This is a genomic window from Streptomyces sp. NPDC097640 (genome assembly GCF_040302705.1).
Taxonomy (GTDB): Bacteria; Actinomycetota; Actinomycetes; order Streptomycetales; family Streptomycetaceae; genus Streptomyces.
The window spans coordinates 115,344-173,014 of the sequence record NZ_JBEOSB010000027.1 but is presented as its reverse complement, the minus strand read 5'-3'; the positions used below and the strand labels follow the sequence as shown (position 1 = coordinate 173,014).

General features: G+C 68.1%; 49 protein-coding genes, 1 tRNA gene and 3 pseudogenes (2 of these 53 cut by a window edge). 25 read left to right on the top strand and 28 right to left on the bottom strand.

Translation table 11 applies throughout. The annotated features are described in order from the left end of the window. Positions 1-138: the 5' portion of a YiaA/YiaB family inner membrane protein gene (locus tag ABTY62_RS34960; protein ID WP_352133427.1), read on the bottom strand. It extends 114 nt beyond the left edge of the window; the window shows 138 of its 252 coding nt (coding positions 1-138); the start codon lies at positions 136-138; its stop codon lies beyond the left edge, outside the window. Between the two features lie 122 nt (positions 139-260). Between ABTY62_RS34960 and ABTY62_RS34955 the strand changes: the two genes are divergently transcribed. After that, on the top strand, positions 261-941 hold the full coding sequence (locus ABTY62_RS34955; RefSeq protein WP_352133426.1) for a class I SAM-dependent methyltransferase: 681 nt from the start codon (positions 261-263) through the stop codon (positions 939-941). A 297-nt stretch (positions 942-1,238) separates the two neighbouring features. Here ABTY62_RS34955 and ABTY62_RS34950 read toward each other — a convergent pair whose 3' ends face one another. After that, the gene (locus ABTY62_RS34950; protein ID WP_352133425.1) at positions 1,239-2,324 is read right to left on the bottom strand and encodes a DUF1963 domain-containing protein; all 1,086 of its coding nucleotides are present in this window, start codon (positions 2,322-2,324) and stop codon (positions 1,239-1,241) included. A 6-nt stretch (positions 2,325-2,330) separates the two neighbouring features. On the opposite strand from ABTY62_RS34950, the gene ABTY62_RS34945 reads away from it, so the two are divergent. Together ABTY62_RS34945 and ABTY62_RS34940 are read left to right on the top strand one after the other, a co-directional pair. Continuing rightward, entirely contained in the window at positions 2,331-3,068 is a 738-nt protein-coding gene (locus ABTY62_RS34945) for an integrase core domain-containing protein (RefSeq protein WP_352133424.1), read from the top strand. Between the two features lie 129 nt (positions 3,069-3,197). Then, positions 3,198-4,097, top strand: a complete 900-nt coding sequence (locus tag ABTY62_RS34940) for an NADP-dependent oxidoreductase (RefSeq protein ID WP_352133423.1) — start codon at positions 3,198-3,200, stop codon at positions 4,095-4,097. An 82-nt stretch (positions 4,098-4,179) separates the two neighbouring features. Here ABTY62_RS34940 and ABTY62_RS34935 read toward each other — a convergent pair whose 3' ends face one another. Together ABTY62_RS34935 and ABTY62_RS34930 are read right to left on the bottom strand one after the other, a co-directional pair. Then, positions 4,180-5,652 (bottom strand): MFS transporter, encoded by a 1,473-nt coding sequence (locus tag ABTY62_RS34935; RefSeq protein WP_352133422.1) that lies wholly within the window; start codon positions 5,650-5,652, stop codon positions 4,180-4,182. Between the two features lie 72 nt (positions 5,653-5,724). Next, positions 5,725-6,786 carry an NAD(P)-dependent alcohol dehydrogenase gene (locus ABTY62_RS34930; RefSeq protein WP_352133421.1) on the bottom strand — a complete coding sequence of 354 codons (1,062 nt, stop codon included), beginning with the start codon at positions 6,784-6,786 and terminating at the stop codon, positions 5,725-5,727. A 303-nt stretch (positions 6,787-7,089) separates the two neighbouring features. Here ABTY62_RS34930 and ABTY62_RS34925 point away from each other — a divergent pair, with 303 nt between their 5' ends. From ABTY62_RS34925 to ABTY62_RS34915, 3 genes are all read left to right on the top strand, one after another. Beyond that, positions 7,090-7,977, top strand: coding sequence for a helix-turn-helix transcriptional regulator (locus ABTY62_RS34925; protein ID WP_352133420.1), 888 nt, complete (start codon positions 7,090-7,092; stop codon positions 7,975-7,977). Positions 7,978-8,292: 315 nt separating this feature from the next. Next, positions 8,293-10,200, top strand: a complete 1,908-nt coding sequence (locus tag ABTY62_RS34920; RefSeq protein WP_352133419.1) for a Na+/H+ antiporter — start codon at positions 8,293-8,295, stop codon at positions 10,198-10,200. 31 nt (positions 10,201-10,231) lie between these two features. Further along, positions 10,232-11,020: an SDR family oxidoreductase gene (locus tag ABTY62_RS34915; protein ID WP_352133418.1), complete on the top strand. Its 789-nt coding sequence runs from the start codon at positions 10,232-10,234 to the stop codon at positions 11,018-11,020. 119 nt (positions 11,021-11,139) lie between these two features. Here the strand turns inward: ABTY62_RS34915 and ABTY62_RS34910 are convergent. From ABTY62_RS34910 to ABTY62_RS34900, 3 genes and pseudogenes are all read right to left on the bottom strand, one after another. After that, a pseudogene (locus ABTY62_RS34910) lies at positions 11,140-11,462 on the bottom strand (transposase); the annotation flags it as partial. A gap of 156 nt (positions 11,463-11,618) precedes the next feature. Next, positions 11,619-11,867 (bottom strand): hypothetical protein, encoded by a 249-nt coding sequence (locus ABTY62_RS34905; protein ID WP_352133417.1) that lies wholly within the window; start codon positions 11,865-11,867, stop codon positions 11,619-11,621. Between the two features lie 119 nt (positions 11,868-11,986). Then, positions 11,987-12,313, bottom strand: coding sequence for an integrase core domain-containing protein (locus ABTY62_RS34900; protein WP_352133435.1), 327 nt, complete (start codon positions 12,311-12,313; stop codon positions 11,987-11,989). 175 nt (positions 12,314-12,488) lie between these two features. Here ABTY62_RS34900 and ABTY62_RS34895 point away from each other — a divergent pair. Next, positions 12,489-12,997: pseudogene (locus ABTY62_RS34895) on the top strand (integrase); the annotation flags it as partial. Between the two features lie 156 nt (positions 12,998-13,153). Here the strand turns inward: ABTY62_RS34895 and ABTY62_RS34890 are convergent. Both ABTY62_RS34890 and ABTY62_RS34885 read right to left on the bottom strand, forming a co-directional pair. Beyond that, positions 13,154-13,828 (bottom strand): lytic polysaccharide monooxygenase auxiliary activity family 9 protein, encoded by a 675-nt coding sequence (locus ABTY62_RS34890; protein WP_468022210.1) that lies wholly within the window; start codon positions 13,826-13,828, stop codon positions 13,154-13,156. A gap of 211 nt (positions 13,829-14,039) precedes the next feature. Then, positions 14,040-14,625 (bottom strand): annotated as a pseudogene (locus tag ABTY62_RS34885) (integrase core domain-containing protein); the annotation flags it as partial. A 104-nt stretch (positions 14,626-14,729) separates the two neighbouring features. Here ABTY62_RS34885 and ABTY62_RS34880 point away from each other — a divergent pair. Continuing rightward, on the top strand, positions 14,730-15,821 hold the full coding sequence (locus tag ABTY62_RS34880; protein ID WP_352133416.1) for an integrase core domain-containing protein: 1,092 nt from the start codon (positions 14,730-14,732) through the stop codon (positions 15,819-15,821). A 412-nt stretch (positions 15,822-16,233) separates the two neighbouring features. On the opposite strand, the gene ABTY62_RS34875 is transcribed toward ABTY62_RS34880, so the two are convergent. The 3 genes from ABTY62_RS34875 to ABTY62_RS34865 all read right to left on the bottom strand — a co-directional run bounded on the left by ABTY62_RS34875 (position 16,234) and on the right by ABTY62_RS34865 (position 20,924). Beyond that, entirely contained in the window at positions 16,234-19,812 is a 3,579-nt protein-coding gene (locus ABTY62_RS34875) for an nSTAND1 domain-containing NTPase (protein WP_352133415.1), read from the bottom strand. A gap of 78 nt (positions 19,813-19,890) precedes the next feature. Next, on the bottom strand, positions 19,891-20,211 hold the full coding sequence (locus tag ABTY62_RS34870) for a CU044_2847 family protein (protein WP_352133414.1): 321 nt from the start codon (positions 20,209-20,211) through the stop codon (positions 19,891-19,893). Positions 20,212-20,363: 152 nt separating this feature from the next. Next, on the bottom strand, positions 20,364-20,924 hold the full coding sequence (locus tag ABTY62_RS34865; RefSeq protein ID WP_352133413.1) for a hypothetical protein: 561 nt from the start codon (positions 20,922-20,924) through the stop codon (positions 20,364-20,366). Between the two features lie 157 nt (positions 20,925-21,081). Here ABTY62_RS34865 and ABTY62_RS34860 point away from each other — a divergent pair, with 157 nt between their 5' ends. From ABTY62_RS34860 to ABTY62_RS34815, 10 genes are all read left to right on the top strand, one after another. Beyond that, complete coding sequence (locus ABTY62_RS34860) at positions 21,082-22,167, top strand: integrase core domain-containing protein (protein ID WP_352133412.1); 1,086 nt, start codon at positions 21,082-21,084, stop codon at positions 22,165-22,167. 135 nt (positions 22,168-22,302) lie between these two features. Further along, complete coding sequence (locus ABTY62_RS34855) at positions 22,303-23,142, top strand: tyrosine-type recombinase/integrase (RefSeq protein WP_352133433.1); 840 nt, start codon at positions 22,303-22,305, stop codon at positions 23,140-23,142. A gap of 181 nt (positions 23,143-23,323) precedes the next feature. Beyond that, positions 23,324-24,439 carry an inosamine-phosphate amidinotransferase 1 gene (locus ABTY62_RS34850; RefSeq protein ID WP_352133411.1) on the top strand — a complete coding sequence of 372 codons (1,116 nt, stop codon included), beginning with the start codon at positions 23,324-23,326 and terminating at the stop codon, positions 24,437-24,439. A gap of 84 nt (positions 24,440-24,523) precedes the next feature. Beyond that, complete coding sequence (gene ectB / locus ABTY62_RS34845; RefSeq protein ID WP_352133410.1) at positions 24,524-25,792, top strand: diaminobutyrate--2-oxoglutarate transaminase; 1,269 nt, start codon at positions 24,524-24,526, stop codon at positions 25,790-25,792. A 70-nt stretch (positions 25,793-25,862) separates the two neighbouring features. Then, positions 25,863-26,510: a DUF6875 domain-containing protein gene (locus ABTY62_RS34840; protein WP_352133409.1), complete on the top strand. Its 648-nt coding sequence runs from the start codon at positions 25,863-25,865 to the stop codon at positions 26,508-26,510. Then, positions 26,507-27,409: a tryptophan 2,3-dioxygenase gene (locus ABTY62_RS34835; RefSeq protein WP_352133408.1), complete on the top strand. Its 903-nt coding sequence runs from the start codon at positions 26,507-26,509 to the stop codon at positions 27,407-27,409. The genes ABTY62_RS34840 and ABTY62_RS34835 overlap by 4 nt, the downstream gene beginning before the upstream one ends. Beyond that, complete coding sequence (locus ABTY62_RS34830; RefSeq protein WP_352133407.1) at positions 27,406-28,662, top strand: kynureninase; 1,257 nt, start codon at positions 27,406-27,408, stop codon at positions 28,660-28,662. Before ABTY62_RS34835 ends, ABTY62_RS34830 begins: the two co-directional genes overlap by 4 nt. Positions 28,663-28,691: 29 nt before the next feature. Further along, complete coding sequence (locus ABTY62_RS34825; RefSeq protein WP_352133406.1) at positions 28,692-29,948, top strand: ATP-grasp domain-containing protein; 1,257 nt, start codon at positions 28,692-28,694, stop codon at positions 29,946-29,948. Positions 29,949-29,978: 30 nt separating this feature from the next. Continuing rightward, positions 29,979-31,289, top strand: coding sequence for an MFS transporter (locus ABTY62_RS34820; protein ID WP_352133405.1), 1,311 nt, complete (start codon positions 29,979-29,981; stop codon positions 31,287-31,289). Then, on the top strand, positions 31,286-32,254 hold the full coding sequence (locus ABTY62_RS34815; RefSeq protein ID WP_352133404.1) for an amino acid ABC transporter substrate-binding protein: 969 nt from the start codon (positions 31,286-31,288) through the stop codon (positions 32,252-32,254). Before ABTY62_RS34820 ends, ABTY62_RS34815 begins: the two co-directional genes overlap by 4 nt. A gap of 226 nt (positions 32,255-32,480) precedes the next feature. Here the strand turns inward: ABTY62_RS34815 and ABTY62_RS34810 are convergent, their stop codons facing one another. Then, on the bottom strand, positions 32,481-32,864 hold the full coding sequence (locus ABTY62_RS34810; RefSeq protein WP_352133403.1) for a hypothetical protein: 384 nt from the start codon (positions 32,862-32,864) through the stop codon (positions 32,481-32,483). A 37-nt stretch (positions 32,865-32,901) separates the two neighbouring features. Then, positions 32,902-33,543: an integrase core domain-containing protein gene (locus ABTY62_RS34805; protein WP_352133402.1), complete on the bottom strand. Its 642-nt coding sequence runs from the start codon at positions 33,541-33,543 to the stop codon at positions 32,902-32,904. Between the two features lie 1,468 nt (positions 33,544-35,011). On the opposite strand from ABTY62_RS34805, the gene ABTY62_RS34800 reads away from it, so the two are divergent. The 4 genes from ABTY62_RS34800 to ABTY62_RS34785 all read left to right on the top strand — a co-directional run bounded on the left by ABTY62_RS34800 (position 35,012) and on the right by ABTY62_RS34785 (position 37,229). Next, the gene (locus ABTY62_RS34800) at positions 35,012-35,212 is read left to right on the top strand and encodes a hypothetical protein (RefSeq protein WP_352133401.1); all 201 of its coding nucleotides are present in this window, start codon (positions 35,012-35,014) and stop codon (positions 35,210-35,212) included. Then, entirely contained in the window at positions 35,209-35,634 is a 426-nt protein-coding gene (locus tag ABTY62_RS34795; RefSeq protein WP_352133400.1) for a PIN domain nuclease, read from the top strand. The genes ABTY62_RS34800 and ABTY62_RS34795 overlap by 4 nt, the downstream gene beginning before the upstream one ends. 17 nt (positions 35,635-35,651) lie before the next feature. Next, positions 35,652-35,957 (top strand): helix-turn-helix domain-containing protein, encoded by a 306-nt coding sequence (locus ABTY62_RS34790; protein ID WP_352133399.1) that lies wholly within the window; start codon positions 35,652-35,654, stop codon positions 35,955-35,957. Between the two features lie 174 nt (positions 35,958-36,131). Then, positions 36,132-37,229 carry an integrase core domain-containing protein gene (locus tag ABTY62_RS34785; RefSeq protein ID WP_352133398.1) on the top strand — a complete coding sequence of 366 codons (1,098 nt, stop codon included), beginning with the start codon at positions 36,132-36,134 and terminating at the stop codon, positions 37,227-37,229. A 361-nt stretch (positions 37,230-37,590) separates the two neighbouring features. Here ABTY62_RS34785 and ABTY62_RS34780 read toward each other — a convergent pair. After that, positions 37,591-37,667: transfer RNA gene (locus ABTY62_RS34780), tRNA-Pro, on the bottom strand. A gap of 225 nt (positions 37,668-37,892) precedes the next feature. Next, on the bottom strand, positions 37,893-38,834 hold the full coding sequence (locus ABTY62_RS34775; RefSeq protein WP_352133397.1) for an alpha/beta fold hydrolase: 942 nt from the start codon (positions 38,832-38,834) through the stop codon (positions 37,893-37,895). A 198-nt stretch (positions 38,835-39,032) separates the two neighbouring features. On the opposite strand from ABTY62_RS34775, the gene ABTY62_RS34770 reads away from it, so the two are divergent. Beyond that, a complete protein-coding gene (locus tag ABTY62_RS34770) occupies positions 39,033-42,230 on the top strand; it encodes an amidohydrolase family protein (RefSeq protein WP_352133396.1) in 3,198 nt (1,065 codons plus the stop codon). Positions 42,231-42,423: 193 nt separating this feature from the next. Here ABTY62_RS34770 and ABTY62_RS34765 read toward each other — a convergent pair whose 3' ends face one another. Both ABTY62_RS34765 and ABTY62_RS34760 read right to left on the bottom strand, forming a co-directional pair. Then, a complete protein-coding gene (locus ABTY62_RS34765) occupies positions 42,424-45,048 on the bottom strand; it encodes an ABC transporter permease/substrate binding protein (protein WP_352133395.1) in 2,625 nt (874 codons plus the stop codon). Next, a complete protein-coding gene (locus ABTY62_RS34760) occupies positions 45,041-46,240 on the bottom strand; it encodes a quaternary amine ABC transporter ATP-binding protein (RefSeq protein WP_352133394.1) in 1,200 nt (399 codons plus the stop codon). Before ABTY62_RS34760 ends, ABTY62_RS34765 begins: the two co-directional genes overlap by 8 nt. Before the next feature lie 232 nt (positions 46,241-46,472). Here ABTY62_RS34760 and ABTY62_RS34755 point away from each other — a divergent pair, with 232 nt between their 5' ends. Then, positions 46,473-47,384, top strand: a complete 912-nt coding sequence (locus ABTY62_RS34755) for a 5'-3' exonuclease (protein ID WP_352133432.1) — start codon at positions 46,473-46,475, stop codon at positions 47,382-47,384. Positions 47,385-47,433: 49 nt separating this feature from the next. Beyond that, positions 47,434-48,324, top strand: a complete 891-nt coding sequence (locus ABTY62_RS34750) for a siderophore-interacting protein (protein ID WP_352133393.1) — start codon at positions 47,434-47,436, stop codon at positions 48,322-48,324. A gap of 106 nt (positions 48,325-48,430) precedes the next feature. On the opposite strand, the gene ABTY62_RS34745 is transcribed toward ABTY62_RS34750, so the two are convergent. The 10 genes from ABTY62_RS34745 to ABTY62_RS34700 form a co-directional block, all read right to left on the bottom strand. After that, positions 48,431-49,207 (bottom strand): ABC transporter permease, encoded by a 777-nt coding sequence (locus ABTY62_RS34745; RefSeq protein ID WP_352133392.1) that lies wholly within the window; start codon positions 49,205-49,207, stop codon positions 48,431-48,433. Beyond that, positions 49,204-50,259 (bottom strand): ATP-binding cassette domain-containing protein, encoded by a 1,056-nt coding sequence (locus tag ABTY62_RS34740; protein WP_352133391.1) that lies wholly within the window; start codon positions 50,257-50,259, stop codon positions 49,204-49,206. The genes ABTY62_RS34745 and ABTY62_RS34740 overlap by 4 nt, the downstream gene beginning before the upstream one ends. 212 nt (positions 50,260-50,471) lie before the next feature. Then, entirely contained in the window at positions 50,472-51,128 is a 657-nt protein-coding gene (locus tag ABTY62_RS34735) for a PadR family transcriptional regulator (protein WP_352133390.1), read from the bottom strand. Between the two features lie 221 nt (positions 51,129-51,349). Continuing rightward, the gene (locus ABTY62_RS34730; protein ID WP_352133389.1) at positions 51,350-54,178 is read right to left on the bottom strand and encodes a DEAD/DEAH box helicase; all 2,829 of its coding nucleotides are present in this window, start codon (positions 54,176-54,178) and stop codon (positions 51,350-51,352) included. Between the two features lie 85 nt (positions 54,179-54,263). Then, the gene (locus tag ABTY62_RS34725) at positions 54,264-55,175 is read right to left on the bottom strand and encodes a diacylglycerol kinase (RefSeq protein ID WP_352133388.1); all 912 of its coding nucleotides are present in this window, start codon (positions 55,173-55,175) and stop codon (positions 54,264-54,266) included. 53 nt (positions 55,176-55,228) lie between these two features. Then, on the bottom strand, positions 55,229-56,170 hold the full coding sequence (gene tatC, locus ABTY62_RS34720) for a twin-arginine translocase subunit TatC (RefSeq protein ID WP_352133387.1): 942 nt from the start codon (positions 56,168-56,170) through the stop codon (positions 55,229-55,231). A 77-nt stretch (positions 56,171-56,247) separates the two neighbouring features. Next, positions 56,248-56,550: a Sec-independent protein translocase subunit TatA gene (tatA, locus tag ABTY62_RS34715; protein WP_352133386.1), complete on the bottom strand. Its 303-nt coding sequence runs from the start codon at positions 56,548-56,550 to the stop codon at positions 56,248-56,250. Between the two features lie 205 nt (positions 56,551-56,755). Next, entirely contained in the window at positions 56,756-56,995 is a 240-nt protein-coding gene (locus tag ABTY62_RS34710; RefSeq protein ID WP_352133385.1) for a hypothetical protein, read from the bottom strand. Between the two features lie 89 nt (positions 56,996-57,084). Then, positions 57,085-57,351 carry a hypothetical protein gene (locus ABTY62_RS34705; protein WP_311725308.1) on the bottom strand — a complete coding sequence of 89 codons (267 nt, stop codon included), beginning with the start codon at positions 57,349-57,351 and terminating at the stop codon, positions 57,085-57,087. Next, positions 57,341-57,671, bottom strand: the 3' portion of a protein-coding gene (locus ABTY62_RS34700) for a helix-turn-helix transcriptional regulator (RefSeq protein WP_311725307.1). It continues 629 nt past the right edge of the window; only the last 331 of its 960 coding nucleotides appear in the window; its start codon lies off the right edge, out of view; it ends in the stop codon at positions 57,341-57,343. The genes ABTY62_RS34705 and ABTY62_RS34700 overlap by 11 nt, the downstream gene beginning before the upstream one ends.

Below are 57,671 nucleotides of genomic sequence, written 5' to 3'. Positions count from 1 at the left end.
AAAAGCGGAGGTCACCAGATAGAGGACGGCAATGGCCAGGAAGCCGCGTACCCAGGCGTCGGCGTTCAGCCGGAAAATGCCGATAGCGGTGGGCGGGTCGACGTCGCCCTGCTGCCCGAACTGCTGGAGACGCCGCACACCGAGTGAGCGTGGCGGCCGACCGGTCGGCTTAACGATGTGTTCTTCGCCCCTTGGACCCCGTTTTGCCGGATCGGCAACAGTAGTAGCGTGCCCAGGACACGATGGGCGACGGTGGGTCCGTGACCGACAACATCACAGCAGGATCGCCCGCGTCCGGCATCCCCTCGCCTGCCGACGGCTACGTCGGAGACCCCGCGGTGCGTGCGGAGTGGGACAACCGGTACGCCGACCGACAACAACTGTGGAGCGGCCAACCCAACGGTGCGCTCGTGGCCGAGGTCGCCGGGCTCACACCCGGGCGGGTGCTCGATGTCGGCTGTGGCGAGGGCGCGGACGCCGTGTGGCTCGCGCGCGGCGGCTGGGACGTGACCGCGCTCGAGGTCTCGGGCGTGGCGCTGGAGCGGGCGGCCGGGCACGCACGGGACGCAGGCCTCGCCGTTCGCTGGGTACACGCCGCCCTGACGGAGGCGGCGCTCCCGCCAGCCTCCTTTGACCTGGTCTCCGCGCAGTACCCAGCCCTGCTGCGCACCCCCCACGCCGCAGCCGAGCGAGCGCTGCTCGCGGCCGTCGCGCCCGGCGGCGTGCTGCTGCTCGTACACCACGCGGGGATGGACAACCAGCAGGCGCACGACAGCGGCTTCGACCCGGCTGACTACGTCTGGCCCTCGATGGTCGCCGCTCTGCTCAGCGACGACTGGGAAGTGGAGGTGGACGAGCAGCGGCCACGCGTGGCACCCGACGGCGGCGCTGGCGCGCACCATACCGACGACCTGGTGCTGCGCGCACGCCGACTGCGCTGAGCTTGTCCTACCTTCCAAGCGTCGGTCTGAGCTGGTCATTCGTAAGATCGATGGACTCAGGGGTTCGGGGTATGGCTGTGAGCTTGTCACCGTTGGATGGCTCAAAGAACTTGGCCGCCCCGGACTCCGCAACGACTCGACCGCTGTATAGGACAAACGTCGGCGAGGTCGTCTGCGGGATCGGTGCATGACGACGAGCTGGCGGAGGTGACCCGCGCCTCAGATCTGACCCAGAGTGGACATCGGCAAGGAAGACCACCACTGTCTGGTAGTCGACGAGTGGGGCGAACACCTCTTTCACGCCGAGTTTTCAACCACGAGTCGGCCCTGCTGGAGCTGATCACAGACGTACTGGAGCTCTCTGAAGACGCCCTGTGGGCGGCGGACATCAACCGCTGCGGTCGACTGCCACAGGAAGGCGACCTGGTCGCGGTGCGCGGGGCACTGCACGATGTAGCCCGCACCGTTGACGCCCCACACATGAGGCACCCCGCGTCCGGAGTCGATCTGGAGGACCGGCTGCGTCATGCGGCGGTCCCCGCGGGGGCAGTTCGGGTACCCGGGGTCCTGGACCCAGTTCGGCCATCCTCCCAGCTTGTCGCCCTGACGGTTGAGCCCGAACACGGCGGCACGTTCCTCCGGGAGCAGTTCCGACTCGTCTGCCTCACGGTACGGATAGTCCCTGACCGCACGCGCCCACCCGGCAATCGGCCGCTCCGGGAACACTCGGACACCGTCGGGCGGTGTCGGCGACGACGCTTCGCCGACCGCGTCGACGACCCGAACCAGGTGGCCACCGGAGAAGGCGCGGTACGGGTTGCACGCGGTGCAGTGGAACAACTGCAACAACCCCGTGCCCAGATCCTGCGCCTGCTTGGGCACGCCCGCGAGGTCGAGTTGCACGAAGAACGTCAGCGGGGCTGCGCAGTCGGCGCAGCCAGGCCACGGCTCATCCGCACCCAGCCAGGGCAGGCCGCCGAACCGCGAGGCGCCCGGTTCCCCGTCCCCGTCTGTGGCGCCGATGAGCGGGCTCCATGCGAGACAGGCGACATGGGCGAGCTTGGCCTTCACCGCCCGTGCGATCTCCTGTGGCGTCCGCGCGTTCGCTCCGGCGGTGCGCAGCAGCCGCTCGACCTCAGTACGGCCCTGCTGCCGAGCCGCTGCGAGTGCGTTCCGGCCGTCCTCGTCGCGGGCTTGGATGTCGGTCCCGGCGTCGAGCAGGTCGTGCACCACCTGGACACGCCCGCGGTCGGCGGCCAGGACGATCGGCGGTGTGCGGTAGTAGTTGTCGGGTGCATCCGTGTTGACCCCGGCGGCGATCAGGTGCGGTACTACCCCTCCCGTCGGCCGGGCCGACCACCGAAACCAGAAGCCCTCCGACAACTGGTCGTGCGTCTGGCGCGGGAGAACCCGGGATGGGGATACCGCCGCATCCACGGTGAGCTCCTCGGCCTTGGACGTGACGTCGCGGCCTCCACCGTCTGGTCCATTCTGAAGCAAGCAGGGATCGACCCGTCGCCGCGGCGTGTGGACTGCTCCTGGGCCGCTTTCCTCAAAGCCCAGGCCTCCGCGATCGTAGCCACCGATCTGTTCCACATCGATACGGTGTTCCTGCGGCGCTGGTTCGTGCTGTTCTTCATCGACCACGGCACCCGGCGGGTGCACATCGCCGGCATCACCCGACACCCGACCGGCCCCTGGAGCACCCAGCAAGCGCGCAACTACCTCATGGACCTCGGCGACCATGCCGAGTCGATCAAGTTCCTCATCCGGGATCACGGCGCCTACTTCATCAACGACTTCGACGCCGTCTTCCATGCAATCGGCATGCACGTCCTTCCCACACTGCCCCGCGTACCGCGGATGAACGCCATCGCGGAACGCTGGATCCGATCATGCCGACGCGAGGCGACCGACCGCATCCTGATCACGGGAGAGCGCCACCTACGCCTCGTCGTCAGTGAGTACACAGATCACTACAACCAACACCGGCCACACCGAACCCTCGGACAACGGGCACCGGACCGACTCACCGAACCCGAACCACCCACCGCCACCGACAACACTCGCGTCCTTCGACACGATCGACTCGGCGGCCTCATCCACGAATACACCCAGGTCGCATAGGGTGACACCGTTTCCGGCACCCACAGGATCCCGAGGTCGACACTGGTGCCTGCTTTGGGTTTCCGGCCCGTACCTCCCGGTCGGCCGGACTGAGTGAGAGGACAAAGATCTGCTGTGAAGGCGTGCGGAGTGTCCGGGGCCGAGAAGGAAGCCGCCCTGCTGGAGTTGCCCGAACCGTCATCTCCCGGGCCCGGTCAGATCCTGGTGGCGGTTGAGGCGGCGGGGGTCGGCCCGTGGGACGAACTGCTGAACGGCGCCGGCTGGGACGTGGGGCTGCGCCCCCCGGCGGCGCTGGGAGTGGAGGGCGCGGGCAAGGTGCTGGCCGTCGGCGCGGGTATCACCGGGTTTGCCGTAGGCGACCGGGTGCTCGCACACGAGGCCCCGCTGCCCGGGGGAAGCGGCTTCTGGGCCGAACGCGTTCTGATCAACGCGGATCACGCGGCAGCCTGCCCACCCGGGCTGGACGCCGTGCAGGCGGCGGCGCTGCCGGTCAACGGACTCACCGCGTTGCAGGCCCTGGAGAAGCTGGACCTCAGCCGAGGACAGCGGCTCCTGATCACCAACGGAGGCGGGGCCACCGGAGCCCTGGCCATCCAGCTCGCCGCGGCCAAGGGCATCGAGGTGACCGCGACCGCGTCTGCTGCCGCCGCAGAGCGCCTGCTCGGTCTGGGAGCGATGGAAGTCGTCGACTACCACGACCCGAACTGGCCGGCCAAGGTACGCGGCGGGTTCGACGCCGCCCTCACCATCGCCACCAGCACGGCGCACGCCGCCCTGCCTTTGGTGCGGGACGGCGGCCGACTGTGCTCCCTGACCTCGGACGCGCCTCCGGAGGAACGAGGCATCACGAGTTGGGACCTCTACGTCGAGCCCAACGCCGCGCAGCTTGTCCAGCTGGCGGAGCAGGCCGTCGCGGGAACCTTGAAACTCGCACCGGAACCCCTGCCGCTGAACGAGGGACCGGCTGCGTTCGCCCAGGTGGTCACCGGACGGGCCGGCGGTAAGAAGATCGTGCTCACCCGAACATGACCCGACCGGACACCGACCGATCCCGATGCCGGGCCACGGTGCCCGCCAGGCGCGATGCCGGACCCTTCACGGACGGGGCGGGTCAGTCCACCGAGACTGAACTGACGGCCGTCTCGTGGCTCGCCTCGCCCGCACCCGCCCGCACACCTCCCGCACTGCGCCGGGCGGCGACGGATCCTGGGAAAATCACGGCGAACACGACGACCAGTGCGATCACGAGCATGCCCGCGGCCCCGGCGAGGCCGGTCTGCGTCACCTCGGCGATCCGGTTGGCCGGGCTGAGGTCGGCCCCGACGCCGGCAGTGAGCGAAACCAGGACGGCGAGCCCGATGGACAACCCCAACTGCTGGGCCATGTTGACCAGCCCCGAGGCGGCTCCGGCGTCGTCACCGGTGACGCCGTGGATGCTGTAGTCCGTCATCGGCGCGAGCGCCAGGCCCTGTCCGATACCGATGAGCGCCATAGGAATCGCCATCCCCACCACGAAAGACGTGTCAGCCTGTACGGCGCTCAGCCAGGCCATCCCCGCCAGGGTCGAGGCGATGCCGAGCGCGAGGGTCGTGAGGGCGCCAATGCGGCGGATGATGGGCGAAACCGCCATCGCGACCGCGAAATTGACCACGGTCATCGGCAGGAACCCGAGCCCCGCCTGCAGGGCGTTCCATCCCAGAACACCCTGGAAGAACTGGGTGGTGAAGTAGAAGAACCCCATGAAGGAGCCCATGAAGAGCAGCCGCACCACGTACGAACCCGAGCGGACGCCGCTGGCGAACAGCCGCAGCGGCAGGATCGGCTGCGCTGCACGCCACTCGCATAGGACGAACGCTGCGAGCAGTACTACTCCCAGAGCCAGAAGGAGGATGGTGGTGGCCGAGCCCCAGCCTGCGATACCGGACTCGATGATCCCGTAGGTCAGGAGGGTTGTGCCGAGCGTCGAGGTCACCGCGCCGAGCACATCGAACCGCCCAGGTGTCCGGGGCAGCTCGTGGACGAAGCGAGCGGTGAGGATCAGCATGGCCACGCCGATGGGCAGGTTCAGGAAAAATCCGGCCCGCCACGAGATCAGTTCCACTGCCGCGCCACCGATGACCAGCCCAGCGCTCGCGCCGATGCCGACGGTCGCCGCGTAGAGGGCGATGGCGCGGGAGCGCTCACGTCCTTCCTCGAACGTTGCCGTGAGCAGGGCAAGGGAGGTTGGGGCGATGATCGCCCCGCCCATGCCCTGCAGGGCACGCGCCACGATCACCGAGGGCGCGTCCCAAGCGATACCAACGCCCACGGACGCAACGGTGAAGATCACTAGGCCGATGATGAACAGGCGTCGGCGGCCCAGGATGTCGGCGGAGCGGGCCGCGAGCATCAGCAGACCACCGAAGACGAGGGTGTAGGCGTCCCCGACCCACGCCAGACCGGCGTCGCTGAACCCCGTCGACTCCTGGATTGCCGGCAAGCCTGTGAAGATGATCGAGTTATCCAAGATCACCATAAAGAAGCTGATGAGTACGATCGCCAGAATCGCCGTTTTGTTGACTGGCGACGTGCTGGCTTTGAGCATGGAAGGCACTGCTGTCCTTGATCGATTCTTGCGGGGCGAGGAGAGGCCGAGTCTCGGCCACGGCAGGTGAGGTCAGGCCGCCGGCGTGGAGAACGTGGAGGCGTCGATGACGAAGCGGTAGCGCACGTCGGACGCCAGCACGCGGTCGAACGCCTCATTGATCTGAGAAGCGTTGATCAGCTCGCTGTCAGCGGTGACGCCGTGCTCGGCGCAGAAGTCGAGCATCTCCTGGGTCTCGCGAATACTGCCGAACTGGGTGCCCGCATAACTGCGCCGGTTGGTGAGCAGCGAGAACACGTTCACGGATTGCGGCTCGACGGGCACGCCGGCGTTGATGAGGACACCGTCGCGCGCGACCAGCGACAGATAGGCGTCCACATCCACGGATGCGCTGACGGTGTTCAAGATGAGGTCGAAGCGGTTGGCCAGCCCGCTGAACGTCTCCGGGTCGCCCGTGGCGTAGTAGTGGTCCGCGCCCAGTCGCAGACCGTCTTCCTTCTTCCGCAGCGACTGCGACAGCACCGTGACCTCGGCGCCCATGGCCTTCGCGATCTTCACACCCAGGTGGCCCAGACCGCCGAGCCCGACGATCGCGACCTTGCTGCCTGGGCCAACCTTCCAGTGTGCCAGCGGCGAGTACACCGTAATGCCCGCGCACAGCAGCGGAGCAGCCGATGCCGGGTCGAGGGTCTCCGGGACGTGCACGACGAAGTCCTCGTTGGCCACAATCGCCTCGGAGAAGCCGCCCTGGGTGATCGAACCGTCCCGATCGGCGCCGCCGAAGACGAGCGTGTGGCCGTTCAGGCAGTACTGCTCTTCGCCGTCGAGGCAGTTGGCACACTCGCGGCAGGAGTTGACCATGCAACCGATACCGACGCGGTCGCCGATCTGGTGCCGGGTGACCTCGGCGCCGGTCTCAACGATGATTCCGACGATTTCATGACCGGGCACCAGCGGGCTGACCGGCAGCGGGCCGAAATCGCCGCGGGCGAAGTGGATGTCCGAGTGGCAGATGCCGCAGTACATGATGTCGATCCGCACGTCGTGCGGGCCTAGGTCACGGCGCTCCACCGTCGTGGGAACCAGCGGCTCCCCTGCTGCGGGCACACCGTAGGCATTGACGAAAGTAGACATTGTTTTCTCCAGTTCCGGGGGGATATCGACGCTTTGTTCCTCGCGTCTCTTCCATGGAACTGCTCTGACGGCCGCGGTGGCAGTGCCTGGTCTTCCGGGTATTGCCGTTCCGGGGTACTGCCAGCCCCCCCACCGGCGCCACCCCGGCCGCAACGTTGCTGCGGTACGGCCTCTGGCTGCCCACCATCCCTCACTGCGCCTCATGCCCACAGGCACATCGATCTTGACGACCGAGGGAGAGACCAGCATCGGGGGTAATGACGTTACCTCCCTGACTCCCAGGGCCTTGCCTACCCTGAGGTCATGGGCCAGACGAACCACCAAGCCGAGGTCCGTGAGTTTCTCAGCTCGCGGCGAGCACGCATCACCCCGGAGCAGGCAGGACTCCCCGCCTACGGCAGCAAGCGCCGCGTCAAGGGACTGCGACGGGAAGAGGTGGCAATGCTCGCCGGGGTCTCCATCGACTACTACGTGCGTTTGGAGCGGGGGAACCTCTCCGGCGCCTCCGACAGCGTGCTGCAAGCACTTGCGCAAGCCCTTCGTTTGGACGAGGCCGAGCGTGATCACCTGTTTTCCCTGGCCCGAGCCGCCGGCCCGAGCCCTCGCCGACGCACCCCGGCGGCCAAGGTGCGGCCGGCGACCCAGCAGGTACTCAACGCCATAACCGAAGCACCGGCCTGGGTGCATAACGGTCGCCATGACGTCGTCGCAGTGAACCGCCTCGCCCGCGGACTCTACGTCCCTATGTTGGCCGGCCCCCGCCGCCCCGCGAACGCCAGCCGGTTCCTCTACCTGGACCCCGCTGCCCGCGACTTCTTCGTCGACTGGGACAAAATTGCCACTGACGCGGCGGCCACACTCCGACTCGAAGCGGGTCGCAATCCGCACGACCGGGCGCTCATCGAGCTGATCGGCGAACTCTCGACACAAAGCGAAGCCTTCCGGCAGCGTTGGGCCTCACACAACGTGCAGTTCCACCGCAGCGGCCAGAAACGACTGCGCCACCCGGTCATCGGGCAGCTCGACCTGACCTTCGAATCGATGGAACTGCCCTCCGACCCCGGCCTGACACTCAACGTCTACACCGCCGCTCTCGACAGTCCCACCGCCGACGGCCTCAGGATGCTCGCCAGCTGGACAGCTACCCAGGACCTCGCCGCGGCGCAGCAGGCGGCCTCAGAACAGGCCTGACCGGCACCGTTCACATCCCGAATTGCATTTCCGCACCGCCCCCGGCCCTCAGCAGAGCGGACAGTCGGCCATGCAGCCGGCGCCTTGACGGCCACGAGGCTCTTGCACCTCGATCACTGCATCATGATCCCCGTAGTCAAGCGGTAGTCCGCTGCGCGCGCAGAAGAAGCTCCGCTGCGGCGTCCGCCCATGAACGGGGCCGACGGCCGCCGTACGACACGTCAGCCACCGAAGGCCCGTGACGCAGAACGGGGCGTCCGCCCTGTCATCATCGACGATCCCCAGTCCTGAACACCTGCCGACGGGAGAGACACAGTGCTTGGCCTTGAACTCGTCGTGGTCCTGGGCCTCGCCCTCCTGCTCGGGGAGGGCATCGGACAGCGCCTGCGCGTCGCCCCGCCCATCCTGCTACTCGTCATCGGTGTGCTGATGGGCTTCGTCCCCGCGTTGCGCGAGGTCCACTTGCCGCCGGAGGTCATACTGCTGCTGTTCCTCCCGGCACTGCTGTACTGGGAGAGCCTGAACACCTCGCTGAGGGAGATCCGCCGTGATCTGCGTGGCATCGTCCTACTCAGTACCACCCTGGTGATCGCGACCGCCGGAACCATCGCCGCCGTGGCCCACGCTCTGGGTGCGGACTGGGGGCCGGCATGGGTGCTCGGTGCCGCTGTCGCCCCGACCGACGCCACCGCTGTCGGCGTCCTCGCCAAAACGCTGCCACGCCGCAACATCACCCTGCTGCGCGCCGAAAGCCTGATCAACGACGGCACTGCACTCGTCATCTACGGCCTCGCCGTTGGCATCACCGTCGGCGAGGAGCATTTCAGTCTCCCGCACGTTTCCTGGCTGTTCCTCGCTTCCTACATTGGCGGGGCCCTGGCCGGCGCACTTGTCGCCTGGATCGCGATCCAGGCACGCCGGATCTTCGAGAACCCGCTGCTGGGCAACGTGGCGGCCATCATCACCCCGTTCGCCGCGTTCCTGCTGGCCGAGCTGATTCACGCCTCCGGGGTGCTGGCCGTCGTGGTTGCCGGGCTCATCATCAGCCAGGCCGCGCCCCGCATGGTGCAGGCGGTGACACGCCAGCAAGGCGAGGAGTTCTGGTCACTGTCCACCTTCGTGATCAACGGCTCGCTGTTCGTCCTCGTCGGCCTGGAGGCTCAGTCCGCCGCGCGAAGCCTTCACGGCGCCGCCCTCACGGACGCCCTCATCGCCGTCGGCGCGGTGACCGCAGTCGTCATCGGAGTCCGCTTCGCGTTCCTGTTCACCGTCCCCTACCTGGTCCGCCTGCTGGACCGCCGCCCGCAGCAACGGCTGCGCCGCGTGAACAACCGCGCCCGGGTCGTCAGCGCCGTGGCCGGCTTCCGCGGGGCGGTCTCGCTGGCCGTCGCCCTGGCGGTGCCGACCGTGCTGGACTCCGGAGCGCCCTTCCCCGAGCGCGACACCATCGTCTTCGTCACCTCGGGCGTCATCGTCAGCACCCTGGTGGTGCAGGGCCTGCTGCTGCCGGCCATCGTCCGCTGGGCTCGCCTGCCCCCGGACAGCTCTGTGCAGGAAGAACGGTTCCTCGCCGAGACCACCGCCACCGAAGAGGCCCTCAAGGCACTGCCCCAGATCACCACCGCCCTCGGCACCGACCCAGCGGTCGCGGAACGCACGCGACAGGAATACGAGACCCATCTGCAGGTTCTCCGAGCCAGCGGCGGGGAGGCCGACGACGACGTGCTGCGCCACGACCAGCACTACACCGCGCTACGACTCGAACTCCTCGCCCGTAAACGCGCCACCGTCGTGCGGCTGCGAGACCAGGGCCGCATCGACGACACCGTGCTCCGCCAAGTGCAGCGGCGCCTCGACATCGAAGAAGTACGTTTGTCTCGGTCGCAGTCGGCCGAATCACCGTGCCCGGCACACGCGCCGCCTCGGCCGCGAAAACGACAGCGCGCCCGGCACCGGTTGCACGGTGACTCCTGTTCGCTGTGCGGCACCTTGTGCGCGGCAGCAGACCGGCCGGTCCGGGGAACGGTGTTCCAGGTAATGACAGCACTCCCCAGGGCTGCAGACACCCACCCCGCGGGTTGCGAGACTGGAAACTGCTGCCGGAGAGACCTCAGCGGTGATCTCCGAGGTATCGGTGGGAGATCAACCCCGCGTTTCCCCCCCGGCCGGACCGTAGCGGGCAGACGACACTCCCTGCTCGACGGCCCCTTTTCGAGTCGGTGAGCAGCAATCGCCACAGCAGAAAGAAGGAACGATGACGAACACCCCCATGACTGTGCTGGTGGTCGGCGCCACCGGCAGCATCGGACGCCTCGTGGTCGCCGAGGCGATCGCCCAGGGACACACCACCCGCGCACTGGTGCGCACCCCGTCCAAAGCCGAGCAGCTTCCCCCACAAGCGCAGATCGTCGTCGGCGACGTCACAGCCCCCTACACCCTGCCGCAGGCAGTCGCCGGCGTCGACGCCATCGTGCTTGCGCTCGGATCGGATGGGACCGGCCGTTCAGGTCCCGAGGGCGTCGACTACGGAGGCGTCCGCAACATCCTGACCGCACTGGGCGCCCGGACAGCCCGGATCGCGCTGATGACCTCCATCGGTGTGACCACCCGCACCAGCTCGTACGGCCACCTTCTCGAATGGAAGCGCCGCTCCGAACGCCTCGTCCGTGCCAGCGGCCTACCCTACACCATCGTCCGGCCCGGCTGGTTCGACATGAACGGCCCTGACGAGCACCGCCTCACCTTTCTGCAAGGAGACACGCGCCGCTCCGGCGGCCCCAGCGACGGCGTCATCGACCGACGCCAGATCGCCGAAATCCTCGTCGACTCCCTGACCTCCCCCCACGCGGTACGCCGGACATTCGAGCTCGTCGCCGAAGCCGGCCCCGCCCCGGCGGACCTTGAGCCGCTTTTCGCCGCACTGGAACAGGATGCGCCCGACGCATTGGATGCCGTACGCGACGAGGCCAACATGCCGATACAGGACGAACCACAACAGGTCCGCGACGATCTGCACGACCTCACCGTCCGCCGTGCCATGTAGCAGCAAGACAACTGGGTGATCGCGGCCAGGGAGCCAACGGTCCAGTTGACGATCAGCGAAGACCAGGACTTCGCAGCGCAGCCGGTAGTAGAGCCGGGCCGCACGGCTCCGTCTCCGCGAAGGGTCTCGTAGTCGCGGGCGAGGCGCCGGTGAAGCATCAGCCAGTTGTACGTCCGCTCCACCGTCCACCGCTTCGGCATAGGGGTGAATCCCCTGACCCCGGGGGTGCGGGTGACGATTTCCATGTCGATGCCGAGGGTGGCGGCGTGCTCAACGAAGTGCTTGCGGTAGCCGCCGTCGACCCAGACCTTGCGCAGGCCGGGGTGGGCTGCGGCCACCTGGTCGAGCAGGTGGGTGCCGGCTGCCGAGTCCTGGACGCTGGCTGCGGTGACCAGCACCGCGAGGAGGAGGCGAGCGTGTCCGTGACGATGCTCCGCTTGCGGCTCCACGCGCGCGAAATCGTCGCTCACGACCCGTCAGCGTTTCATGAAGCGTTTCAAACTGTCGAGCCGTTTGCAACAACCCATGAAACGAGAAACGCCCTGCACGGCGGTCCACGGTCCGCGTCTTTCACAGGCGACCACTCATGAAACAGGCCTCACTGGACTGTCCGGCTTCCGGGCCCGGGGCGATGGAACGCCAGCCGGTGAAAGGCCTGAGCCGGCATCAAGGCCACCAGGAAGTCGACGTAGGCCTCCAGCTCGTCCAAGGCGCCCGGGTTCTCCAGGCACACCACGATGCGCGGACCGTCGCTGCTGTCGCGCACCGCTCCGGCCTCGATCACCTTGCTCCCCCACCGCTCCCACATCGGGTGCGCCTCCATGCGTTCCACGTTGGCGTAGGGCATCGGGAAGTCCTGCCACGCGCCGAGCCTTTCCGTCGCTAGCGTGCCGGTATGCAGTGCGTGAGCCAGCCTCGCGGACTCCACCGCAGCGATCTGAACCCTGAAGGGTGTCAATATTCCGATCAGGCTGCTGAGCTGGGCGTTTCCTGCGGATGGTGAGGCAGTCGGGATGGCGTGGCGTGGTACTCATTGAGCAGTCCGCCGAGTACCTGGCGGCGCCTGACTGTGGTGGCGGGCACGGGGATGATGTTCGGGTCGTCGTCGGGAGCTCGTAGGCCAAGGCTTCGGTGGGCCCGTCCCGTGTTGTAGTGCTCGAGGTACTGGTTGAGGACCGTACGCAGGTGTCGTTCGCCGGTGATGAGGAGCCGGTCGGTGCATTCGGCACGGGCTGTGCGTATCCATCGTTCGGCGAACGCATTGGACCGTGGGCTCTGCGGAGGCGTCGGGATGACGGCTGTGCCGTTGCCGGCGAAGACGGCGTCGAACGCGGCAGTGAACTCGCTGTTGCGGGTGCCGATAAATCATCCACGCAGGTCGGGAGCCTGATCACGGATCTTCGGTTCTCCTCGACATTCGCCCAAGTGTCTTCACCTGCGCAGGGCCCCGGCGGCATCATGGGCTGTCGTGCTGCTGCGCCTGGCCTACCTCGCGCTACCAACGCCCTGGCGTTCCTACGCCTCCTGCCGATGAGCGACAGAGACAAGGACATCGAGATCCTCGTACTCCGGCACCAACTACTGTTCCTACAGCGTCAGGCCGGCAAGCCGACCCTCACCGACAGCGACCGTGCCATCCTCGCCGGCCTGATCCACCACCTCCCCAAAGGCAGACTGCGGCACCTTCTGCTGCTGGTCCGCCCCGACACGGTGTTGCGCCGGCATCGCGACCTGCTCAAGCGGCGCCATGCCGCATCCTGCGTACCCAGGCGACGCGGACGCCCACGCACCATCCGATCGATACGCGCCCTGGTCCTACGCCTGGCCAGGGAGAACACCTCATGGGAATATCGACGGATCCACGGCGAACTCGCAGCGCTGGGAATCAAGATCGCCGCCTCCACGGTCTGGGAGTCTCAATGGCCGTTGAGTGCTGGAGTCGTACGACGAGACGGTGGGGAGCCGGCTACCGTGCGACTGCCGTGCGATCGGGCGCGTTCACACCAGGAGCGAAGGGAGCCCCGTCGGGGCAGGGTGACCAAATGGGTCCCCTGCCCCGACGGAGCTCGGTCGGCCGGGCGGCGGGTTACCGGCGCCCGGCAGAGACCGGTGCCGTGTGCGGCGCTCCCCTGCTCAGCCGAAGTTCACGTCGCTGCACCACATGTAGGCCTGGTCGAGGTGCGAGGCCTGCCAGATCACGAACAGGATGTGGTGTCCGGTGTAGCCGGAGGTGCTGACGTTGAACGTGTAGTCCGTCGCCGGGCCGAAGCGGCCGGTCTGCGTGATGAAGTCGAGGTTGCCCCAGCCCAGGGTCTGGGTCTTGGGGTCGAAGCCCTGCTTGCTCACGTAGGCTGTGAAGTAGTCGGCACCGTGGGACGCCTGGTCGTGCACGTGGACCGAGAAGTTGTTGCCGACGGTGGTCGTCTTCCACTGCCCGGGCTTGTTCAGGCTGGCGTTCCTCGAGAGGTTGTTGCTGCAGAGCGTCCCGTCGGGGGTCTGCGACTGGAACTGGCCACCGAGGCCGTCGCGGAGCGCGCTCATCCAGTTCCACATGGTGTCGGGGTTGGCCTGGAAGGCCTGCCAACACATGGGGTCTTCGGTCTGCATGGCCGGGTTCATGTGGTCGTTACCCCACCTTTCCCAGCAGTGGTACGCGCGGGAGGCGGGGCCGACGACGGAGCCGTGAGCCTGGGCGGGGGCCGACCAGGTCAGTGCGCCGACAACCACGGCGAACAGCATGGCGAGCGCCTGGAGAGGTCGGCGGAGGGCCGACCGGGAACGCCCGGTTAATGGGCTCTGTTTGCGCATGTGGGGGGAACTCCTTCCAGATGAAAGGCACCATGGGAGCGCTCCCAACGTACGACTTCTAAGTGAAATGTCAATGAAACAAACGGAGTTGATTACAGGGGGGCGGCGAGCAGGGAATCTGCCGTGAGCCGGGAGTCACGGGGGGGGCTTCGGCGACTTCGGTGGCACGACAGTCAGAACCCTGTGCCGTTCGGAAGGTCGTCGCCCCCGGTCAGGCCGCGTATCTGTACTCGTTGCCGGAGTATTCGAGTGCGTAGAAGCCGATGAGCGGACGGGGCGATCACGGACGTCGGTTGCTCCTGGACGTGGGGAGGGAGCTGTCCGCGAGCCTGACGGGGGCGATGACCGTTGTAGTGCCGGGCATAGGCATCGAGGACCTGCCAAGCGTGCGTCTCGTTCCAGATCAACAGGTGATCAAGGGCCTCGCGCCGCAGGGTTCCAATGATCCGTTCGCAGTGCGCGTTCATCCGAGGGGCCCGCGGCGCGCTCCTCAGGACCCGGATATCGTTGGCAGCGAAGACCGCATCGAAGGACTCCGTGTACTTCGCGTCTCGGTCGCGGAGCAAGAAACGCAGCGAGTCCACCCGCACGCCCAGCTCGAAGGCGAGGGTTCTCGCCTGCTGCACCATCCAGGGCCCGGTGGGATGGGCCGTCACTCCGGCGATGTGCAGTCGGCGTGTGCCGTGTTCGAGGAACACCAGCGCGTACACCCGGCGCAGATCGGCCAAGTCGATGTGGACGAAGTCGCAGGCGATGATGCCCTCGGCTTGCACAGTCAAGAACTCTGCGGGTGCCGGTAAATCATCCACGCAGGTGAGAGCTTGATCAGAGATCTTCGGCGACCGACACGTGCCCTGGCGTCTTCACCTGCCCCCCGGCCCCGGCGGCATCATGATCTGTCGTGCTGCTTCGCCTGGCCTACCTCGCCGCAACCAACGCCCTTGCGTTCCTGCGCCTCCTGCCGATGGGCGACAGGGAGAAGGACATCGAGATTCTCGTGCTCCGGCACCAACTGCTTGTCTTACTGCGCCAGGTCGGCAAGCCGACCTTCACCGACAGTGATCGCGCTGTCCTCTCCGGCCTGCTCCACCACCTCCCCAAAGACAGACTGCGGCACCTTCTGCTGCTGGTCCGCCCCGACACGGTCTTGCGCTGGCATCGCGACATGCTCCGGCGACGCCATGCCGCGACCTGCGTACCCAGGCGACGTGGACGCCCACGCACCATCCGATCGATACACGCCCTGGTCCTTCGCCTGGCCAGGGAGAATGCCTCGTGGGGATATCGCCGGATCCACGGCGAACTCGCGGCGTTGGGGATCAAGGTCGCTGCCGCCACCGTCTGGGAGATTCTCCGCGAGCACGGCATCCCACCCGCACCCGCACGGCAGACCACGACTTGGGCCAGCTTCCTGCGCAGTCAGGCCGAGGCACTCCTGGCCTGCGACCTCTTTGAAGTCCGCACGCTGACCGGGGCGCGCCTGTATGTCTTCGCCGCCATCGAGCACACTACCCGGCGGATCCGGATCCTCGGTGCCACCACACACCCCACCGGGGACTGGATCGTGCAGCTCGGACGCAACCTCCTCATGGACCTTGAGGACGCAGCCAGCAAGGCGAAGTTCCTGATCCGAGACCGCGACTCAAAGTTCACAGGCGCCTTCGACACCCTGATGACCGATGCCGGTCTCAAAGTCGTCACCACCGGCATTCGGATACCGCGGATGAACTCCATTATGGAACGCTGGATACAGACGTGCCGCACCGAACTTCTGGACCAGACCTTGATCTGGAACCAGCGACATCTCCTCCATGCCCTGCGCGAGTACGAGTCCTTCTATAACGAGCACCGCCCGCACAGGGCCATGGAGCATGCCGCCCCATGCCCGCCACTACCCGCACCCATCGCCCAACAAGCCCAGCTCGCCCACCTGAAAATCGACCGACGAGACCGACTCGGCGGAACCCTCCACGAATACCAGCACGCAGCCTGAGCTGCGCGGATGATTTATCGGCACCCGCACTGCCGCGCACGACCTGCCCTCGATGTACTGGTTTACCCAAGGCGTTATGCGGTCTGTCAAGCCGTCCCAGCCCGTGCGTCTCAAGGACCCACTGCTGCTTGGCCGCATGACAGAGAGCAGTGGAACGTAGCAACGTGCCGAGTGGAACGTATAAAACGCCGCGTAGCACTCTTCCAGAGCGATGCGCAGGCAGTCGTCGAAGAACGGCATCCAGGAGAGCGCGTCAACGTGGTTGAGGCGGGCCCATACGGACAGGTCCCGTCCGCGATCTTCCTGAGTATCTCAAGACGGCGCCACGCAGGCCCTCTCGTATTCGACTGTCGTCAGTTCCCGGTGGGACGCACCTGTTGGTTCACTTCTCAGCGCGATTTCGGTCATCGGCTCAGGGCGGGCATTGCCGACTGGTCGGCTGGCCCGGAAGATACTCTGCCTGTTCCCTTGTGGTGAGGTTCCGTCCGACTGCTTCACAAATCTTTTTGATCGCCTGCGTTTGGTCGGGCAGGTCTACATCCCACAGCCGCACCGTGCCGTCATAGCTCGCGGTGGCGAGGGTGCCGCCGTCCGGACTGAACGCCACCGACGACACATAGCGTCTGTGTCCGATGAGGACTCTACGGATATGGCCAGTGCCCAGATCCCACAGCCGCACCGTGCCGTCATAGCTGCCAGTGGCCAGAGTGTGACCGTCCGGACTAAATGCCAGGGGCACACCCAAGACGGGGTAGCCGGCGAGGGTGGTGCGGATACGACCGGTGCTCACATCCCATATCCGCACCGTGCTGTCGTTGCTACCCATTGCCAAAGCACGGCCGTCCGGACTGAACGCCACCGACACGCCATTAAAACCTGCGCGGCCGGTAAGGACCGTGCGGGCCTGGCTGCTGGCCACATCCCACAACTTGACCGTGCCGCTGTCGTTGCCAATGGCCAGGCTGCTGCCGTCTGGGCTGAATGCCACCGAGGCTACAACGCCGTCGGCGGTGAAGGTGGTGCGGGTGCGGCCGGTGGCCACATCCCACAATTTCACCGTGTCGTAGGAATCATCCACGCCGACCAAGCTGCGACCGTCCGGGCTGAATATTACTGGCACATCTGAGCTGCTAACGGCGGTGATGGTGGTGCGGGTGCGGCCGGTTGCCACGTCCCACAAACGCACCTTCCCGTCCACGCCGCCTGTGACGAGGGTGCGGTTATCCGGACTAAATGCCACCGACAGCACATCATTGGCGTGCCCGACGAGGCGTGCACGGGAATGTCCAGTGTTTGCGTCCCACAGCTCTACGGTGCCGTCGTCGCCTCGAGTGGCGATGGTGCGGCCGTTCGGGCTAAACGCCACCGAGGACACGTAGGCGTCAGACGAGTCGGTGTGATGGGTGAGGAAGGCTCGCCTGGTTGCGCCGGTGACCGCATCCCGCAGCTCTACGGTGCCATCGTCTCTGCCGGTGGCCAGGATTCGGCCGTCCGGGCTGAACGCCACCGAGGACACGCCACGGTGTGGGTCGGTCTCGCTGGTGAAGGTGCGGCGGGCACGGCCGGTGGCCACGTCCCACCGCTCTATGGTGGTGTCGTCACCGCCGGTGGCCAGGATGCGGCCGTCCGGACTGAGCGCCATCGGACCGTCAACGCTGGTGGCAGTAATCCGGCGTTTGAGGGGGAGGGCAGCGGCTGCGTAGAGGCTTTCGCTGGCTTCCTGCGTGTGGCTAGTGCGGTAAGCCTCGATGGCGATCAGGGAAGCTAGGTCGGGGTCAGTGTCGATGAGGGCGCTGGACTGGGCGGCGAGTTGTCGAGACAGAGCCCGTTTTTGTGCCTCGACGGCTGTCTGACGTTGCCAGAAGGCCAGACCGGCGGCGATGAGGGCTCCGATGAGCGCGCCAGCCAGGATGGTGTTGAGGCGTCTGGTGCGGCGCAGAGCGGCTTGTTGGCTGCGCTGACTGGCGTCGACGAACTCCGCGATCTCGCCGGGTAGTCCGCGTTTTCGGGACCAGTCCACTCCGTCGGCGAGATCGGTGCCATGCAGCAGGTCGTCAGGGTCGTGGCGTTGACGCCAACGGGTGTGTTGTCCCTCGGCGCGGGTAAGCCAGGTGTGGAACTTGTGGTCCAAAGCCACCCACTCACGTAGATCGCCCCAGTCCCTGATGAGGATGTCGTGGATGAGTTCGGCGACCCGACCGGTGGGGGGAGGCCCGGGGTCACGCGCGTGAGTGGTGATGATCCGGTGGCCAACGAGTGCATCCAATACTGCATCAGCAGTGTCGCCGGCGGCCGGATCCGCCTGGTCGTTCGTATCGGTGGCGAGGTCGCGCAGCGTGTCGAGGTGGACTTGCTGACGGGTAGGAGGGACTTGGCGAGCGAGGTCGGCCGGGCGTACCAGGGCAGTGAGGATGTGGCGGGCTATGGCCCGGTGGCTTGATGAAGGCAGGTCATTGACGGCGTCGTTACACCAACGGGTGAGGGCTCCGGTGATCTGACCGACGCGTTCGTAGGCGGCATGAGTAAGAAGACCATCAGGACAGCGTTCAGGCTCACACATTTGCTGCATCGTCAGTTGCAGGGGCGTGAGCAGGGTCGCGGGCGCTGTTCCGGTAGCGGCCTGCGGATCGGCAGCCAGAACGTCGCTGATGATGCGCTCGGTCAGTCTCCGTTCGAGCCGTAGGCCGACGGCTCGGGCGGGTCCGGTGATGATGGCGCGCAGGTCTTTTCTGCTCAACGTGGCGGGCACATTGAGCAGGCCGGGAGTGGCGACCTCCAGAAGTTCCGGGGCCTGGGCGGCGAGGTGCGGATAGAGGTCATCCCGCATGATCAGGATGACCGTGGCCGCCACCGGGGCCTTGACCAACGACGTCAATTGCTCGAACACCGCCGGCGCGTGGCCCGTCGAGTCCGTTTCGCCCTGCTGTCGTGTCTGCGTGGGCTGAGAGCTTCCGAAGCGGGCAAGGAGCTCTTCGAATTGGTCGATGACAAGCAGGAGACGCTCACAGGTCGGGTCGGCCGCCAAGCGGTACTGCGCGGCGGCGACGAGGCCGCCGGTGGCGGCACCCGCCAGGCCCTGCCGTTCCAGCTCAACCGCCAGGTCCTCTCCGGGGCGGGGAACCAGGATGGCTTGCCACCGGTCGCTGCCAGGCAGCTCTGCACGTTCAGGGAGTTCAGGCAGAACGCCGGCCTGGATCAATGAGGACTTACCCGAACCTGACGGGCCCAGGAGCAGCAGGATGCGGCGCTGTCCGGCCAGCGCCGCCACCACGGCGTCCTTGGCAGTGTCGCGGCCATGGAACCAGGCAGCATGCTCGGCAGCGAGGGGCTCCAGGCCGAGATACGGACACACCTCACGCACGGCCAGGTCAGGCCACACCCGACGCAGGACCTGCGTGGGAGTCGCGTAGGCGATGTCCTGCCCCCGTAAGTGCTCGTCGGGCGCGGTGATGGCGGTGACCATGCCGATCACCAGACCAGTGACGTCGTCGACGACCGGCCCACCGCTGAATCCCCGGGTTAGATCGTTGGCCGCGGTCAGCTGCAACAACAGCCTTTCGCCGTCGTTATCCACGTCATCGTCGCCAGGGTCGCCATCACCACTGATGGGCAAGAGGTCGCCGGACAGTGCGAAGCCGAAGTGTCCGCTGGGAGGCGCCTGGCTGGGGAAACCAAAGCACCGCACCCTGCGGTCCTGGCGCCTGGCAGCGGATCCCAGCTCCAAGGAAGGCACCGCTGGCGGTGTGACCCGCAGCCGGATCACCGCGACATCATCATTCTCTGGAGCCCGCCACGGCTCGGCAAGCACCTCCCCTTCGGCCTGCGGAGCCCCCGGCGCCTGCGGAAACTTGAGCCGCAGGACGTCGCCTTGCCCGTACCCGGCGTCCCGCACCACATGCGCGCAAGTGAACACCAAGTCCTCAGCGATCAGGAAAGCCGCTCCGGCCACCTCATCCTCTACGGACAGCACTTGTGCCACCGCTGCCGGCATGCTGGAACTGGATTCATGGCTGGGACGCGAGGCTGCTTTATCCGCCGACACGCCGCAAGTACTCCTCGATCCGGGGAATCAGCGGGTCTCGTCGTTGGACTCGCGCTGCCAGGCAACGGTCACCTTCAGGTGACAACTAGCCTCACTTCGGGCAATTACCGCACCCGCCTGAGTTGCGAGGTCCACCCCAAACTCGATCTCCACCGAGTCCGGCCCCGCCTCCCGCAACTGCTGCACCGCCGTCCGAGCCATCTCCGTGACCGGACGCAGGGCGGCCTGCACACTCAGCGGAAGCTCACGAATCGCATCGCCGACTCGCCCAGCTTTCACCGGCCCCTCGGACACATCCGGCGCTTCGACCAAGATCGAGCCGCCATCTTCCAGCGCAAGACTACGCACTAGACCAACCCACTCCCCGTTGAAATCCAGCTACTACAAGGTTATCTGGTCTCACATCAGATAATTCGCCGCTTGCTACAACCTGGGCGGCCCTTCCTACGACGGATAGTCACACCGCCGAAGAGGGTGCGAACCGCAGGTGATGCGCCCGGTCAGGGCATAGGAAGGCTCGGGGCCGGCAGGATCGCGACGTTCTCTCCCAGATGACGCAGCCGTTCGAGGAGACGGGCGGTGCGCGTCTCCAGTTCGGCGTTGCGCAAGGCTAGGACCTGGATCTGGTTGGCGTAGGTGGCCACGGTGTCCTTCAGCTCCCGGATCTCGGCAGCGTGCCCGCTGCGAAGCTTGCGCTCCGCCTTCTTCAGTCGGGATACCTCCGCTCGCAGCTCCTCAGGTTCCGGGCGGCGGGTCTGCGGCGCTTCCAGGATCTCCTTCACCGCCTGTGCCACCGGCGAGCGGTAGCAGGAGGCGCGGGAGACGCCGGCCTCGGTGCACAGGTTCACGATCGTGATCTTGCCGTCGGTGAGTTCGGGCAGCCCGTGCATCAGCCGCTCGAACCCCTCTATCAACGCGCGGACGGAAGACAGTGCGCCGACGGCCGCACTGTGCCAACCGCCACGCCCGAAGTCCTGCTGCCCAGCGAGACAACGAAGGATGCCCAATTGCTCGCGCTGCGCCGCGAGAACGCATTCTGGCCAAAGGCGCTGCCGGGTCACGAGGCCCCCATGGCACCAGACACTGCAAGTGCCGATAAACCCATCCGCGCAAGTCAGACGCTCGCGCGTGCTGTCTAGCCTGTGCCGTTCGGAAACTCATCGCTGCTGCTCGGAGCGGGTCTGGCGTTCCATCACGGTCTGCTGAAACCCTGCCCGGGTGTTCGTCTCTCTGGTGTATCAGGTGGCTCGGAAGCCGCTCGCGTTCCCGGCGTTGCTATTGCGTCGGGACGCGGCCAAGGACGCGGAACTGCTTGTGCTGCGACACGAGAACAAGGTGCTGCGCAGGCAGCTCACGAGGCCTGTGCGCTACGAGCCGGCGGATCGGCTGTGGTTCGCGGCACTGTCGTCGCTGATCCCCCGGTACCGGTGGGCGAACGCGTTCCCGGTGACGCCCACGACGCTGCTCGCATGGCACCGCAGGCTGATCGCTCGGAAATGGGACTACAGCAAGCGCCGGGCCAGGCCCGGGAGACCGCCGACCGCGCGTGTGGTGAAGGCGCTGGTGCTGCGGCTGGCCAAGGAGAATCCGCGGTGGGGCTGCCGACGGATCCAGGGCGAACTCATCCGGCTCGGACACCCGGTCGGCTCGACGACGGTCTGGGAGATCCTCACAGCGGCAGGCATCGATCCAGCCCCACGCCGAGGAGGCCCGACATGGCGCGAGTTCCTGACCACGCAAGCCGAGTCCATCATCGCCTGCGACTTCCTGCACGTCGACCTGATCGACCTGCGCCGCGTGTACGCGCTGGTGTTCCTCGAGCACGACACACGCCGACTACACATCGCCGGCGTGACAGCCCATCCCACCGGACCCTGGGCGGTGCAACAGGCAAGAAACCTCGCCATCGAGCTGGGCGTGCATGTGGACACGCTGCGCTTCCTGATTCGCGACCGGGACGCGAAGTACACCGAGTCCTTCGACGCAGTCTTCGCGGCCGATGACATCGAGGTCGTGCCGACAGCGCCTCGAACGCCCCGGATGAACGCGCAATGCGAACGGGTCATCGGAACCCTGCGGCGCGAGGTCCTCGACCACCTGCTCATATGGAACGAAACCCATGCCCGACAGATCCTCGACTCCTACGCCCAGCACTACAACCGTCATCGCCCACACCAAGCCCGGGCACAGCTCCCTCCCCTCGCCCACGAACACCCGAAGCCCATGAGCGATCCGACTACTCACCGGCTCCTGCACACCCGAATACTCGGCGGCGTGATCAACGAGTACAGATACGCCGCCTGACCAGCAGCGACGAGTTTCCGAACGGCACACGTGGCCAAGTGACCGTCTACCGGTGCCTGGCCACGCTCTCCAGCGCCCTGGGCGACGCCGTCCCGCCAGCACCGCCTCACCCACAACCCCGCACGCCCCGCCGTCCTGCCCCGACCACCCACTGCCGAGCGACGGATCTGGACGGCCGAGGAAGCAGCCCGCTTCCTGCGCTACTGCCACCGCACCGACCCACTCATCGCGGATCTGTGCGAACTCCTGATCGGCACTGGCATGCGCAAAGGGGAAGCGCTCGCCCTCCACTGGCACGACGTGCACATCAACGAAGGCGTGCTCTACGTCCGTTACACCCTCTCGGCCATCAACAACGCCCGCCTGGTCATCACCTCACCCAAGACCCGCAGCAGCAAGAACTGGGTCGCCATCTCCCCGCGCGTGGCAGTCGCTCTCACACGCCGCGCAGCCGAAGCCCCGCACTCAGCTCTGTTTGACCGCTCCGACGATCCGTTCACCGGACTGGTCTTCTGCCGACCCGACGGCCGCCCGCTACGGCCTCAGACCGTCCTGGACCGCTTCCGCCGACGCGCCAAGGAAGCCGGAGTCCCCCGCATCACCCTGCACGACCTGCGACACCTCGCCGCCACCCTCTCCATCACCGCGGGCACCCCGCTCACCGTGGTCTCCAAAACCCTGCGGCACTCCACCCTCTCCACCACCGCCAACCTCTACAGCCACCTCCCCCAGCAAGCCGCCCACGACGCCGTGGACGCCATCGACACCGCGCTGACCCAAGCCGACCCCACCGCCGATTGCCATCCGCACTGGCCAGCCTGGCTGCGACCACGCCGCAACCACGCGAACGGACACCGGGCACGCCTCACGCTGCCCTACTTCGCCGCCCTGGCCGCCAGTTCCCCAGGTCAACGACCATACGGCAATAGAGACACCCTTCAGGCCTCCTCGCGGCAGGCCGACGTGCGCGAATAGACAAGCAATCTGCGCGGATATCCAATGCCCGGGCCGTGCGGCCGGGGCATCCTCGACATGAAAAACGAACGGCGCTTCAAATAGGCGCGATCAATTCGCCACTCAGCGCTGTTGCGATGGAAAAGGACGACTGAACCGGTTCATGCACGCAAAAGAACCATGTCCACTAGGAGTAACGTCGATGAACAACACCGCCCACAGCGAGTTGTCCATGGCTTCTTCTCCGTCGAGCGCCGAAGAAGAAGCCCTCTCGGGCGTATGGAGCTGCAACGAATGGGACCCGCTGGCGGAGGTTATCGTCGGAAACCCCCTCGGAGCACGGCTTCCCCATTCCGACAAGAGCACACATCTCGCGGAGTTCGCCGGCTACTCGGTCGACAAAATTCCTACCGGCGCTTTCCCGGATCAGGTTATCGAGGAAGCCGAAGAAGATCTTGTCGCGATGGTCAAGTCACTGGAAGATCTCGATATCGTTGTCAAGAGGCCGGACACCTGGCCGCATGACGAGGTCGTATCCACCCCCTTTTGGTCCACGAAGGGGTACTACAATTACTGCCCTCGAGACATCTTTCTAGTCCTGGGAAACCAGATCATCGAGACGCCGAACGTCATCCGTGGCCGCCTCCTTGAGGCGCACAGTTACCGCAAGATATTGATCGAGTACTTCAAGGACGGCGCGAAATGGTACAGCGCACCGAAACCGATGCTGCTGGACACTCTCTTCGAGGTGGATCACGAGCTTCCAATTCCCAGAGAGGACGAGCCAGTCTTCGACGCCGCCAACGTACTGCGGTTCGGCCGGGACCTTGTATATTTGATCAGCTCGACCGGCAACGAATTGGGCGCACAATGGCTTCAGACGACCCTGGGCGACGAGTTCAAGGTTCACGTATGCCGGATCAACTATCACGGCAGTCATATTGATACGTCCGTGGTTGCGCTGAGGCCCGGGTTGCTGCTGTGCAATCCGGAAAGAGTAACACGAGAGATGCTGCCGTCGATCTTCGATAAGTGGAAGATCATCTACAGTCCGCCGATGACCGGCACCGACCGGTTCGACAGCGACTATCTGTCGCGCTCCATCGGGAGCAGCTGGATCGACATGAACCTCTTCAGCGTGCGCCCCGACCTCGTCGTCGTGGACCGGGATCAGCTTCCCCTGATCAAGCTTATCGAAGATCAGGGCATCGATGTCCTGCCGTTGAAGCTTCGCCATTCACGGATGATGGGCGGCGGCTTCCATTGTGCGACCCTGGACACCAAGCGCAGAGGCAGTCTGGAGAACTACTTCGAGTGATCAAGCGCGTAAAGCCGCGCTCATCGCGGGCGAACCGGTGCGGCGCGCAGACGCGCTGGCACAGCGTAAATGGGGGTATTGCGTTTGAACAACACCGATGTTCAGCGAAGCCTGTACGAGAAACACGAATCTCAAGTGCGATCGTACTGTCGCCTGATTCCCTACGAACTCACCAAGGCGACGAATTCCTACGTGCACACTTCCGCAGGCACCCGATACATCGACTTCTTTTCCGGATGCGGAGCGTTAAACTACGGCCACAATGATCCGGACATGCGGAACGCTCTGATCGAGTACATAGCCGGCAACGGCATCGCCCACTCATTGGACTTTTACTCGGAGTCGAAAGGCGCGTTCATCAAGGAATTCGCCGACAAGATACTCCGACCCCGCAGCCTGGACTACAAGATCCAATTCACCGGACCGACTGGCACAAACGCAGTCGAGGCGGCACTGAAGCTGGCGCGAAAAATAACTGGCAGACTCAATGTGGTCGCGTTTACGAACAGCTTCCACGGCGTCTCGCTCGGGTCGCTCTCGGCAACTGGCAATCAGCACCACCGCAACGTCGCTGGCATCGCGTTGAGCGGAGTTTCCCGCGCGCCATATGCTGACTACTTCGGCAGGGAGGTCGATACTCTTCCCTGGCTCGAGCAGATGCTGTCCGACCCTTCGAGCGGAATTGACCCGCCAGCCGCGATCATTGTGGAGACGGTGCAAGGCGAGGGGGGACTGAACTGCGCCTCCGCCGAATGGCTGCGTCGGCTCAGGGCTCTCGCGACCAGGCACGGCGCACTGCTGATCGTCGATGATGTCCAGGCCGGATGCGGCAGGACCGGCAGCTTCTTCAGCTTCGAGTTCTCGGAAATCGTCCCAGACATCGTGGTCCTGGCCAAATCGCTTTCCGGGTTCGGGATTCCGCTGGCCGCGGTCCTCATACGCCCGGAACATGACGTGTGGCAGGCCGCCGAGCACAACGGAACATTCCGGGGGAACAACCACGCATTTGTCACCGCACGGCTGGCTGTCGCCAAGTTTTGGTCAGATGGCGATTTCTCCGCCTCGATCGAATCGAAGTCCCGAGCAGTCGGAGCTGTGCTCGACTCGTTGCAGCATCGTACCGGCCGGCTGCGCAAGGGCCGGGGTTTGATGCAGGGGCTGAGGTGCCTGAAGGCAGAATCTGCCGCCAAGATCCAGGAGCGCTGCCTGGAAGCAGGCCTGCTGCTCGAGAGGTCCGGACCTCATGACGAAGTTCTGAAGCTGATGCCTCCCTTGACCATAGAGGACGAGGTCCTCGAGGAAGGGCTTTCACGGTTCTCCGAGGCAGTCTTGTCCGTGCGAGACGACTCGTGAGGCGCTGCCTGGCAACTCCAGCCGCACTGCACGTATTCGCCGAACAGCCGAAGCCTAGGAGGAGGTTTCCATGCCCCTGCCGCCCCCGGTAGGACCCGGAATAAATCGCAAGAGCGGGGCCGCCGATCTGGCGGCAGCACGCGAGTGGATAGAACAGTTCGTGATGAAGCCCCATGAACAACTGGGCCGAGACGGCGCGGTGTGCCCATTCGTCCAAGCCGCGATGAAGGTTGATACATTCCTGCTCGAAAATTGGAGCGTGGAACCTGAGGCGACCGTTGACGGCCTGGTGGCGTCGGTAAATTTACTGGCCGACACTTTCGAGGCCCGCCGGTGGGCGAGCCGTAACCGGACACTCCACACCATGGTCGTGGTTCTCGACGGTCTCGCTCCGGAGCGCTTTCACATTCTCGACGACGTACACGCGCTTGCCAAACCCGGCTTGGTGAGGCGCGGGCTGATGTTCGCCCAGTTCTATCCCGAGTGCGACGAACGGGCTGTGCGCAATCCTGCTCTTCGGATAGCCCGATCCCCGGTACCCATGCTGGCGATACGCCGCATGGCCCAGCATGACATGCTGTTCCTCGACTCCGACCCTGAATGGTTCGCTGCCTATGCGGAGCGGTTCTCCGTCCGATACCGACACGACGACGTGCCGGATGCTGCGCTCAAGAAGGCATTCGCACAGGCTCGAGAGCGGTGGGGAGATCGATCATGATCGTCCCCGGCCGAAACGGCAGTGCCCAGGCGGACCCCGGCATCAGCAGCGATGCCGAACGCAACGTCCGAGTGATGGAATCGGACGGCGACCCGATCACGGACTTCACCGGCGCCAGCACTCCGTATATCGACTACCAGAGCATCGACGTGCTCCTCTCACTGCAGCGCCCGCGGTCCGACGCCCCCGCTGAGCTGACCTTTTACGTCATGGGCCAGGTCAAGGAGCTGCTGTTCAAGCTGATTTACGAGGAGCTCGAGCGGACTCGTGCGTTGCTGGACGGAGACTCGGTTGCCGAGGCCGCGGTCAACCTGCGGCGGCTGCGGCGGGTCGTCGAACTGCTCAACGGGACCTGGAATGTGCTCTCAACGCTCACGCCGAACGAATTCAACGGTTTCCGTGACGTCTTGGGGTCGGCGTCCGGAATCCAATCTTATATGTACCGGATGGTCGAGTACGCGTTGGGAAACAAAGTGGCCGCGCTGGCCCTGCCGCACCGACAGGTACCGCACGTGCACGCACAAGTTCAGCGAGCTCTGCACGAACCCAGCGTGTACGACGCCGCGCTCCGTCTGCTCGCTCGCCACGAAACACCGCTGCCCCCGTCAGTTCTGGACCGGGACTTCTCCCAACCGTACGAGCCGAACGGCGCCGTGGAACGAGCCTGGGCCGAGGTCTACCGAGGCAAGGCGGCCACCGATCCGCTGCCTCAGCTCGCCGAGGCGCTGATGGACGTGGCCGAGGGATTTTCCCGCTGGCGCTCGCTCCACCTGCTCACCGTTGAGCGAATCATCGGTTTCAAACCTGGCACTGGCGGCACCGAAGGCGCCGGTTGGTTGCGTCGTGTCGCCGAACACCGGTTCTTCCCCGAACTCTGGACCTCCAGGGGGCTCCTGTGACCGACGGCCAGCTCGCCGGCACCATCGCGTCGGCCATGGAGGAAGCCCGCGGGCGGGATGCCGAGGACGTGCTCGCGCGCATGCGCGACCGCTTCGTTACCGCGCGACCCGAGGCTATCTACCTCAACGGCAGTTCACTGGGCCGCTTGCCCGCCCCCACCGCCGATCGCCTCGCCCTCATGGTCAACGAAGAGTGGGGAACCAACCTCGCGGAAGCCCGCACCCAATGGCTCGACCTGAGCGAACGCATCGGCGACAGCATCGCGCAGCACGCCTTGGGCGCCGGCCCCGGAGAAGTCGTGGTGGGCGAATGCACCAGCGTTCAGTTGTACAAGCTGGCCGTCGCGGCGGTACGGGCCCGATCGGAACGCGGCACGATCATCACCGCCGACGACAACTTTCCCACTGATCGCTACGTCCTCGACGGCGTAGCGGCCGACCATGGAATGAGTGTCCTCACCCTGCCCGCTCATGCCGATACGGGTCTCGACTTGGACGCGCTGCGTGCCGCACTTGACGAGAACGTCGCTCTCGTGTCGCTCTCGCTGGTCTCCTACCGTTCCAGCGCATTGCTGGACATGGCTGAAGTCAACCGGTTGGTGCACGACGCGGGTGCGCTGGTGCTGTGGGACCTCAGCCACGCGGTAGGCGCCGTGCCAATCGAACTGGAGGACACCAAGGCGGACCTGGCCGTCGGCTCGGGCTACAAACACCTGTACGGCGGCCCCGGCGCCCCGGCCTTCCTCTACGTACGCCGCACGTTGCAGGACCGGCTCCGACAGCCGATTCAAGGCTGGTTCGGACATCGTCAGCAGCTTGAGATGCTTCCGGCCTACGAACCCGACCCGACGGTCCGCCGCTTCCAGACAGGATTTCCCCCTGTCCTCTCGCTGACCGCGCTCGCGGCGGGCATCGGCCTCGTCGGCGAAGCCGGCATGGATGCGCTGCGCGCCAAGGGATTGGCGCTTGCCGAGATGCTCCAGGACCTGGTGGCCGAGCACCTCTTCCCGGTTGGCTATACCCTTGCGAGCCCGCCGGATGCCTGGCGGCGGGGCGTACACCTCACGTTGCGGCACGCCGACGCGTCCCGCATCCATCCACTGGTCTCTCGTGCCGATCTGGCCATCGACCATATGGCCCCGGATCTGCTTCGGCTGTCTGCCACTCCGCTCAACACCCGGTTCACCGACATTGTCGAAGCCGTGGACCGCATCCGCATGGTGACTAACGAATTCCTCGGCGGGGGCGGGTAGTGCCCGACGACCCGCCGACAGACACGAGATTGGCAGACAACCCCATGCCCGATGCGTGTTCGGTCCTCTACATCGATTGCCGCCCCCGGTCGGTAGCGGCCCTCGCGGCCCACGGCGCCGTTGTCACCTGTGTGGTCAATGCGAAAGACGCAGCCACGGTCAGGAGTCATCCGGCGGTCGACCGGGTCGTCGTCGTACGTGACACCACCGATTGCGAGGACGTGTTGTGCGCGCTCCGCCGGGACAGTGTCAGCTTGACCGATTACACCGCCATTTGCGGCAACGAAGAGTACACCCTTTACTCCGCCTCGGTCGTAGCCATGGTGGCAGGCAAATCCACGCCCTCCCCGAACCATGTCGTCTCCATGCGGGACAAGTTCGTCCAGAAGGACCTGGTCAGAATGGCCGGCGTCCCCGTCACCCAGTGCAGAGCCGTTAACCACCTTGATGATCTCAGTGCGGCTCCGCAGAAATTCCCGGTAGTGATCAAGCCGCCTGCCGTGTCCGGCTCCAAGGACACCTTTCTCCTGCGCTCGGCCGCGGACCTGGAGCGGGCGGCGAAGCAGTGCGCGGAATCAGGGGTGCTCGGCCCCTGGGTGGTAGAGGACTTCGTGCCCGGCGGCGAGATCCAGGTGGACGGAGCGATCAGGAACGGCGAACTGGTTCTGCTCAGCATTTCCCGCTACGTGCAGAACTGCATCAAGATCCACGAAGGCGATCTCGCGGCTGCCGTCGTACTGGATCCCGACGTCGAGCCCGCGCTCTATGCGCAAGCGCGAGACCTTGCGGCGCGCGCGCTGCCGGCCCTCGGCCACCGCGACGGGGTGTTCCACCTCGAAGCCTTCCAACACCCGGACGGCCAACTGGTGTTCAGCGAGTGCGGCGGCCGCGTCGGCGGCGGAATGACCGACGAGGTCGTTCTCCGGAAATTCGGCGTCTCGATACACGACGAATGGGCCCGGGTCGTTCTCGGGTTGCCCACGGGAGTGACCACACCGGTCGTACCGGATCCGGCGAGCTTCGGAGATGTCCACCTCAAGGCGCCGCCGGGACTGCTACTGTCGGTTCCCAGCACTGAGGAACTGCGGGCACAACCCGGCGTCGTATTCGGCGAGGTCGAGGTACAGGTCGGCGAGCAGTTGGGGAACATGAATGACGACTCGTTCTTTCGGGCGGCGCGCGCGGTTGTCATCGGCGATGACGAACAGGAAACGCGAGCCCTGCTGCGCGACCTTGGCAATTGGTTCTCGAGCGCGGTGCGGGTGGACAGCTCGGCGAATAGCTGACCCGGCACGGCGCGCACCAGAGGCGAGCAAATGAACAGCACGGCTCAGCAACCGCTGGCCGAGCGGACGACTGGAATGTTCCGGGCGCTGCGCGTGCGGAACTACCGGTTGTTCACCTTCGGCCGGCTGATCTCCAGCATCGGTGTCTGGATTCAACGCATCGCCCAAGACTGGCTGGTCATTTCGCTCACCGGCAGTGCCGCGGCGCTCGGTGTGACTACTGCGTTGCAATTCCTGCCCATACTGCTATTCGGTCTGTGGGGCGGGCTCCTGTCCGACCGTTTTCCCCGTCGGCTCCTGCTGGTGATCTCCCAAACAGCGATGGGCCTGATCGCTCTCGGGCTGGCTTTGCTCATCTACGCCGACCGCGCGGAGATATCGCACGTCTATATCGCTGCCTTTCTCTTGGGCGTCGCCAGCGCAGTGGAGACGCCGGCCCGGCAGTCGTTCCTCGCGGAAATGGTCGGAAAGGACCTCCTCCACAACGCGGTCAGCCTGGACTCGGCCTGCTTCCAGGTGGCGAGCCTGGCGGGCCCGGCGATCTCCGGGGCCCTCATCCAATTGGGGGGCACCTCGAGCGCCTTCGCGCTGACAGCCGCTTCCTGTGTGGTGGTCATCGCTTCGCTCTGGCTTCTTCGACCGGCGGAGCTGCATCCTCATTCGCCGGAGCCGCGAGCGCCCGGTCAGGTCCGCGACGGCTTACGGCATGTCTACGGGCATCCCGCGTTGCTCTGGCCGATCTTCCTCATGGCGTTCCTCGGCACCTTCGCGTTCAACTTCGCGCTCGTCCTCCCCGTTTACACCGCCGACATCTTCCATTCGGGCGCGGAAACCTTTGGCTGGCTCACGACATACCTCGCGGTCGGATCGGTCGCGGGAGCACTGGGCGCGGCTTGGCTGCGGCGCGCACGCCTGCGCCTCGTCCTCGCGACAGCGCTCGGCTTCTGCGTGGTCCAGCTCATAGCCGCCGCTTCGCCTTCGGTGTGGTTCTTCGCCGCCCTCATGATGCCCACCGGGGCGCTTGGGGTAGTCGTCCACGCCAGCGCTACCTCGGTCGTTCAGAGCACCTGCGACTCGTCTATGCGCGGCCGGGTAATGGGTGTGTACACTCTGGCCTATATGGGCGGCATCCCCATCAGCGGCCCATTGGTCGGTTGGGTGATGGAGCACTACGGAGCACGTCCCGGCTACGCGATCAGCACGGCCGTCGCCCTCGTCGGCGCGGTGGTCGCCGCAGCGGCGGTCACCAGGATCCATTACCGCAACACTCGCGGAATCAAAACCGCGGCCGTACCGGATTCTTCGTCCTCTTCTTGCCAGTCGAAACCGCGCGCATCATGACCGCGGCGCACCCGTCCGTGTCGCCCTCTCCGACGGTCAGTGCCATCCGTCGCCGCGGATACCTCCGGCTCGGCGTCAGCACCGGTATCCGCGGCCTGTCGTGGACCGACGCCGCCGGAGTCCGCCGCGGCTTGGACGTAGACACCGGCCGCGCCGTCGCGGCCGCGCTCTTCGGCGACCCCGGCCGGACCGAGTACACCGAGGTCGACCCGGAGGACAGGATCCCTGCCCTGGCCTCTGGCGTAATCGACCTGCTCGCGTGCAACGCCACCTGGACGTTCAGCCGCGAATGCGGCGCGAGTGTCGCGTTCGTTCTCACCACGTGTTATGACGAAGGCGCCATCTTGGTGCGACGGGACAGCGGCATCGCCTCGGCCGACGACCTGGACGGTCACACCTTGGGAATGTGCGAGGGCACGAGCAGCGAAGAGGCGCTGCGGGCGTGGTTCGGTCCTCGCGACCGGACCGTTCGCTGCAAACTCTATGCCTCTCCGGCTTCGGCTCTCGCTGCCTATATCGATGGCGAAGTCGCCGGCTACGTCGCGGACGGCGTGGTCGTGGCCGGAGAACGCACCCGTCTCGAAGCGCCGAATGACCACATCGTGCTGCCAGAGCGCGTGTCCTTGGAGCCGATGGGACCGGTAGTCAGAGACGACGATCCGCATTGGGCGAAGGTCGTCCGCTGGGTGCTCTTCGCGCTGATCTCCGCAGAGGCCGCCGGAATCACCTCGCACCAGGTACGTGAAGGGACTGCCGAGGACTCCCCCTTGTTGAAGGGCCAGTCCCGACTGGCGGCAAAGGCGGGATTACACCCGAGGTGGATTTCCTCCATAATCGGCGAAGTCGGCAACTACGGCGAAATATACGAACGCAACCTCGGGGACGCCTCCGGGTTGTCCGTCCCTCGCGGCTACAACGAACTTTGGCTGCGTGGCGGCCTGATGTACGCACCGCCCCTTGCGTAAAGATCATTCGCCCGCCGATCGCGAATCGCCGCGTCCGCAAACCTGCCGCACGGGAGCGCCGAATGAGCGAAACCCCACCCGATTCCGATCTCTCGCGATCACTGTCCAGGCGGCAGATGACGATGCTCGGCCTCGGCTCGGCGGGCTGCGCCCCGCCACCCCTGCCGACCGGCAGGAACACCAGCCCTCACCGTTCGGCTCCGCCCCGAACCAGCGGCGATTCCACTCAGCCGCGTACACCCGGCGCGCCTCCGCCTCGGCTTCCTCGGTCCCGCTCAGCATCGCCAGGACACACCGCCGATATCTCCGGCGCCGCCTGCTGAACCGCCTGGAGCGCGGCGAAGGCGCGCGGTCGCCACCGCGACCGTGTGGGTGTCGCAAACGTGCCCTTCGTCACCAGTGTGTTGCCGGACCAGCAGAGCCGGTAGAGGTCGACCTCGTGCAACAGGTCGCGGCCGGAACGGTAGAACTCGCAACGGGCGCCGGGCGGCCGGGGTGCGGAACGCGCATGGTCGGGCGGGTAGGGGTAGGCGCGGGCCGGCAGCAGACGGGCCAGTTCGGCGCGCGGCCGGCCGGTGGTCAGTTCGTCGAACCGGGATGGCGGCAGCACGCTCGTCGTGTGCCGCTCGAAAAGTCATCGCTGCATGTCATGCCGCGTATCTGTACTCGTTGATGAGGCCGCCGAGGATCCGGGTGCGCAGGACTTTGCCGGTGCTGAGGCCATGCGCCGGTTGTTCGTGGACGTCGGGTGGTAGCTGGTTGCGGGCCTGGTGGGGTCGGTGTTCGTTGTAGTGCCGCTCGTAGGCCGCGAGGACGTGGCGGGCGTGGGCCTCGTTCATGATGAGGACGTGGTCGAGGGCTTCGCGTCGGATGCTGCCGATGACGCGTTCGCAATGCGCGTTCATCCGGGGAGCCTGCGGCGCACTGTTGAGGATGTCCATCTCCTCGGCTGCAAAGACGGCGTCGAACGCTTCGCCGTACTTGCCATCGCGGTCGCGTAACAAGAAGTGCAGGGACTCGATGCGTATGTCCAGGCCGGCGGTGAGATTCCGCGCCTGCTGCACCGCCCAGTCCCGTGTCGGGCGGGCGGTGGCCCCGGTGATGTGCAGCCGCCGGGTGCCGTGCTCGAGGAACACCAGCGCGTACAACCGCCTGCCGAGGGCGGTGTCGATGTGAAAGAAGTCTGCCGCGATGATGCCCTCGGCTTGCGCGGTCAGGAACTCGCGCCAGGTGGGGCCTGCGCGACGTGGAGCAGGGTCGATGCCGGCCGCGTTGAGGATCTCCCCCACCGTCGAGGCGGCGACTCGATACCCGAGTCGGGCCAGTTCCCCCTGGATCCGCCCGTGCCCCCACGTCGGATGCTCCCTCGCCAGCGCAGGACGAGCTTCTTGATCGCTGCCGGGGTGGGGGGCGGCCGGTGCCCCGGCGCGCGGTGTAGGCCCACTTTGCGGCGATGAATCTGCGGTGCCAGGCAAGCAGGGTGCCGGGGGTGACAGGGAAGATCTCGCGCCACTGGCGCCGGGGTATCAGCCCGGACAGGGCGGCGAACCAGAACCGGTCGGCAGGCTCATAGCGGACCGGTTCGGCCAACTGGCGACGCAGGACCGCGTTCTCGTGCCGCAGCACCAGCAGTTCCGCCTCCTTCGCCGTCCCGCGACGCAGGAGCACCGATGGAACAGTGAGCAGCTTCCGGGTCACCTTGTACAGCAAGGACACGATCACGGAGGACATGATCCCAGCGGACTGACCGCATCCAGCTCACCTGCGGCGATGACTTTTCGAGCGGCACACCATGCACCATCGCCGCGCCCCCACCCGCTTGGCACACTTTTTCTTACCGCAGGGCCTCTGCGAACTGTCTCTCTACGGCGCCACAGAGCCGGATACGGCGCTCACGCCCTGGGAGTGCCCCATCTGCCGGCGGACGACAAGGGGCTTTGCCCTGCCTTGACGCGGGCGCACCCCGGCAGGCAGGAACCCCACGTACGAGCTGCCTGCGAAAACCGGCCCGGCGAGATCACCAGCGGTCCGCCCTCCCCCTGTCGCATGGGGAGCAGGACCTCGTGCTCCCAACGCGAAAGGTGCTCGAGAGCCGACAAGGGTCCTTATACCTCTCGATGCAGAAGACATCCGAATCGATCGGGTGACATCGGGGGCCCGCGGTTGACGACGGCGCGTGGGGGCGCGGTACGGCGCTGTAGGTCTACCGGATCGGGTGACGGACGAATCGGGCACCGTTGACACGTCTGCGAGTTGGGAGCACGAGGGCTCCCAGAGGGCTCCCACTTGCTCCCAGCCCGGACATGGTTAAGGCCGCCTCCGCTACCCGCGGAAACGGCCTCCGACCTGCGAAAACGCTGGTCGGGACGACAGGATTTGAACCTGCGACCCCTTGACCCCCAGCCCAGTGACCACTCTCAGCAACCATCCGTACCACACTGTAGCAATCCGTTCAGGACTATACGCCACCGCACGAAGCCCAAGAAGTACGCACCCCGCACGCTACGCGCCAGTCGGCGCCGCCGGGACACAGTCGGGCGACGCACCCCTCCCCCGAGTGACCCGGACCACGGTCCGGCGACTTTGACCGCGTGGACCCGCTCCCCTCCCCCACCCATGGGAGCCGACGCGGAACATCCCGGCCAAGGCCAACCCTCGGCATACGCTTTGACGTCGACCGCGCAACACCTACGCCAGCACCGCCGATAAGGGATTTGTTATCATTGCGAGGGTGCGCAGGCATTCAGGGAGGACATGATGGCCAAGATCACCATTGAAATCGACGAGGAGCGCCTCGCCGAGGCCAAACAACTCCTGCACACCGAGGATGACGCCGAGGTCGTGGCCAAGGCGGTGGATATTGCGGTCGGTGCGATCTACCAGCGTCGCGCGGCCCGACAGCGGCTGAGCGAGCTCGCGGGTGAGGGCGGCGCCTTCGGCGAGGCCCGCCCGGCGTGAGCGCCTCCCTGTACCTGATCGACACCAGCGCCTGCAACCGCCTGTTCCGCACCCCCGCCGTGGAACGACATTGGGCGGGCATCCTGGACGAGGGCCGCGTGAGCGTGTGCGAGATCACCGAGCTGGAACTGGTCCGCGCCACCGGCGGCCGCGACGAGCGGGCCGTGCTGGAGCGCTACCTCCACGACGCCTTCGGCTGGACCCCCGTACCCGACCGTGCACTCACCCGGGCCCGGCAAGTGCAAGACCTCCTCGTCACCTCCAGCTGGCACCAGGGACCGGGAGCGGTCGACCTGATGACCGCCGCCACCGCAGAACTGTGCGGACTGACCTTGCTGCACTACGACGCGGATTTCGAAACCATCGCCAAAGTGACCGGACAACCCCACCAGTGGATCGCCCCACGCGGCAGCGTCGACTGACAAGGACAACGGCCACCATGGACCACACCACACACCCGGCCAAGCACACCGACGCGGCACCGCCTGACAAGACCACCACCCGCTGGGGGGCATTCCTGAAAAAGGCCCGGCGCAGCCGGGGGATGAGCCAGCGGGCACTGGCCCGGGAACTGGGAGTCAGCCAGGCCCGGATCGCCCAGATCGAAAACGGAGCCAGCACCCCGCAGATCGACACCATGGCCGCTTACATCACCGCCCTCGGCGGCGAGCTGACCCTGCGAGCCGACTTCCACGACCATGTCACCCAGACCACATGGCCCGAACAACACCCCACAGAAAGCTGACACGCACACAGGCAGGCTTCACGTGAGGGTGACACTCTCCACACTGACGGTGTGCTTGCCGAGAATGTCATCCGCCCTGGTCGGAGGCCTGTATCGGGACCGGCGGTCGTCGGCCTCGCCGCCCGGGTAGGCGCTCTCGCGTAGTCGGTGGTTCACGCATCATGATGATCGACCGTGCTGCTGCGACTGGCCTACCTGGGCGTGACCAACGCGTTCGCGCTGCTGCGTCTGCTGCCGATGAGCGACCGGGACAAGGATGCGGAGATCCTGGCTCTCCGTCATCAGATCACGGTGCTCGAACGCCAACTCGGCGGTGCCCGACTACGGTTCACTCCGAGCGATCGGGCGCTCCTGGCTGCGCTGCTGCACCGGATGCCGTTCCCCGCTCTGCGGCGTCTTCGACTGCTCGTACGTCCTGACACCGTGCTGCGCTGGCACCGCGACCTCGCAAGACGCCAGCATGCCGCCTCATCACGACCCAAGCGACCCGGTCGGCCTCGTACCGTGCGCTCCATCCGGATTCTCGTACTGCGCTTGGCGAGAGAGAATCCGAACTGGGGCTACAGGCGTCTGCACGGCGAACTGCTCGTGCTGGGAGTGAAAGTGGCCGCGTCGACCGTCTGGAAGATCCTCAAGGACACCGGCGTCGATCCGGCGCCCGGCCGGAGCTCCAGCACGTGGGCCAGCTTCCTGCGCTCCCAAGCCGGCGCCCTCCTGGCCTGTGACTTCTTTGAGACGGTCACCCTGTCCGGCGCGCGGATGTACATATTCGCGGTGATCGAGCACAGCAGTCGCCGCATCCGGGTCCTGGGTGCCACCGCACACCCGACCACCTCCTGGGTAACCCAGGCTGCGAAGAACCTGGTCATGGATCTCGAGGACGTAGGCTGCCGGGCCCGGTTCATGATCAGGGACAGGGATGGGAAGTTCCCCGGACTGTTCGATGACGTCCTCAAAGACGCGGGGATCGAGGTCGTCCTCAGCGGCATCCAGATGCCGCGAATGAACTCGATCATGGAAAGGTGGGTGCAGACCTGCAGACACGAGCTCCTGGACCGGACCTTGATCTGGAACCAGCACCACCTCCTCCACGCCCTGCGAGAGTTCGAGGACTTCTACAACTCCCATCGACCGCACCAGGGCATCGCGAACGCCCGACCGCTACACCCACTGCCGACACCAATCGACGATCCGGACAAGCTAAGCCACCTCGACATACGACGCCACGACCGCCTTGGCGGCATCCTCCACGAATACAGACATGCCGCGTGACCTGCACGGACGAGGTATTCGGCAAGCGCACCGCCCCTTCCCTGTCGCATGGGGAGCACGACATCGTGCTCCCACCGCGAAAGGTGCTCGAGAGCCGACAAGGGGTCCTTATGCCTCTCGATGCAGAGGGCACCCGGATCGATGGGGTGACGTCGGGGGCTTGTGGTTGACGACGGCACCCAGGGGCGTGGTACGGCGCTGTAGGTCTACCTGATCGGGTGACGGACGAATCGGGCACCGTTGACACGTCTGCGAGTTGGGAGCACGAGGGCTCCCAGAGGGCTCCCACTTGCTCCCAGCCCGGAAACGGCTAAGGCCGCCTCCGCTACCTGCGGAAACGGCCTCCGACCTGCGAAAACGCTGGTCGGGACGACAGGATTTGAACCTGCGACCCCTTGACCCCCAGTCAAGTGCGCTACCAAACTGCGCCACGTCCCGGTGCTTGTCCGGCTTGGGCTTCGCCCTGGCCGGTCGCGCAAGAGAACAATACCGCACTTCAGGGGGTGGTCGCTGCCACCTTTCGGCGGGGCCCGGCGAGGCGGGGCGGGCGTGCTGGTTACGCTCGGTTGATGGATGGTGGCAGGGCGTCCGTGATCCGGTTGCTCGTTCGTTTGGGTGGGGGCGGGTGGGCGGGTGGGGTCAGGTCTGGGTGGGCGGGTGGGGTCAGGTCTGGGTGGTCAGCCAGGTCAGCAGGTCTTGCTGGACCTCGTCGCGGTTGATCTCGTTGAGGATCTCGTGGCGGGCGCCGGAGTAGCCCTTCCAGGTGAGGTCGTGGGTGCCGAGGTAGCGGAAGTCCTCGAGGAGTTCGTGGACCAGCGTCATCCGCTGGTTGCACGGGTCCTCGGTGCCCACGGCGATGTGGACCGGCAGCCGGGTCGGGGTGCGGGCCTGGTTGCGGGGGTTGTTGATCTTGCGGACGGCGCGGACCCAGTCGAGGGACAGGCCCGCGCTGAAGGCGAAGCCGCATCGCTCGTCCGCCGCGTAGGCGGCGACCTCGGCGGGGTCGCGGGAGAGCCATTCGTAGCCGGTGCGGGATTCGTAGGGGTCGTTGAAGGAGGCGAAGAGCTGAGGGGTGAAGCCGGAGGGGGCGGTGCGGCCGGCCGCGGCGACTTCGGCCTCGAGGCGGGTGATGGCGGCGTCGGTGTCGGTCGCGGGCAGTGAGCGGAAGGTGCCGGAGAGGATCAGGCCCGACAGGTCGTCGCCGTACTCCTGGGCGCAGTCGCGGGCGAGCATCGAGCCCATGCTGTGGCCCAGCAGGAACAGCGGTGCCCCGGGGAGCTCCCTGCGGGCGCGGTCGCCGACGGCCCGCAGGTCGGTGACGATGGCGCGCCAGGCGTCGCCCTGCTCGCCCGCGACGCCGAGGCCGCCCGTGGAGGCGGCGGTCGCGCCGTGGCCGCGGTGGTCCGAGGCGACCACGGCGTAGCCGTGGGTGCACAGATGGCGGGCGAAGCGGTCGTAGCGCTGTGCGTGTTCCGCGGCGCCATGGGCGATCTGGACGATCGCGCGCGGGCTGCCGGTCTCCGGGAGCCAGGTGTAGGTGGCCAGACGTACGCCGTCAGGGGTGGGGAGGTGGTCGCTGCGGTGGGTCACGCCGTCCCTCGGCATGTCGTCTCCTCTCCTGTGCCAGGCGGTTCCTGTGCCAGGCGATCGTTCTCTTCTCTTGCCTCGCACCTGTGTGCCTCAAGCGTTGGCGCCTTGAGTCACGAGTGTTGACCCGGGGCCGTTGGGCTATGAAACGATCAAGCGCTGCACGCACCACTGCTTACTCCTGCTCTGCACAACTCTCGTGTTCCAGGAGGACCGTTGGACACCGCAGACATTCCCGTCACAGCCGAGCCCCTCTCCCGCCGCCGGTTCCTACAGGCCGCCGCGGGCACCGCCGCCGTGGCCGGGGCGGCGGCCGGGCTGCCCGCGCAGGCCGCTGTCGCCCAGGGGCGGCAGGCCGCGCTCACCTTGTCGTTCACCGGGGCCACCAACGGCGCCGCGACGCTCTCCCCCTCCGGCGACCGCCTGGTCGCCGAGGTTCAGAACGTGCTGTGGTCCGTCCCCCGGAAGGGCGGCGCCGCCACCGCCCTCACCCCGCCGGATCTGGAGCCGACCCGGCCCGTGTTCTCCCCCGACGGGAAGCTGCTGGCCGTCTGCGCGTACCGGGGCGGCGGCTTCCATCTGTGGACGCTGCGCCCGGACGGCTCGGATGTGCGTCAGCGCACGGACGGGCCCTGGGACGACCGGGGCCCGGCCTGGTCGCCGGACGGTACGCGGATCGCGTTCGCCTCCGAGCGCGGCGGCGATCCGGTGGCGGGCAGCCCGTACCGGGTGTGGGTGCTGGAGGTGGCGACCGGGGAGCTCACCCGGCTGACCGGGGCGCCGGGCCAGGACGGGCCGCTTCAGGACGGCGCCTGGGAGGACTTCGACCCCGCCTGGTCCCCCGACGGCGAGCGGGTGATCTTCGTGCGCGGACGGCTCGCCGGGACCGCGCTGGACGCCCGTACGGTGGCCTCGGTGCGCGCCGACGGCACCGGGCCGGTGGCGGTGGAACACACCGAGGCGGCCGCCGGCGTCCAGTTGCTCGCGCCCTCGGTGTCCCCCGGCGGCGCCCTGGCCTATCTGCGCACCACCCCCGCGCCCGACGCCTCGTGCACGCTGGTCGTGGACGGCGTGGCCGTGCCGGTGGCCGGCGATGTGCAGCCGGTGCCGCCGCGCTGGACCGCCGACGAGGAGCTGCTGCTCACCGTGGGCGGGCGGTTCCGGCTGGTGCGGCCCGAGGCTCCCGGCGCGGGCGAGGAGATACCGTTCGAGGCCGCCATGCCGGTCGACCGGCCGCGCTATCGGGTCAAGCGGTACGACTTCGACAGCGGCGGCGGGGCGCGGCCGGTGCGCGGGGTGCATCTGCCCGCGCTGTCCCCCGACGGGCGCAAGGTGGCCTTCGCCGCGCTGAACTCCCTGTGGGTCGCGGACACCGCCGGCGGCCGCCCGCCGCGCCGGATCGTGCGCGCCTCGCCCACCCGCTATCTGCTGGCGCCGACCTGGACGCCCGACGGGCGGGCGCTGGTCTACGCGGACGACCGCGACGGGCTGCTCGCCGTACGCCGCCGGGAGCTGGCCACCGGCGAGGAGACCGAGCTGGCCTCCGGGGGCCGGGTGCACCCCGCGCTGTCCCCCGCGGGCGACCGCCTCGCCTGTGTCGACATGTCAGGAAACCTGGTCCTGCGGGATCTGGCCGCGGGCACCGAGCGCACGCTGGCCGCGCCGCTCGGCGGCGGCGGGCTGCCCGGCAGACCGAGCTGGTCGCCCGATGGTCGCTTTATCGCCTATTGCGACCGCAACCGGCTGAACCAGCGGTTCCGCGAGGGCTACAACCTCATCCGGGTGGTGGACGCGGACAGCGGCGCGGCCAGGCTGTACGCCCTGGCGCCGCACACCTCGCTCTCCGACCGCTATGACTCCGGCCCCGTGTGGTCCCCCGACGGCCGCCATCTCGCAGTGATCGCCGAGTCCGCCCTGTGGCTGCTGCCCGTACGGCCCGACGGCACCCCGGACGGCGAGCCGCGCCGGCTGACCGAGGAGAGCGCCGACCACCCCTCCTGGTCGGGCGATTCGCGCTCCATCCTGTATCTGTCCGCGGGCAAGCTGCGGCTGCTGGACGTGGCCGCCGGCACGGCCCGTACCGTGCGGGTCCCGCTCGACCACCGGCGCCCGCGCCCCGCCGACACCGTCGTCCACGCCGGGAGGTTCTGGGACGGCACCGGGGACGACTCCACGGTCCGCGAGGACGTCGACATCGTGGTGCGCGGCGGGCGCGTCACCGCCGTCGAGCCGCACCGCGCCGGGCGGCCCGCGAAACGCCGCGTGGACGCCTCCGGCCGCACCGTCGTGCCCGGTCTCTGGGATGCCCATACGCATCCCTGGCAGTACACCTACGGCGCCCGGCAGACCATGCTCCAGCTCGCCTACGGCATCACCACCGCCGTCTCCCTCGGCGGCTTCGCCTACGAGCAGGCGCGGCTGCGCGAGGCCATCGCGGCGGGCGCCCTGGCCGGGCCCCGGCTGCTGGCGACCGGGGAGCTGCTGGACGGGCCGCGCGTCGCGTACAGCATGGGCCGGGCGCACCGCACCCGGGAGGGGCTGCGCCGCTCGCTGGAGCGCGGCGCGGCGCTCGACTGGGACTTCGTCAAGACGTACGTGCGCGCGCCCGGCTGGATCATGGAAGAGGCCGCCCGGTTCGCCCACGACCGGCTCGGGGTGCGCAGCGGCAGCCATCTGTGCTCGCCCGGCGTGCAGCTCGGGCAGGATCTGACCACCCATCTCCAGGCCACGCAGCGCCTGGAGTACGGGCACGCCACGACAGCGACCGGGCGGTCCTTCCAGGACGTGACGGAGATATACACCGCCACGGACTTCCGGCTGATCGCCACGCCGTTCACCGCCTCGCCGCTGGTGGGTGCCGACCCCTCGCTGGCCGAGGACGAGCGGGTCACCCGGCTCATGCCGCCGTGGGACACCGCCATGGTGCGGCAGCTCGCCGGGACCCCGCCCACCGCGGCCCAGCTCGCCACCCTCCGCACCGAGATCGGCGTCTACCGGCAGATCCTCGCCGGAGGCGGTCTCGTCGCCCTGGGCACGGACGCGCCCCTGGTGGCGGTCGGACTCCATCTGCACCTGGGGCTGCGGGCGCTGCACCGGTACGGGCTCTCGGCCGCGGAGGCGCTGCGCACCGCGACCCTGCTGCCCGCGCGGGCGTTCGGCGCGGACCGGGACCTCGGCACCCTGGAGGTGGGGAAGCTGGCGGACCTGACGGTCGTGGACGGCGATCCCTTCACCGACTTCGACTCCCTGGTGCGCACGGTGTCGGTGCTGCGCGGCGGGGTGCCGTACGAGCGGGACGACCTCGTCCGGGCCTTCCCGGAAGGCGGCCGGGCACGGCACGGGAAGTCGGCCGAGCACTGGCTGGAGGTGGGGCGGCTGCTGCGGCGGGACACCTGCTGCGACGCGGAGGGGTGAGGGCGCACCACCCGGACCGCGTACACGGTCCTCGGGTTGTGTTCCGGCGCGTAGGGGCCCGCCTGTGCGGTCACCAGCCTGTGCGGCGTGTACGAGCCCGCCCGTGCGCCGTTCGAAATGCCGCCGCCGCGGCCGGAGCGAAGCGCTCCGGCCGCGGCGGCGGTTACTGCTTCCGGCTGCTGCCGGTGGGCTGTCAGGAGCTCACCGGGGCCATCTTGTCGACGATGCCGGGGTTGGCGTCGATCCACTTCTGGACGCCCTGCTCGGCATTGCCCTTGCCGGCGTCCTGAACGGCCTGCTCCAGGCTCGCCAGCTCCTGCTCGGTCATGTGCCAGTTCTTCAGCCACCCGTAGAACTCGGGGTACTTCTTCGGGAAGGACTTGTGGCCCAGCGAGCGGATCTCGTTGTTGGCCCCGAACGCCTGCTTCGGGTCGGCCAGCTTGGTCAGCTGGTACTTGCTGTACGCCCAGTGCGGGGTCCACAGCACGACGGCGACGGGCTCCTTCTTGGCGTACGAGCGCTGAAGCTGGGCGAGCATGGCCGGGGAGGCGTTGTTGGTGACCTCGTACTCCTTGTCCAGGCCGTACTCCTTGAGCACCTTGCTCTTGAGCAGCTGCATCTCGCCGGTGCCCGGCTCAATGCCGATGATCTTGCCCTTGAACATCCCGGACTTGCCCTTGAGGTCCGCCAGGGACTTGACGTCCTTGACGTACGAGGGCACCGCGATCTCGAGCGAGGTCTTGTCGTACCACGCCCCGATGTCGACGAGGTTCTTCTTGTACCGGTCCCAGTACTGCTTCTGGGCGATCGGCAGCCAGCCGTCGAATTCGACGTCGATCTGCCCGGCGCTCATGCCGGTGAACATGGAGCCCACGTCGTACTGCTTGATCGACGGCTTGTAGCCGCGCTTCTCCAGGACGTTCTTCCACAGGTAGGTGGTGGCGACGTCCTCGTCCCAGGGGAAGTAGCCGATCTGCGGCGCGGCCCCGGCCTGCTTGCCCTTCTTGGCGGCGCCGGTGTCGCCCGCGGGGGCGAGCTTGTCGACGACGCCGGGGTTCTTCTTCAGCCAGGCGCGCACGCCGTCCTGCTGCTTGCCCTTGCCCGCGTCCCGGATGGCCGCCTCGAGGCTGGTGAGCTGCTTCTCGGAGAGCTTGAAGTCCTTCATCCACTGGGCGATCTGCGGCTCCTTCTGGGAGAAGCCCTTGCGCCCGATGGCGTGGATGCCGTCGCCCTTGCCGAAGGCGCCCTTGGGGTCCGCGAGCTTGGTGAGCTTGTACTTGCTGTACGCCCAGTGCGGGGACCACAGGGTGACCGCCACCGGCTCCTTCTTGGCGTAGGAGCGCTCCAGCTGGGAGAGCATGGCGTTGGTGGAGGCATTGACCAGCGTGTACTCGCCGTTCAGGTCGTAGCCCGGGAGGACGTCGTTCTTCATGATCTTCATCTCGCCGGCGCCCGGCTCAATGCCGATGATCTTGCCCTTGAACATGCCGGACTTGCCCTTGAGGTCATCCAGGGTCTTGACGCCCTTGACGTACGAGGGCACCGCGACCTCCAGGGAGGTCTTGTCGTACCAGGTGCCGAGGTCCTCCAACTGGTCCTTGTACTGCTTCCAGTACGAGGCGTGGGTGGCGGGCAGCCAGGCGTCGGTCTGCATGTCCACGTCACCGGCGGCCATGCCGGTGAACAGCGTGCCGATGTCATACGTCTGAAGCTGCGGCTTGAAACCTCGCTGCTCCAGGATTTCCTTCCACAGGTAGGTGGAGGCGACGCCCTCGTCCCAGTTGATGTAGCCGAGCTTGACCGTGCGGCCCTTGCCGACGTTGGCGGTGACCTTCTGGCCGCTGTCGTCGTCGCCGAAGATGTTCAGCCCGCCCGCGACGAGCGCGAGGACGACGACACCGACCATCGCGACCGAGGTCGCGGGGCGCCACTGGAGCACCTTCAGGCCGCCCACGGCGTTCGCGGCCTGCTTGGCCAGGGCCCGCCGGCCGAGCGGCGAGACGCGCTGGTTGAGGGCGCCGGTCATCCGGTCCAGATACATGGCGAGGATGACCACCGCGATGCCACCCTCGAAGCCGAGGGCCACGTCGACCGAGCTGATCGCCTCGAAGACGGAGGAGCCGAGGCCGCCGCCGCCGACCATGCCCGCGATGACGACCATGGACAGCGCGAGCATGATGGCCTGGTTGACGCCCGCCATGATCGTGGGCAGGGCGAGCGGCAGCTGCACCCGGAGCAGGGTGCGGCGCGGGGTGGTGCCGAAGGCCTCGGCGGCCTCGACGAGCTCCGCGTCGACCTGGCGGATGCCCAGCTCGGTCATCCGTACGCCCGGCGGCATGGAGAAGACGATGGTCGCGATGATGCCCGGGACCACGCCGACGCCGAAGAAGAAGATGCCGGGGATGAGGTAGACGAAGGCGGGCATCGTCTGCATGAAGTCCAGCACCGGACGGAGCACGGCGCTCACCGCGCGGTTGCGCGAGGCCCAGATGCCCAGCGGTACCGCGAGCACGACCGTGATCACACCGGCGACCAGCACCAGCGACAGCGTCTCCATCGCCTCGTCCCACTGCTGGATCGAGTCGATGAGCGCGAAGCCGGCGAAGGCCAGGACGGCGGGCACCAGGCCGCGCAGCCACCAGGCGAGCACCGCGAGGATGCCCGCGAGGAGCAGGGGGGCGGGGGCGGCGAGCACATCGTGCACGCCGTCGTACATCCCCTGGACGACCTTGGCGATGAAGTCGAAGAGCCAGGCGAAGTTGTCACGGAGGAAGTCGACGCCGGACTGGATCCAGCTTCCGAGTTCGAGCCTAGGCACCGGCGATCACCTTGCCCTCGGGGGCCTCGGGGGAGCCGGAAGACTTCGACACCCCGGCGGCCAGGGTCTTCGGCGCGTCACCGGTGTCGGTCCCCCCGTCCGTCCCGGTGTCGTCCGGTCCGCTCTCCGGCTCGCCGAGCACGGCGAGCAGCCTGGCGCGGGGGACGACGCCGATGAGCGAGCCGTCGTCCACGTCGGTCACCGCGACCGCGACGCCGCTGCGCGAGCAGGGCGTGAACAGCTCGACGATCGGGGTGTCCGGGGTGACGGTCGCCGGGGCGGCCTCCAGGATGTCGCTCTCGGTGCGCAGCACCGTGCCGTCCGGGGTCGTGGTGCCCAGCGCCTCCTCGGGGTCGGCCATGATCGCGCCGGCGGTGAGCACCCGGGTGCGGTCGACGTCCTGGGTGAAGGACGCGACGTAGTCGTTGGCCGGGGTGACCAGGATGTCCTCGGCGGTGCCGATCTGGACGATCCGGCCGTCGCGCATGACGGCGATGCGGTCGCCGAGGCGCATGGCCTCGTTGAGGTCGTGGGTGATGAAGATGATGGTCTTCTTCAGCCGCTTCTGGAGCTCCAGCAGCTGGTCCTGCATATCGCGGCGGATCAGCGGGTCGAGCGCGCTGAAGGACTCGTCCATCAGCAGCAGGTCGGCGTCGGTGGCCAGGGCGCGGGCCAGGCCCACGCGCTGCTGCATACCGCCGGAGAGCTCGTCGGGCCAGGACTTCTCCCAGCCGGCGAGGCCGACGAGGCCGAGCGCCTCGGTCGCGCGCCGCTCGCGCTCGGCGCGCGCAATGCCCTGCACTTCCAGTCCGTACGCGGCGTTCTCCAGGACGCTGCGGTGCGGGAAGAGGGCGAAGTGCTGGAAGACCATGCTGATCTTGTGAGAGCGCACCTCGCGCAGCTCGCGCGGGGCCAGGGCCGTCAGGTCCTGGTCGTCGTAGAGGACGCGTCCGGCGGTCGGCTCCAGCAGTCCGTTGAGCATGCGCAGCAGAGTGGACTTGCCGGATCCGGACAGACCCATGACGACGAATATCTGGCCCGCCTCGACAGCGAAGGACGCGTCGATGACCGCCGCGGTCGTGCCGTTCGCACGCAGCTCGTCACGGTCCGTGCCGCCCTCGAGCTTCGCCACCGCCTCATCGGGTCGTCTGCCGAACACCTTGAACAGGTGCTCGGCTTGCAGCCTGGACACATATACCTCTCGGGGTCGCACCAAGAACGACCCGCCACCCCCGCGGACAGGTCGTGGAGCGGGCGGTATCCGACCGCTTGCCCGTTGCAATAGTTGCTTTACCTAACGGGTCCGCTCCGGCAGCGCGCCTGCCCTGAACCGATTGGCGTAAACCAATCGGTGACCCACGTCACATATCCGGGGTGGGAGTGTCGGTGGCGTGCGGCATCATCGAGGCGTGACCCGACGCCTGATGCTCCTCGACACCTCGTCCCTGTACTTTCGCGCCTTTTTCGGGGTGCCGGACTCCGTCCGGGCCCCCGACGGCACCCCGGTGAACGCCGTGCGCGGGCTGCTCGACTTCATCGCCCGGCTGGTCCAGGACCACCACCCCGACGACCTCGTGGCCTGCATGGACTTCGACTGGCGCCCGCAGTGGCGGGTCGACCTGATCCCCTCGTACAAGGCGCACCGGGTGGCCGAGGAGGCCCCGGAGGGGGGCGGGGTGGACCAGGAGGAGGTGCCCGACACCCTCTCGCCGCAGGTCCCGGTGATCGACGAGGTGCTGGACGCGGTGGGGATCGCCCGGGTGGGCGCCGCGGGCTACGAGGCCGACGACATCATCGGCACGCTCGCGGGCCGGGCGGCGGGCCCGGTCGACATCGTCACGGGCGACCGGGATCTGTTCCAGCTCGTCGACGACGGGCGCGCGGCGCGCGTGCTCTACCCGGTCAAGGGGGTGGGCACGCTCCAGGTCTTCGACGAGGCGGCGCTGCGCGAGAAGTACGGCGTGGGCGGTGCGGGGTACGCGGATCTGGCACTGCTGCGCGGCGACACCAGCGACGGGCTGCCGGGCGTCCCGGGGATCGGCGAGAAGACCGCGGCCAAGCTCCTCGCCGCATACGGCGACCTGGCCGGGATCATGGCCGCGGCCGCCGACCCCGCATCCAAGATCACCCCGGCGCAGCGCAGGCGGCTGGCGGAGGCGAGCGAGTACGTGGCGGTCGCGCCTAAGGTGGTGCGGGTGGCCTCGGACGTCCCGCTGCCGGCCTTCGACCCGGCGCTGCCGCGGACGCCGCGGGACGAGCGTGCGCTCGAGGCACTGGCGGAGCGGTGGGGGCTCGGCGGATCGCTGCGCCGACTGCTCTCCACTCTTGAAGGGTGAGGTGTTAGGTTAGGTCACCCTAACTCGTTTGTGGATCAGGGAGGTGGCCGTGGCAGAGCGTCCTGCCCGCAAGACCCCGCAGCTCAACCGGGCGCGGGTGGCCCGCACCGAGCGGCTGACGCCCCATATGACGCGGGTGGTGCTGAGCGGCGGCAGCCTGGCCGGCTTCGCCGCCGGCGAGTGCACCGACCACTACGTCAAGCTGCTCTTCCCGGCCGAGGGCGTCACCTACCCCGAGCCGTTCGACCTGGCGCGGGTCCGCGCCGAGTTCCCGCGCGACCAGTGGCCGCGCACCCGTACGTACACCGTGCGCGCCTGGGACCCCGCGGCCCAGGAGCTGACCCTGGACTTTGTGATCCACGGGGACGAGGGCCTGGCCGGGCCGTGGGCCGCGCGCGCCGAGCCGGGCGAGGAGGTCCTCTTCCTCGGCCCCGGCGGGGCGTACGCGCCGAGCCCGGAGGCCGACTGGCATCTGCTCGTGGGCGACGAGAGCGCGCTGCCCGCGATCGCCGTCGCGCTGGAGCGGCTCGCCGACGGGCCGGCGGGCGCGCCGGTGCACGCCCTGATCGAGGTGGCCGGGCCGGAGGAGGAGCTCAAGCTGAGCGTGCCGGACGGGGCGCGGGTCAGCTGGCTGCACCGGGGCGGCGGGCGGGGCGGTGAGTCGCTGGTGGCGGCCGTCCGCGCGCTGGACTTCCCGTCCGGCCGGCTGCACGCGTTCGTCCACGGCGAGGCGGGATTCGTGAAGGAGGTCCGCCGCTATCTGCGGATCGAGCGGGAGATTCCGCGCGAGTGGCTGTCGGTCTCCGGCTACTGGCGCCGCGGCCATGACGAGGACGGCTGGCAGGCGTCGAAGCGGGAGTGGAACCAGCGGATAGAGGTGGAAGAAGGCACCGCGGACGCCGCGGGAGCCACGGGAGCCACCGGCGCCGCGGCGGCCTGAGCCCCGGAGCCGGACGGTCTACCGGGACGGCCCACCAGGACGACGAGCGCCGGGCGGCCCCGGCGGTGGAGTGCCACCGCCGGGGCCGCCGCGCGCACGGCTGCGGTCAGACCGACCGCTGGTACGACCGGAAGGTGCGGGTCGACAGCCAGACCGCGGCCAGCGCGAGCGCCAGCAGCGCCCCGCCGCGGCTCGCCACATCGCCCCAGTCCGGGTCGCCCGCCATGGCCGAACGTCCCGCTACCAGCGCCCAGTTGACCGGGTTGAAGTCGGCGACGTGCCGCATCCATCCCGGCATCAGGGAGGGCGCCATGAAGGCCTCGGAGAGGAAGGTCAGCGGCAGCAGCAGGAAGGTGTTGATGCCGATGATCGACTCCCGCTCCCGGACCAGCATGCCCAGGGCGTTGGAGAGCGCGCCGAAGACCGTGCCGAGCAGCACGGACGCCACGATCAGCAGGGCCGTCCCGGTGATGCCGCCCGGGTAGTCGGCGCCGCCGAGCTTGCCGAGCGCCACGATGATGACGGACTGCACGGCGGTGCTGAGGCCCTGGGAGACCACATTGCCGTTCATCAGCGCGCCGCGGGAGACCGGCGTGGTCAGGAAGCGGTTGAGGGTGCCCCGCTCGATCTCCTCCAGGGTCCCCATGCCCGCCCACATGTTGGAGGACAGGGCGCTCATCACCACGATGCCCGGGACCAGGTAGTCCAGGTACGAGCCGGTGCCGAAGCCGCCGAGGTCGGTGACCTTGCGGAAGAGGGAGCCGAAGAGGAACAGCCAGATCACCGGCTGGACCAGATTGATCAGCAGAAAGACGGGCTGGCGCCAGTAGGCCATCAGCTGGCGCTGCGTCATGTACCAGGTCTGGGCGAGGGCCGCGCTCATCGGGCACCTCCGGCGGCACCGGCCGGCACGGGCGCCCCGGCCGCGGCCTCCGCCTCGGTGAAGCTGCGGCCCGCGTAGCGCAGATAGACGTCGTCGAGGGAGGGGCGGGCGACGGTCGCGGTCGCCACGGCGGCGCCCGACCGCTCCAGGGCGGCCAGCAGCGTGGGCACGGCGGCGGCGCCGTCGTCGGCGCGGACGCTGACCCGCCGTCCGTCCACGGCCGCCTCGTGCACGCCCGGCAGCGCGGTGAGCGCGTCGCGCAGCGGAGGCTCGGCGCCGTCCGCGACGGTCTCGCGCAGCTCCAGGTGGACGGCGTCGCCGCGGAGTTCGCCCTTGAGCTCGTCCGGAGTGCCCTCGACCACGACCCGGCCGCGGTCGACGATGGCGATGCGCTCGGCGAGGCGGTCGGCTTCTTCGAGGTAGTGCGTGGTGAGCAGGATCGTCAGCCCCTCCTCCCCCGCGAGCCGGGCGATCTCGTCCCACATGGCGGCGCGGGCCTCGGGGTCGAGCCCGGTCGTGGGCTCGTCGAGGAAGAGCACCTCGGGGCGGTGTACGAGCCCGAGCGCGACGTCGAGCCTGCGGCGCATGCCGCCGGAGTAGCCCTTGACCGGGCGGTTCGCGGCGTCGGCGAGGTCGAAGCGGTCCAGGAGTTCGTCGGCGCGGCGGGCGGCGGCGGTGCCCCGCAGCCCGTACAGCCTCCCCTGGAGCAGCAGGTTCTCCCGCCCGGTGGCCACCGGGTCGGCGCCGGACTTCTGGGCCACGACGCCGATGGCGGCGCGCACCCGGCCGGGGTGGCGGAGCACATCGTGTCCGGCGACAGCCGCAGTGCCCGCGTCGGGGCGGGCCAGGGTGGTGAGGATCTTGACGGTGGTGGACTTCCCGGCCCCGTTGGGTCCGAGCAGGCCGAAGACGATGCCCGCCTCGACGGCCAGCTCCATGCCGTCCAGGGCCTTCACCCCGCCGGGGTAGGTCTTGACCAGTTGGTCGGTTTCCACTGCGAGCGCGCGGGTGCGCGTGTGGTGCGGGGTGCGTCCCCCGGTTGTTGGCGCCATGGTGGCGTGTCTCCACTCTGATCTGTCGTACGACGTCGATCTGTCGCGTGCGAAATCCGCCGTACCGATCCGCGGGTGGAGAGCCGGGCTATCCTGGGTGTGCCGCACCTCGATCGCCTGGCCTGCCATCGCCGCAGGTCCGGTCCGGGGTCAGGGCCCTGGCGTGCGCTGTTGGCGCAGCGCGCGCCGGGGCCTTCTTCACTGCTCCGGTTTCACTTCTCCGGGTTGACTCTCTCCTCTATCTCGGCCCATTCCGCCGGCATCTCGCCGGTCCGGCTCAGCGTCCGCCATGCGGCCGCTCCGGTGAGGCTGCCCGCCGCGAGCTCCGCGCGCAGCGACCGGACCCACTCCATCTCGGCGCGGATCATGTGCAGTTCGTACTCCGTCTCCAGCAGGAACACCCTCGGCAGGTCCTTTTTCAGCGCATCGATCGAGCCGTCAAGGGCCTCGGCCCGGGCCTCCAGCGTCTCGGCCCGCTGCCGCAGCAGCTGATCGGCCTCGTCGATGGGCAGCACCAGGATCAGCGAGAGCGCGGCCGAGAAGGCGGGGTACTCCCGGGCGGGGACGGACACCAGCTCCGCCAGCCACTCGTGCAGTTCGCGGCGGCCGTCCTCGGTCAGTCCGTACACCGTGCGCTCGGGGCGGAGCCCCTGCCGCTGGGTGCCGGCGACCTCGACGAAGCCGTGCTTCTCCAGGTTCTGGACGACGGTGTAGAGCGAGCCGTAGTTGATCTTGATGCTGTGTTCCTTGCCCCGTCGCCGGAGCACCTGCGCGATCTCGTACGGGTGCATCGGCCGCTCACTCAGGAGCGCCATCACCGCGAGCGCCAAGGGGTTGCTCAGCTTGCGCCGCTTCGCCGTCACCGTCATCACCTCGCCCCCGTATATCCGTCGCCGAACATATCGCGACTCAGCAGAGGCGTCAACCGCGATGTATCGCGATTGCGCCGACTCCACGGCCACGCACGGACAGCGGGAAGCGGACATCGGGAAGCGGCATATGGAACGGGCCGGGTCCGGTCGGGAACTCGCCCCGGCCGGACCCGGCCCGTGAAGAAGCCGCGGCCCGCGGTGAACGCCGCGCGGTGGGGTCAGCCCACCGAGGAGTACGCCACCACGCCGCGCAACAGCCCGTCGACCGCCCGGCGGGCGCTGCGCGCCACCGTGCCGTCCGGCGGGGCGGCCACGGCGATCTGGCCCAGCACATCGATCACCTGCTTGCACCAGCGCACGAAGTCGCCCGCCGGCATCTCGATCTCGCGCAGCAACTCGTCCAGCCCGTGTCCGGAGGCCCAGCGGTACGCGGCCCAGGCGAAGCCCAGGTCGGGCTCGCGCTGGCCGACCCCCTCCGCCTGCTTGATCTTGTGGTCGTCCTCCAGGGCGTCCAGCCGGCCCCAGATCCGGACCATCTCGCCCAGCGCCTCCTTGGCCCGGCCCGCGGGCAGCTTGGGCGGCAGCGCGTCGTCCGCCGCCCGCGCCTCGTAGACCAGCGCCGAGGCGCAGGCCGCGAGCTCCTCGGGCTTCAGCCCCTCCCAGACGCCGTCGCGCAGACACTCGCTGGCGAGCAGGTCCAGCTCCCCGTAGAGCCGGGCGAGCCGCTTGCCGTCGTCGGTGACCTCCTCGCCGCTGAGATAGCCCAGCTCGGTCAGCAGGGCGCAGATCCGGTCGAAGGTGCGCGCGATGGTGTTCGTACGCCCCTCGATGCGCCGCTCCAACTGGCGGGTGTCGCGCAGCAGCCGGTGGTACCGCTCGGCCCAGCGGGCGTGGTCCTCGCGCTCGTCGCAGCCGTGGCAGGCGTGGGCCCGGATGGCGGCGCGCAGCCGGGCGATCTCGATGTCGTCCGCCGCGGCCGAGCGCTGCTTGCGATGGCGGTGCACATCGTGGTGGCCCGCCTTGCTGCGCAGCGCGGACGCCAGGTCCCGGCGGGACTGCGGGCTGCGCGGATTGAAGGACTTGGGGATCCGCATCCGCTCCAGCGGCTCCACCGGCACCGGGAAGTCGATCGCGGCCAGCCGCTTGACCTGGCGCTCGGCCGTGAGCACGAGCGGGCGCGGCCCGTCGTGGTACTCCAGGCCGCGGTGGCCGCCCGTACGCCCGGCCGGCAGCCCGGGGTCGAGCACCAGCGCGAGCCCGGCGTACTTCCCGGTCGGGACGTGGATGACATCGCCGGGACGGAGCTTCTCCAGCACCTCCGCCGCGGCCGCGCGCCGCTGCGCCACACCCTGCCGGGCCAGCTCGGTCTCGCGGTCCTTCAAATCGCGGCGCAGCAGCGCGTACTCGTCGAAGTCGCCGAGGTGGCAGGTCATGGAGGCGCGGTAGCCGCGCAGGCCCTCCTCGTTGCGCTGCACCTGCCGGGAGATGCCGACGACCGCCTTGTCGGCCTGGAACTGCGCGAAGGAGGTCTCGAGCAGCTCGCGGGAGCGGTGCCGCCCGAACTGCGAGACCAGATTGACCGCCATGTTGTACGAGGGCCTGAAGGACGAGCGCAGCGGGTACGTGCGCGTGCCGGCCAGGCCGGCGAGGGCGCCCGGGTCCATCGCGCGCTGCCACAGCACCACGGCGTGGCCCTCGACATCGATGCCGCGCCGGCCGGCCCGGCCGGTCAGCTGGGTGTACTCGCCGGGGGTGATGTCGGCGTGCTGCTCGCCGTTCCACTTGACGAGCTTCTCCAACACCACGGAACGCGCGGGCATGTTGATGCCGAGCGCCAGGGTCTCGGTGGCGAACACCGCCTTGACCAGCCCGCGGACGAACAGCTCCTCCACCACCTCCTTGAACGTCGGCAGCATTCCGGCGTGGTGGGCGGCGATGCCCCGCTCCAGGCCCTCCAGCCACTCGAAGTAGCCCAGCACATGCAGGTCTTCGTCGGGAATGCCGACCGTGCGCTCCTCGACCAGGGAGCGCACCCGGGCGCGCGCCGCCTCGTCGTTGAGCCGCAACCCGGCGTACAGGCACTGCTGTACGGCCGCCTCGCAGCCGGCCCGGCTGAAGATGAAGGTGATCGCGGGCAGCAGCCCCTCGGCGTCGAGCCGCTCGATGACCTCGGGCCTGCCGGGGGTCCAGATCCGGCTGCGCTGACGGCGCTCGCGCTCGCGGTCGGCCTCGCGCATGTTGTTCCGGCCGCGGCGCTTGTCGCGGCCGAAGCTCGGCCGAGTGCTCTCCATGCGGGCCACCCGGACCAGGTCGGGGTTGACCTCCCGGCGGCCGCTCTGGCCGTCCCCCGGTGTGCTCTTCTCCTCGAAGAGGTCGTACATCCGCCGCCCGGCCAGCACGTGCTGCCACAGCGGGACGGGGCGGTGCTCGGAGACGATCACCTCGGTGTCGCCGCGGACGGTGTCGAGCCAGTCGCCGAACTCCTCCGCGTTGGAGACGGTCGCGGACAGGGACACCAGCGTCACCGAGTCGGGGAGGTGGATGATGACCTCTTCCCAGACGGCGCCGCGGAACCGGTCGGAGAGGTAGTGGACTTCGTCCATCACCACATAGCCGAGCCCCAGCAGCGACTGGGAGCCCGCGTACAGCATGTTGCGCAGCACCTCGGTGGTCATCACGACCACCGGGGCGTCGGAGTTGATGCTGTTGTCACCGGTGAGCAGACCGACCCGGTCGGCGCCGTAGCGCTTCACGAGGTCGGTGTACTTCTGGTTCGACAGCGCCTTGATGGGCGTGGTGTAGAAACACTTACGGCCCTGGGTGAGTGCCAGGTGGACGGCGAACTCGCCCACGATGGTCTTGCCCGAGCCGGTGGGGGCGGCGACCAGCACGCCCTTTCCGGTCTCCAGGGCCTTGCACGCCTCGATCTGGAACGGGTCCAGTTCGAAGTCGTACATCTCGCGGAAGGGGGCCAGCGCGGTGGCCTCCTCGGCCGCCCGCAGACGGGCCGCGGTGTAGCGCTCGGCGGGAGTCAGCTCGTCGGTCATCGTACGTACGAGACTACCGGCCACCTCCGACAACGCACGCGATCTTTCTCGCCCCTCGGGACGGAGCGGGGGGACGCGGCCGGGATCAGGGGCCCGCGGGCCGCCCCGGCGCTCCCAGCAGGCGCAGGGCGCCGGGCACGGTGGCGGCGGTGAGCGGCAGCGGTCCCAGCCGCTCCCCGTCCGCGTACGCGGTCAGGCCCTCGGCGGCCAGGGACACCGAGGCGGCCCGGTGGCTGGTGACCACCCGGTGGCCGAGGTGGGTGCCCCGGTAGACGCGGGGGAAGACCGTCAGCAGCGTGGTGCGGCTGCACGGGCCGACGACCGTGATGTCGAAGAGCCCGTCGTCGAGGACCGCGTCCGCGCAGATCCGCATGCCACCGCCGTACGAGGCGGCGTTGCCGACGGCTATCAAGGTGGCCTCGACCTCCCGCTCCGGCCCGCCGTCCAGGCTCATCCGGTAGCGGACGGGCCGCAGGGCCGCCAGCTCGGCGAGCATGGCCAGGTCGTAGCGGAGCCGGCCGCTCGGCCGGCGCATCCGGTTGCCGCGCTCGTTGACCCGGGAGTCGAACCCGGAGGCGAGGACGGTGCCGAACCAGACGTCTCCCACCCGCCCGAGGTCGACCGCGCGGCCGCCGTCGCCCTTGAGCGCGGCGGCGATGGAGTGGGCCGCGGCCACCGGGTCGTGTATCGGCAGCCCGTTGGCCCGGGCGAAGTCGTCGCCGCCACCGACGGCGATCACCCCGAGCGGGGTGCCGGTCCCGGCGACCGCCTGGAGGGCGAGCGAGACCATGCCGTCGCCCCCGACGGCCACCAGCGCCCCGGTGCCGCCGGCCACCGCCTCACGGGCCCGCCCCAGGGCGCCTGCGGCGTCGGCGCCCACCACGGTCCGGACGCCGAATCCGGCGTCCCGCAGGGCCCGGGCCGCGGGCCGGGCGGCGCGGGCGCCGCGCCCACGGCCCGCCGTCGGGTTGACGAAGAGGGTGATGTCGCAGGTCACGCGCGGACCCTATCGGCCGGGCCGGTTCAGGTCACCGGCCCGGACGACTCGGGTCAGGTGATGTCGTCGTAGCCGTTCCGCCGGGTCGGGCCCGGGTCCTCCGGGTCGTCGGGGCGGGACACCGGCTCGACATCGCCGACCGGCGCGGGAGTCAGATCGAGGTCGGAGGCCTCGTCGTCGTCGAGCCCCGCGTCCGGGTTGCCGCGCCGGCGCCGGCGGTCGTTGAAGAGGCAGATGCCGGTGGCGCCGAAGTACAGCACCACGATGGGCGCCGCGAGCAGCGACATGGTCAGCGGGTCGCCGGTGGGGGTGGCGACCGCGGCGAAGACGGTGATGCCGACGACCATGCCCCGCCACCAGCCCAGCATCCGCCGACCAGTGATCACCCCGCCGAAGTTCAGCAGCACCAGCAGGAGCGGGAGTTCGAAGGCGAGGCCGAAGACGATCACCATGCGCGTGACGATGTCGAAGAACTCGTCCGCGGGGAACAGGTTGTCCCAGTCCGAGGGGGTGAGGCCGACCAGCGCCCCGGCGGTGGTCGGCAGCACGGCGTACGCGAGCCAGGCGCCGGCCAGGAACAGCGGCACACCGGCGGCCACGAAGCCGAGCGCGTACTTCTTCTCGTGGTTGTGCAGGCCGGGCGCGAGGAACGCCCAGAGCTGATAGAGCCAGATCGGGCTGGAGACGACGACGCCCGTCATCAGGCCCACCTTCAGCATGATCGTGAAGGGGGCGAGAAGGCCGTTGGCGGTGATCTGCGCACAGGGCTCGGCATGCCCGCCGCCGATGCCCTCGCCCTTCTTGCAGCCGACGCTGTCGATCACCGGTCCGGTCAGGAACTCCGCGATCTGCTTGTAGTAGATCAGCGCGACGACCGTGACCACGATGATCGCGACGACCGCTTTCAGCAGTCGGTTGCGCAGCTCTCGCAGATGCTCCGCGAGCGGCATCCGCCCCTCGGGATCCCTCTGCTGTTTGCGGGCAGACTTGAGCAACCCACGTCCTCGTCTCGTGCGAAGGCCGTCGTCGGCTCAGCGAGCCACGGCGGCACTCTCGGCTTGCGTCGGCTCCGTCAGCCCTGGGCGGTGCGGTTCGGCTCGGTGACCGGGCGGGAGCTGGTCACATCGCCGGGAGCCGCCTGGATGGTCCGCGGCGCGGGCTGCGGCGCGGCCGGGTCGGCGGGCGCCGCCTGGGCGGCGGCCTCGGTGGTCTTCGCCGCTTCGTCGTCCTTCTTCATGGCCTTGGCCTCGCTCTTGAGGATGCGGGCCGACTTGCCGAGGGACCGAGCCATGTCCGGAAGCTTCTTGGCACCGAAGAGCAGCAGGATGACAACGAGAATGAGAATGATCTCGGTGGGCCTGAGATTGCCGAGCATGTGCGACTACCTTCTCGCCGGGGCGGCGTAACTTTCATGCCTGCCGTTTGGGTATCGGACTGGCGTGCTAGTGCTGGCAGCGATCGTAACCCGCTGGGGTAAACCCTGGGCAATCCCCGTGCATACTCCCTATTGCGACCACACCGCCGCCGTCACGACTGCGCCAAGCAGCCTACCCCGCCGACCTGTCCGTCAGTCTCTGGCTTCAGTCGCCCGCCGGGTCCGACGAAAGTCCGGTGTCGGGCCCCCGGCGCAGCGCGTCCACCTGGCCGCCGAGCGGGGCCGTGGCCCGCTCCAGGTCCTCGGCGGCCCGGGTGATCTGCCGCGAACTCTCCCCCACCTGCCGCGCCAGCCTGCGCACTTCGACGAAGACCCGTACGGCGAGCACGGCGAGAACGGCGATCCCGGTGAAGGCGAGAGCGAGGGCGAGCATCGGCCAGAGCATGAGCCAGAGCCTATCGGGGGCCCGGGCCGCTGATCCTCACCGCTCGGCTTCGAGCTCCACCCGTCGGGGCGCGCCCAAGCCCTGCGGGCTCAGACCTTGGAGTGCAGCCGCAGGGTTCTCACCCCGCCGCCGGTGAGCAGCTCCACGATCCGCTCCCCCGCCGGTTTGCGCACCGCCGACCCGCAGTCGGGGCAGGTGAAGGAGTAGAACGTGGTGCGGTCACTCCCCCCGATCGCCAGCCGCAGGGCGGTGGCCGCCAGTTCGAATCGGCCGCGGCAGTCCGGACAGGCTGCCTTGAAGATCACCGAGGTGGGATTCCCCCCAGCGGTCACTGTGCGTGTCCCTTCACTCACCATAGGCCGCGAGCGCCCGCTGCGCCGCGTCCCGCGCGCTGTCCGCCAGCCCCTGCGGCGAGACGATCCTGCCGTCCCTGCCGAGCCGCAGCGCCAGGCGGCGCAGCGAGCCGGGGTCGGGGGTGCGCAGCGTGATCCTGAGGCCGCCGTCGGGCAGCTCCTCCGCACTGTCGTGCGGGTAGTACTCGGCGACCCAGCGCCCACCGGGGCCGACCTCGACGACCACCTCGGGGTCCTCGGCACCGGTCTGCACCAGCCCGGCCGACAGGTCCGACAGATCGCGCAGCTCGATCGGCGGCGGGTCGGCGGGCGCGTCGAGCAGC

What these genes read in the sequence shown, in the direction of transcription:
- ABTY62_RS34935 (WP_352133422.1), bottom strand. Translation starts at nt 5,652, where the DNA reads ATGCTCAAAGCCAGCACGTCGCCAGTCAACAAAACGGCGATTCTGGCG.
- ABTY62_RS34930 (WP_352133421.1), bottom strand. Translation starts at nt 6,786, where the DNA reads ATGTCTACTTTCGTCAATGCCTACGGTGTGCCCGCAGCAGGGGAGCCG.
- ABTY62_RS34925 (WP_352133420.1), top strand. Translation starts at nt 7,090, where the DNA reads ATGGGCCAGACGAACCACCAAGCCGAGGTCCGTGAGTTTCTCAGCTCG.
- ABTY62_RS34915 (WP_352133418.1), top strand. Translation starts at nt 10,232, where the DNA reads ATGACGAACACCCCCATGACTGTGCTGGTGGTCGGCGCCACCGGCAGC.
- ABTY62_RS34905 (WP_352133417.1), bottom strand. Translation starts at nt 11,867, where the DNA reads ATGCCCTACGCCAACGTGGAACGCATGGAGGCGCACCCGATGTGGGAG.
- ABTY62_RS34890 (WP_468022210.1), bottom strand. Translation starts at nt 13,828, where the DNA reads ATGCGCAAACAGAGCCCATTAACCGGGCGTTCCCGGTCGGCCCTCCGC.
- ABTY62_RS34875 (WP_352133415.1), bottom strand. Translation starts at nt 19,812, where the DNA reads ATGCCGGCAGCGGTGGCACAAGTGCTGTCCGTAGAGGATGAGGTGGCC.
- ABTY62_RS34850 (WP_352133411.1), top strand. Translation starts at nt 23,324, where the DNA reads ATGAACAACACCGCCCACAGCGAGTTGTCCATGGCTTCTTCTCCGTCG.
- ABTY62_RS34840 (WP_352133409.1), top strand. Translation starts at nt 25,863, where the DNA reads ATGCCCCTGCCGCCCCCGGTAGGACCCGGAATAAATCGCAAGAGCGGG.
- ABTY62_RS34835 (WP_352133408.1), top strand. Translation starts at nt 26,507, where the DNA reads ATGATCGTCCCCGGCCGAAACGGCAGTGCCCAGGCGGACCCCGGCATC.
- ABTY62_RS34820 (WP_352133405.1), top strand. Translation starts at nt 29,979, where the DNA reads ATGAACAGCACGGCTCAGCAACCGCTGGCCGAGCGGACGACTGGAATG.
- ABTY62_RS34815 (WP_352133404.1), top strand. Translation starts at nt 31,286, where the DNA reads ATGACCGCGGCGCACCCGTCCGTGTCGCCCTCTCCGACGGTCAGTGCC.
- ABTY62_RS34800 (WP_352133401.1), top strand. Translation starts at nt 35,012, where the DNA reads ATGGCCAAGATCACCATTGAAATCGACGAGGAGCGCCTCGCCGAGGCC.
- ABTY62_RS34790 (WP_352133399.1), top strand. Translation starts at nt 35,652, where the DNA reads ATGGACCACACCACACACCCGGCCAAGCACACCGACGCGGCACCGCCT.
- ABTY62_RS34775 (WP_352133397.1), bottom strand. Translation starts at nt 38,834, where the DNA reads ATGCCGAGGGACGGCGTGACCCACCGCAGCGACCACCTCCCCACCCCT.
- ABTY62_RS34755 (WP_352133432.1), top strand. Translation starts at nt 46,473, where the DNA reads ATGCTCCTCGACACCTCGTCCCTGTACTTTCGCGCCTTTTTCGGGGTG.
- ABTY62_RS34745 (WP_352133392.1), bottom strand. Translation starts at nt 49,207, where the DNA reads ATGAGCGCGGCCCTCGCCCAGACCTGGTACATGACGCAGCGCCAGCTG.
- ABTY62_RS34740 (WP_352133391.1), bottom strand. Translation starts at nt 50,259, where the DNA reads ATGGCGCCAACAACCGGGGGACGCACCCCGCACCACACGCGCACCCGC.
- ABTY62_RS34735 (WP_352133390.1), bottom strand. Translation starts at nt 51,128, where the DNA reads ATGACGGTGACGGCGAAGCGGCGCAAGCTGAGCAACCCCTTGGCGCTC.
- ABTY62_RS34730 (WP_352133389.1), bottom strand. Translation starts at nt 54,178, where the DNA reads ATGACCGACGAGCTGACTCCCGCCGAGCGCTACACCGCGGCCCGTCTG.
- tatA (WP_352133386.1), bottom strand. Translation starts at nt 56,550, where the DNA reads ATGCTCGGCAATCTCAGGCCCACCGAGATCATTCTCATTCTCGTTGTC.
- ABTY62_RS34710 (WP_352133385.1), bottom strand. Translation starts at nt 56,995, where the DNA reads ATGCTCTGGCCGATGCTCGCCCTCGCTCTCGCCTTCACCGGGATCGCC.
- ABTY62_RS34705 (WP_311725308.1), bottom strand. Translation starts at nt 57,351, where the DNA reads ATGGTGAGTGAAGGGACACGCACAGTGACCGCTGGGGGGAATCCCACC.